The sequence below is a fragment of the Halorhodospira sp. 9622 genome (assembly GCF_022228025.1).
GTDB lineage: Bacteria > Pseudomonadota > Gammaproteobacteria > Nitrococcales > Halorhodospiraceae > Halorhodospira > Halorhodospira halophila_A.
On record NZ_JAJNRE010000001.1, the window covers coordinates 113,687 to 171,357 of the forward strand.

The 57,671-nt window shown below is 69.6% G+C and carries 45 protein-coding genes and 1 tRNA gene (2 of these 46 running past the window's edge); 15 read left to right on the top strand and 31 right to left on the bottom strand.

Features of this window, described 5'->3' with window-relative positions; translation table 11 throughout:
* The 5 genes from LRG07_RS00535 to LRG07_RS00555 form a co-directional block, all read right to left on the bottom strand.
* Positions 1-121, bottom strand: partial view of a coniferyl aldehyde dehydrogenase gene (locus LRG07_RS00535; protein ID WP_238641557.1) — the beginning only. Its footprint begins 1,313 nt before the window's first position; only the first 121 of its 1,434 coding nucleotides appear in the window; it begins with the start codon at positions 119-121; the stop codon falls past the left edge of the window.
* Between the two features lie 22 nt (positions 122-143).
* A complete protein-coding gene (locus LRG07_RS00540) occupies positions 144-1,406 on the bottom strand; it encodes an iron-containing alcohol dehydrogenase (RefSeq protein WP_238641558.1) in 1,263 nt (420 codons plus the stop codon).
* Positions 1,407-1,482: 76 nt separating this feature from the next.
* Positions 1,483-3,906: a DEAD/DEAH box helicase gene (locus LRG07_RS00545; protein WP_238641559.1), complete on the bottom strand. Its 2,424-nt coding sequence runs from the start codon at positions 3,904-3,906 to the stop codon at positions 1,483-1,485.
* A 73-nt stretch (positions 3,907-3,979) separates the two neighbouring features.
* Positions 3,980-6,067, bottom strand: a complete 2,088-nt coding sequence (locus LRG07_RS14005) for an ATP-dependent helicase (protein WP_238641560.1) — start codon at positions 6,065-6,067, stop codon at positions 3,980-3,982.
* Between the two features lie 3 nt (positions 6,068-6,070).
* Positions 6,071-6,652 (bottom strand): DUF1439 domain-containing protein, encoded by a 582-nt coding sequence (locus LRG07_RS00555; RefSeq protein WP_201171289.1) that lies wholly within the window; start codon positions 6,650-6,652, stop codon positions 6,071-6,073.
* A 391-nt stretch (positions 6,653-7,043) separates the two neighbouring features.
* Here LRG07_RS00555 and LRG07_RS00560 point away from each other — a divergent pair, with 391 nt between their 5' ends.
* From LRG07_RS00560 to LRG07_RS00570, 3 genes are read left to right on the top strand one after another with little or no spacing between them, the layout of a single operon-like run.
* The gene (locus LRG07_RS00560) at positions 7,044-8,315 is read left to right on the top strand and encodes a metallophosphoesterase (protein ID WP_238641561.1); all 1,272 of its coding nucleotides are present in this window, start codon (positions 7,044-7,046) and stop codon (positions 8,313-8,315) included.
* Positions 8,312-11,848 (top strand): hypothetical protein, encoded by a 3,537-nt coding sequence (locus tag LRG07_RS00565; RefSeq protein WP_238641562.1) that lies wholly within the window; start codon positions 8,312-8,314, stop codon positions 11,846-11,848. Before LRG07_RS00560 ends, LRG07_RS00565 begins: the two co-directional genes overlap by 4 nt.
* Positions 11,845-12,360 carry a SprT-like domain-containing protein gene (locus tag LRG07_RS00570; RefSeq protein WP_201171298.1) on the top strand — a complete coding sequence of 172 codons (516 nt, stop codon included), beginning with the start codon at positions 11,845-11,847 and terminating at the stop codon, positions 12,358-12,360. The genes LRG07_RS00565 and LRG07_RS00570 overlap by 4 nt, the downstream gene beginning before the upstream one ends.
* Positions 12,361-12,389: 29 nt before the next feature.
* On the opposite strand, the gene queA is transcribed toward LRG07_RS00570, so the two are convergent.
* Together queA and LRG07_RS00580 are read right to left on the bottom strand one after the other, a co-directional pair.
* Positions 12,390-13,427, bottom strand: coding sequence for a tRNA preQ1(34) S-adenosylmethionine ribosyltransferase-isomerase QueA (queA, locus tag LRG07_RS00575; protein WP_238641563.1), 1,038 nt, complete (start codon positions 13,425-13,427; stop codon positions 12,390-12,392).
* A complete protein-coding gene (locus tag LRG07_RS00580) occupies positions 13,424-15,445 on the bottom strand; it encodes a methyl-accepting chemotaxis protein (protein WP_238641564.1) in 2,022 nt (673 codons plus the stop codon). Before LRG07_RS00580 ends, queA begins: the two co-directional genes overlap by 4 nt.
* A gap of 176 nt (positions 15,446-15,621) precedes the next feature.
* Between LRG07_RS00580 and LRG07_RS00585 the strand changes: the two genes are divergently transcribed.
* The 4 genes from LRG07_RS00585 (at position 15,622) to LRG07_RS00600 (ending at position 20,666) form a co-directional block, all read left to right on the top strand.
* Positions 15,622-15,707 (top strand) — tRNA-Leu (locus LRG07_RS00585).
* Positions 15,708-15,932: 225 nt separating this feature from the next.
* Positions 15,933-17,012, top strand: coding sequence for a type I restriction endonuclease (locus LRG07_RS00590; RefSeq protein WP_201241747.1), 1,080 nt, complete (start codon positions 15,933-15,935; stop codon positions 17,010-17,012).
* Positions 17,013-17,431: 419 nt separating this feature from the next.
* Positions 17,432-19,828 carry a Lon protease family protein gene (locus LRG07_RS00595; protein WP_238637113.1) on the top strand — a complete coding sequence of 799 codons (2,397 nt, stop codon included), beginning with the start codon at positions 17,432-17,434 and terminating at the stop codon, positions 19,826-19,828.
* Complete coding sequence (locus LRG07_RS00600) at positions 19,821-20,666, top strand: universal stress protein (protein ID WP_201171310.1); 846 nt, start codon at positions 19,821-19,823, stop codon at positions 20,664-20,666. Before LRG07_RS00595 ends, LRG07_RS00600 begins: the two co-directional genes overlap by 8 nt.
* On the opposite strand, the gene LRG07_RS00605 is transcribed toward LRG07_RS00600, so the two are convergent.
* The 7 genes from LRG07_RS00605 to LRG07_RS00635 form a co-directional block, all read right to left on the bottom strand.
* The gene (locus tag LRG07_RS00605) at positions 20,663-21,451 is read right to left on the bottom strand and encodes a hypothetical protein (RefSeq protein ID WP_201171312.1); all 789 of its coding nucleotides are present in this window, start codon (positions 21,449-21,451) and stop codon (positions 20,663-20,665) included. The two genes, LRG07_RS00600 and LRG07_RS00605, sit on opposite strands and share 4 nt — an antisense overlap.
* Positions 21,448-22,503 (bottom strand): hypothetical protein, encoded by a 1,056-nt coding sequence (locus tag LRG07_RS00610; RefSeq protein ID WP_201171314.1) that lies wholly within the window; start codon positions 22,501-22,503, stop codon positions 21,448-21,450. Before LRG07_RS00610 ends, LRG07_RS00605 begins: the two co-directional genes overlap by 4 nt.
* A 20-nt stretch (positions 22,504-22,523) precedes the next feature.
* Positions 22,524-23,600, bottom strand: coding sequence for a hypothetical protein (locus tag LRG07_RS00615; RefSeq protein ID WP_238641565.1), 1,077 nt, complete (start codon positions 23,598-23,600; stop codon positions 22,524-22,526).
* 107 nt (positions 23,601-23,707) lie between these two features.
* Complete coding sequence (gene mgtE / locus LRG07_RS00620) at positions 23,708-25,096, bottom strand: magnesium transporter (RefSeq protein WP_238641566.1); 1,389 nt, start codon at positions 25,094-25,096, stop codon at positions 23,708-23,710.
* The gene (locus tag LRG07_RS00625) at positions 25,081-25,479 is read right to left on the bottom strand and encodes a nuclear transport factor 2 family protein (protein ID WP_201241741.1); all 399 of its coding nucleotides are present in this window, start codon (positions 25,477-25,479) and stop codon (positions 25,081-25,083) included. The genes mgtE and LRG07_RS00625 overlap by 16 nt, the downstream gene beginning before the upstream one ends.
* A gap of 19 nt (positions 25,480-25,498) precedes the next feature.
* Positions 25,499-26,866, bottom strand: a complete 1,368-nt coding sequence (locus LRG07_RS00630) for a glutamate--cysteine ligase (RefSeq protein WP_201241740.1) — start codon at positions 26,864-26,866, stop codon at positions 25,499-25,501.
* A gap of 38 nt (positions 26,867-26,904) precedes the next feature.
* Positions 26,905-28,431: a bifunctional aminoglycoside phosphotransferase/ATP-binding protein gene (locus tag LRG07_RS00635; protein ID WP_201171333.1), complete on the bottom strand. Its 1,527-nt coding sequence runs from the start codon at positions 28,429-28,431 to the stop codon at positions 26,905-26,907.
* An 81-nt stretch (positions 28,432-28,512) separates the two neighbouring features.
* On the opposite strand from LRG07_RS00635, the gene hisI reads away from it, so the two are divergent.
* On the top strand, positions 28,513-28,950 hold the full coding sequence (gene hisI, locus LRG07_RS00640) for a phosphoribosyl-AMP cyclohydrolase (RefSeq protein ID WP_201171338.1): 438 nt from the start codon (positions 28,513-28,515) through the stop codon (positions 28,948-28,950).
* Here the strand turns inward: hisI and znuB are convergent.
* The 3 genes from znuB to LRG07_RS00655 are packed head-to-tail and all read right to left on the bottom strand — an operon-like array spanning position 28,947 to position 31,034.
* Positions 28,947-29,780 (bottom strand): zinc ABC transporter permease subunit ZnuB, encoded by an 834-nt coding sequence (znuB, locus tag LRG07_RS00645; protein ID WP_207189713.1) that lies wholly within the window; start codon positions 29,778-29,780, stop codon positions 28,947-28,949. The genes hisI and znuB overlap by 4 nt on opposite strands.
* Positions 29,737-30,495 (bottom strand): ATP-binding cassette domain-containing protein, encoded by a 759-nt coding sequence (locus LRG07_RS00650; RefSeq protein WP_201171351.1) that lies wholly within the window; start codon positions 30,493-30,495, stop codon positions 29,737-29,739. Before LRG07_RS00650 ends, znuB begins: the two co-directional genes overlap by 44 nt.
* 2 nt (positions 30,496-30,497) lie before the next feature.
* Positions 30,498-31,034: a Fur family transcriptional regulator gene (locus LRG07_RS00655; RefSeq protein WP_274519762.1), complete on the bottom strand. Its 537-nt coding sequence runs from the start codon at positions 31,032-31,034 to the stop codon at positions 30,498-30,500.
* A 35-nt stretch (positions 31,035-31,069) separates the two neighbouring features.
* On the opposite strand from LRG07_RS00655, the gene znuA reads away from it, so the two are divergent.
* Positions 31,070-31,993 (top strand): zinc ABC transporter substrate-binding protein ZnuA, encoded by a 924-nt coding sequence (gene znuA / locus LRG07_RS00660; RefSeq protein ID WP_238641567.1) that lies wholly within the window; start codon positions 31,070-31,072, stop codon positions 31,991-31,993.
* Positions 31,994-32,000: 7 nt separating this feature from the next.
* Here znuA and tsaB read toward each other — a convergent pair whose 3' ends face one another.
* Positions 32,001-32,663, bottom strand: a complete 663-nt coding sequence (gene tsaB / locus LRG07_RS00665) for a tRNA (adenosine(37)-N6)-threonylcarbamoyltransferase complex dimerization subunit type 1 TsaB (RefSeq protein ID WP_238641568.1) — start codon at positions 32,661-32,663, stop codon at positions 32,001-32,003.
* Positions 32,664-32,863: 200 nt separating this feature from the next.
* Here tsaB and ectA point away from each other — a divergent pair, with 200 nt between their 5' ends.
* The 3 genes from ectA (at position 32,864) to LRG07_RS00680 (ending at position 35,201) form a co-directional block, all read left to right on the top strand.
* Positions 32,864-33,355, top strand: a complete 492-nt coding sequence (ectA, locus tag LRG07_RS00670; RefSeq protein ID WP_238632540.1) for a diaminobutyrate acetyltransferase — start codon at positions 32,864-32,866, stop codon at positions 33,353-33,355.
* 65 nt (positions 33,356-33,420) lie between these two features.
* Positions 33,421-34,704 (top strand): diaminobutyrate--2-oxoglutarate transaminase, encoded by a 1,284-nt coding sequence (gene ectB / locus LRG07_RS00675; RefSeq protein ID WP_238632541.1) that lies wholly within the window; start codon positions 33,421-33,423, stop codon positions 34,702-34,704.
* 116 nt (positions 34,705-34,820) lie between these two features.
* Positions 34,821-35,201 carry an ectoine synthase gene (locus LRG07_RS00680; protein WP_201171379.1) on the top strand — a complete coding sequence of 127 codons (381 nt, stop codon included), beginning with the start codon at positions 34,821-34,823 and terminating at the stop codon, positions 35,199-35,201.
* 13 nt (positions 35,202-35,214) lie between these two features.
* On the opposite strand, the gene LRG07_RS00685 is transcribed toward LRG07_RS00680, so the two are convergent.
* From LRG07_RS00685 to LRG07_RS00710, 6 genes are all read right to left on the bottom strand, one after another.
* The gene (locus tag LRG07_RS00685) at positions 35,215-36,840 is read right to left on the bottom strand and encodes a GTPase family protein (RefSeq protein ID WP_238641569.1); all 1,626 of its coding nucleotides are present in this window, start codon (positions 36,838-36,840) and stop codon (positions 35,215-35,217) included.
* On the bottom strand, positions 36,840-38,510 hold the full coding sequence (locus tag LRG07_RS00690; RefSeq protein ID WP_201171391.1) for a GTPase: 1,671 nt from the start codon (positions 38,508-38,510) through the stop codon (positions 36,840-36,842). The genes LRG07_RS00685 and LRG07_RS00690 overlap by 1 nt, the downstream gene beginning before the upstream one ends.
* A gap of 107 nt (positions 38,511-38,617) precedes the next feature.
* A complete protein-coding gene (locus LRG07_RS00695) occupies positions 38,618-40,333 on the bottom strand; it encodes an ExeM/NucH family extracellular endonuclease (protein ID WP_238641570.1) in 1,716 nt (571 codons plus the stop codon).
* A 19-nt stretch (positions 40,334-40,352) separates the two neighbouring features.
* On the bottom strand, positions 40,353-43,469 hold the full coding sequence (locus LRG07_RS00700) for an efflux RND transporter permease subunit (protein ID WP_238632545.1): 3,117 nt from the start codon (positions 43,467-43,469) through the stop codon (positions 40,353-40,355).
* The gene (locus tag LRG07_RS00705; RefSeq protein ID WP_238641571.1) at positions 43,466-44,566 is read right to left on the bottom strand and encodes an efflux RND transporter periplasmic adaptor subunit; all 1,101 of its coding nucleotides are present in this window, start codon (positions 44,564-44,566) and stop codon (positions 43,466-43,468) included. Before LRG07_RS00705 ends, LRG07_RS00700 begins: the two co-directional genes overlap by 4 nt.
* Positions 44,567-44,615: 49 nt before the next feature.
* The gene (locus tag LRG07_RS00710; RefSeq protein WP_238641572.1) at positions 44,616-46,823 is read right to left on the bottom strand and encodes a bifunctional (p)ppGpp synthetase/guanosine-3',5'-bis(diphosphate) 3'-pyrophosphohydrolase; all 2,208 of its coding nucleotides are present in this window, start codon (positions 46,821-46,823) and stop codon (positions 44,616-44,618) included.
* Between the two features lie 180 nt (positions 46,824-47,003).
* Here LRG07_RS00710 and lexA point away from each other — a divergent pair, with 180 nt between their 5' ends.
* Genes lexA through LRG07_RS00725 form a run of 3 tightly spaced genes read left to right on the top strand, consistent with a single transcriptional unit; the run spans position 47,004 to position 49,854 of the window.
* A complete protein-coding gene (lexA, locus tag LRG07_RS00715) occupies positions 47,004-47,687 on the top strand; it encodes a transcriptional repressor LexA (RefSeq protein WP_201171397.1) in 684 nt (227 codons plus the stop codon).
* A gap of 12 nt (positions 47,688-47,699) precedes the next feature.
* Positions 47,700-48,539: a translesion DNA synthesis-associated protein ImuA gene (gene imuA / locus LRG07_RS00720; RefSeq protein ID WP_238641573.1), complete on the top strand. Its 840-nt coding sequence runs from the start codon at positions 47,700-47,702 to the stop codon at positions 48,537-48,539.
* Positions 48,540-48,561: 22 nt separating this feature from the next.
* Positions 48,562-49,854, top strand: a complete 1,293-nt coding sequence (locus LRG07_RS00725) for a DNA polymerase Y family protein (protein ID WP_238641574.1) — start codon at positions 48,562-48,564, stop codon at positions 49,852-49,854.
* 7 nt (positions 49,855-49,861) lie between these two features.
* On the opposite strand, the gene LRG07_RS00730 is transcribed toward LRG07_RS00725, so the two are convergent.
* The 7 genes from LRG07_RS00730 to nusA form a co-directional block, all read right to left on the bottom strand.
* Entirely contained in the window at positions 49,862-50,512 is a 651-nt protein-coding gene (locus LRG07_RS00730) for a nicotinamidase (protein WP_201171405.1), read from the bottom strand.
* Positions 50,513-50,612: 100 nt separating this feature from the next.
* Complete coding sequence (gene pnp, locus LRG07_RS00735; RefSeq protein WP_201172511.1) at positions 50,613-52,700, bottom strand: polyribonucleotide nucleotidyltransferase; 2,088 nt, start codon at positions 52,698-52,700, stop codon at positions 50,613-50,615.
* A 40-nt stretch (positions 52,701-52,740) separates the two neighbouring features.
* Positions 52,741-53,010: a 30S ribosomal protein S15 gene (rpsO, locus tag LRG07_RS00740; protein ID WP_201171416.1), complete on the bottom strand. Its 270-nt coding sequence runs from the start codon at positions 53,008-53,010 to the stop codon at positions 52,741-52,743.
* A 127-nt stretch (positions 53,011-53,137) separates the two neighbouring features.
* A complete protein-coding gene (truB, locus tag LRG07_RS00745; protein WP_201171420.1) occupies positions 53,138-54,052 on the bottom strand; it encodes a tRNA pseudouridine(55) synthase TruB in 915 nt (304 codons plus the stop codon).
* Positions 54,053-54,059: 7 nt separating this feature from the next.
* The gene (gene rbfA / locus LRG07_RS00750) at positions 54,060-54,440 is read right to left on the bottom strand and encodes a 30S ribosome-binding factor RbfA (protein ID WP_201171422.1); all 381 of its coding nucleotides are present in this window, start codon (positions 54,438-54,440) and stop codon (positions 54,060-54,062) included.
* A gap of 7 nt (positions 54,441-54,447) precedes the next feature.
* Positions 54,448-57,135, bottom strand: a complete 2,688-nt coding sequence (infB, locus tag LRG07_RS00755) for a translation initiation factor IF-2 (protein WP_201171424.1) — start codon at positions 57,133-57,135, stop codon at positions 54,448-54,450.
* Positions 57,136-57,188: 53 nt separating this feature from the next.
* Positions 57,189-57,671 carry the 3' portion of a transcription termination factor NusA gene (gene nusA, locus LRG07_RS00760; protein WP_201171426.1) on the bottom strand. It continues 1,023 nt past the right edge of the window, so the window shows 483 of its 1,506 coding nt (coding positions 1,024-1,506); its start codon lies beyond the right edge, outside the window; its stop codon occupies positions 57,189-57,191.

A 57,671-nucleotide genomic window follows, 5' to 3' on the forward strand; every position in this document is an offset into this window, starting at 1 on the left:
GTCGCCCCCGGCGCACCGCCAGACTAGGGGCCGGATCCGCGGCGAAGGCCTGGCGCTGGCGATCCAGCAACGTCTGCAACTCCGCGGCTTGATCCTCCGGCATGGGGGTATGTTCGCCCATCCTGTCTCCGCCTCTTCTCCGTTCAGGGGCACCGTGGGCCGTTCGCGGTGCCGTCCCGGTTGGCCAGCCCAGCGGGCCTTTCAACCGGCTGAAGCCGACTCATTATCTCCCGCACCTGCGCCAGATCCAGGTAGCGCGGCACGGCATAGGTCCAGCGCACCTCGGCGCAGGCGGCGCGGGCCAGCGCAGGGAGGTCGGCCTGCCCGAGCCCTTCGAAGGCGTCGGGAATACCGAACAACCGGTTGAACTCATGCAGGCGTCGGATCAAGGCCGCCGCGGGGGCACCGCTGTCACCTACCCCAACTGGATCGGCAAGCTGGGCAAGGCGACCCTCTCCCGCGGACCGGTAGGCCTCCAGAACCAGAGGCAACGTCGCGGCGACCACTTCCCCGTGCGGACGGCCACACCACGGCCCCACCTGGTGCGCGATGGCGTGGGCATAGCCGATCCCCGCCACAGTGCAGGCGCGGCCAGCCAGGTGCGCCCCCCGGGCCAGAGCCTGCCGGGCCTCCAGGTCCTTACCCTGGCGCCATGCAGCCTCCAGATTGCCGCTTACCAGTCGCACCGCTTCTCGCGCATCATGGTCGGTCTGCCGCGTCGCGTTGCGTGACAGATATGCCTCCACGGCGTGGCTCAGGGCATCCAGGCCCGTGATTGCGGTCCAGTAAGGCGGCAAACCGGTCATCAGATGGGCGTCGAGGGCAGCGGCCCGAGGCAACAGGCGCAGGTCCATGGCGGCACGTTTGCCGACCTGCCGGGTATCGTCGCGCACGACGGCCCCCACCGTGACCTCGGAACCTGAGCCGGCGGTGGTCGGCGCGGCGTAAAGAGGCAGCATCCCCCGGCGGACCCGCAACAAACCGGTCAGCTCGGCCACGCTGCGGTGGTTTCGGGCACGCGCGGCGATCAATTTGGCAGCATCCAGCACCGAGCCGCCGCCCAGGGCCAGGATGGCCTGGCCATCCATCTCCTGCTGGACCGCCAGCCCGGCCTCGACCTGCGTCACGGAAGGCTCGGTGACAATGCCATTATATTGGACGACCTCGATCCCCTGTTGCTCCAGATCGGTGACCACCGGTGCCACCACGCCCTTTCGCAACAGCTCAGGATCGGTCACTACCAACACGCGGCGGTGACCAACCTGAGCGATGTGCCGACACAGGGCCCCGACCGAACCCGGCCCCTCGAAAACCAGCGGCCAACGAAACGGCAGGAGCGCCACAAAGGCCTTGAATCCAGCCATGTAGGCGTGATGCAACGCCGCCTCGAGTCTTGCAGCCCCCATCAACGTCACGAACTCATTAGAACCCGCGCAGCAGCGTATTCGGCAGATCGTTCATGACTAACCGCGCTCAGCGCGCTCATTGCAGGGCCCCGCTTGCATCCGGGTCCGCGGCCGGGCCGCTGCCCATCAGCAGCTCAAGCACCGTCAGCGCCGCAGCCCGCGGCGACTGCCCGCGGGTCTCCTCTGAGGCCAGCACCGGCCCCACACAGGCCGGACAGCCGTGGGTGCAAGCGCACCCCTGGACCAGGTCGTGCGCATCGGCCACCACGGCGGCCCGCTGGTCGAACAGCGGCGCCGAGAGCCCCACACCCCCCGGGTAGTTGTCGTAGAGGAAGACCGCCGGCTGGAACCGCTCGGCCTCCTCAACCCCGCGCACCTCGCCGCTGGCATCCCGGAGCTGGCCGCGCCCGCGTGGACCGGTGACGGCGAACCACTCGGCGTCCCCATCGCCCACGGCACGGCCCAGATCACCGGGCTCGGACATCAGGCGCAGCGCCGCCACGTGGTGCAGGGCGTAGGCCGCGCCGAGGAACCCATCCAGCGCGCGGTGGCGCGTCTGGAAGGCCCGCTCCAGCGCACCCGGCTCGATGGTCCACCAGGCCGCCGTGGTGTGCATCTCCTGATCGGGGAGTTCGATCTCCCCGAAGCCGATGTTCTCGTGGGTGTAATAGCGAATCTTCTTGTAACCGGCGATGCGCCGGACCAGGTGCACCTCACCGTGGGCGGCCTCGGCATCGCCACCGCGCTGGCCCTCGAAACGCTCGAGGATCTTGAGCCGGCTGTAGTCGATGGCATCGGTGTAGTAATCGGCCCGCGTCTCCCGGACGTAGGCCTTGCGGCCGTCCCAGTCGAGACGCTCCACCTGGTAGGGGCGCGCCTGGATCATATAGATGGCGCCCTCGTAGAGCGTCATCGGTGCGGCGGTGTAGTCCACCTCGGCGATCACCCGCTGGGCGCCGTCGGTGGTGTCGATGACCACGAAGTTGCCGTCGGCCACCGAGCGCAGGCTGACCTCGCTGGCCGGGTAGCTGTCCGCCACCCAGTGCCAACGCTCACCCTCGCGGTGGAGCACCCCCTGCTCGACCAGGTAGTCGAGCAGCTCCTCCAGATCCTCGCCGCCGAAGGTCTCGCCGCGGCGAAAGGGGAGCTCGAAGGCGGCGCAGCGCACGTGATCGAGCAGGATCAGCAGCTGGTCCGGGTCGATGCGCGCGTGCTCCGGCGAGGCACCCAGGAAGAAGTCCGGGTTGCGGACCATGTACTGATCCAGCGGCTCGCTGGTGGCCACGACGATGCCCAGCGCGGTGCGGTTGCGCCGCCCGGCCCGGCCGAGCCGCTGCCAGGTGCCGGCGATGGTCCCTGGGTAGCCGTTGAGCACCGCCACGTCGAGGCTGCCGATATCCACCCCGAGCTCCAGCGCCGAAGTGGCCACCACGCACTCGACGTCACCGGCGCGCAGGGCCTGCTCGGTCTGCCGGCGCTCGGTGGGCAGGTAACCGCCTCGGTAGGCGGCCACCCGCGGTGGCCGGCGCGGGTCCTTGTCGAAGACGTCCTTCAGATACTTGGTCAGCACCTCGACCATCAGCCGGCTGCGGGCAAAGAGGATGCTCTTCAGGCCACTGCGCACGGCCAGACGCGCGATGCGGGTGGTCTGCGAGCGCGCCGAGGCACGGATCCCCAGATCGGGGTCGATCACCGGTGGGTTCCACAGCAGCAGCCGCTTCTCTCCGGCCGGGGCGCCGCTTTCGGTGATGGCCTCGACGCCTGACTCACCGATCAACCGCCCGGCCAGCTCGCCCGGGTTGGCGATGGTCGCCGAGGTGAAGATGAAGACCGGATCAGCCCCGTAGAAACGGCAGATGCGCCGCAACCGCCGGAACAGATTGGCCACGTGGGACCCGAACACTCCCCGATAGGTGTGCACTTCGTCCACCACCACGTAGCGCAGCTGCTCGAACAGCTGCGCCCACTTGGTGTGGTGGGGCAGCACTCCCTGGTGGAGCATATCCGGATTGGAGACGACGATATCGCCCTTGGTCCGCACCGCCTTGCGGGCATCCCCCGGAGTGTCGCCGTCGAAGGTAAAGGCGCGCAGCCCCAGCCCGCCGGCCTGATTGAGCTCGTGCAACTCGGCCACCTGATCCTGGGCCAGCGCCTTGGTGGGAAAGAGGTAGAGGGCCTTGCCACCGCCGGTCAGCGCCTCGTGGAGGACCGGCAGGTTGTAGCAGAGCGTCTTGCCCGAGGCGGTCGGGGTGACCACCACCGTATGCCGCCCGGCGCGGATCCGCTCCCACGCCTGGCGCTGATGGCTGTAGAGCTGCTCGATACCGCGCTGGCGCAGCGCTGTGGCCAGGGCCGTGGCCAGCTCCTCGGGCAATCCCGCAGTGCGCGCCGGACGGGCGGGCAACACCAGCTCGCCGGCGATCCGCTCGCGGTAACGCCGCTGCAGCCGCCCGGCCAGCCCGCGGACCGGATCCTGCTCACCCTCTGTGCGCTTGGCCAACGTCTCTCCCCCACAACGGCTCACCCCCGGCGCGCTCCGAGCCTAAGCACTGCACCCGGCGGCGTAAACGGATTCAGCCGAGGACCACCTCGTGCGCTTGCAAGGCCGCCAGATAATCGCCAACGACCTGCGTACGCAGCCGCTTATCAGGCACCTCTCCTCGATCCAGGGCCGCCCCGGCAGCGATGGAGCGCTCCGGCTGCGCCTCGGCGAGAAAGCGCGAGGCCACCGCCCGGTGCGGATCGAACTGCTCCGCACGGCCGCGCTGCAACGCCCGCTCCAGGCGTGGATCCTGGGGATGCACCAGGTAAAGGCGCTGCTGAGCCCGGGTCACCGCCACATAGAACAGGCGCCGCTCGGCCTCCAGATCCGCCGCCGTGGCCTCACCGGCGCCGTAGGGAAAGGTCCCCTCCGCCAGCCCGGGGACGATCACCACGGGCCACTCCAGCCCCTTGGCCCGGTGGATGGAGGTCACCCGCACGGCCTGCTCGGGGGGCGCATCCTGCCACTGCGCCGAGCGGGCGATGAGCTCGTCGCAGCGCTCCAGGAACTCGGTCAGTCCCCAACCGCCACTGGCCGCGAACCGGCGCAGGGCGTCGACCATCATGGTCCGGTCGGTGGCCGTCTCGGCGCTGGGCGAACCACTGGCGATGGCCTCATAGAGCGACAGCTCGGTGACGATCTCATCGAGGACATCGGCCACCGGATCGTCGCGCCGGAATGCCCCCAGGGCTTCCAGAGAGGCCATCCGCTGGCGCAGCCGCCGCCCCTTCCAGCGGGGCAGATCCCCGGCGGCACGTGAGAGGCTGCGGGTCAGCGGCAGGCGGGCATCGGCATAACCGTGCGCGACCGTCTGCGCCTCCGGCCGGCGCAGACCGGCCACCGGCAGCATCAGCATCTCGGTAAGCAGCTCCCGCGGGCCGGCACCATCGGGCAGCGGCTCGCGCAGCATTCCGGCGGCATACCGCAGGTAACCGAGGAGCGCCCGGATCTCGCGACGCTGGAAGAGCCCGGCGCGCCCCTCCAGACGCAGCGGCACGCCGGCCTCCAGCAGCTCCAGCTCCAGCGGCGCGGCCAGGCTGTAGAGCCGGACCAGGACCGCCACATCGGAAAGACGTCCACCGGCGGCGCGGTGCTCGGCGAGGATGCGCCGGTAGAGTTCCGGATCGCTGTCGGTACACCGGCGCACCTCGGTGGCCGGATTATCGGGCGCCGCCAGGCAGAGCTTGCCGTCCCGCTGTCGGTTGCGCACCACCGAGTGGTTGCCCAGCAACGCCACGGTGTGGCCGAAACGGAAGGTGTGCGGCAGGGTGTAGCTGGCGGCACCGGGGAAGTCCTCGTCGAAACGGCGCACGATGTACTCCGGCCGCGCCCCGCGCCACTGGTAGACGCACTGATCCGGGTCACCGACGACCATCACCGCAGCCCGCTCACCGGCGATGCAGCGGATCAGCTGCTGCTGCGCCTCGTTGACGTCCTGATACTCGTCGATGATGACGTGATCGAAGTGATTCCGGAAGCGCCGGGCCAGGGCCTCGTCGGCCAACAGAGCCTGGACTGGCTCGTGGATCAAGTCATTGAGAAGGCGCAGCTGCTGGTCGTCGCGCAGGGCCTCGAAGCGCCGGTAGGCCTCGAGATAATGGCCCGGCAGCGACGTGCCCAGCAGGGCGGGGGCCTCGGCATGGATGACGGACGCCTCGCGGGTATCGGCCTTGACCACGTCGACGAAGGCCAGGAAGGCATCGACGGCATCGTCTTCCACCGCCTCCGCCTCGTCCCGATCCTCCAGCGCGGCCTCCAGCGCATTGCGCGCCAGCTTGCGGGCGACCCAGTCGGCACTCTCGAGCCGGCGCCGTGGCACCACCCCCTCGGCCTCGAGCCGCTGGAGCAGCCGGTAGCCCGCGCTATGGAAGGTCTGTACCGAGACCCGCGCCGGCGAGCCGGCCTCGCGGATGGCCACCGTCAAGCGACGCTCGAAGTCCTCCCGGGCCGAGCGGTTGAACATCAGGACCCGGATTCGTGCCGGGTCCGCGCCGCGGCGCAGCAACTCGATCACCCGGGCCACCAGGGTCGCCGTCTTGCCGGACCCGGCCGCAGCGCTCACCCGGGCGTGCCCACCCGGGTGCTCGATGACCTGCCTCTGTTCGGGGGTGAATGCCACGGTCTAGCGCGGCCTTAGCACAAGCCGCCCCGGCTCGACCCGCACCTCCGCCGGGACCCGACCCAGGACCCTCCCGGTGGCGCTGTCGCGCTCGATCTCGTAGACCGGGGTCCGCTCCAGGTGTTCGCCGACCAGGCCGACCACCGGATCGACGAGTTCCGTCACCTCGCCGTTGAACCAGCGCGACTCCACCCGGCTGGTCACCAGTTCCAGCTCCCGGACGTAGACCGCACCGGCCTCATGGTCATAATCCGGCAGGCCGCGCAGGCGCAGCGCCACGCCCGCGGACTCCTGCCCCATGAGCAGGTCCACGCCGGCACGCCCCAGGATATCAAGCTGGATTCGGTCCGGCGCCTCTTCCGGACCCAGGGTGACATCGGCGGTGCGCACCGAGAAGTCGAAGGCCGCTAGCGGGCTCTGCAGACGCACATCCCGCAGCGCTTCCAACCGGGTATCGAGGTGGGCCTGGACCTCGTCCTGCTCCACCGAATAGCTAACCAGCTGCGCGCAACCGGACAGGACCGGGAGCGCCAACACGAAAAGCATGCGGCACAGCGCTCCGCTCAGGGATCGCCGACGGTTCACCAGAGCCACCTCCTTCTGCGCGGCGAGGGCCGGCGCTGGACGGCGCGAGGCACGTCCGGCACCACGGACGCACCTAGTATAAAGGCTTTCGGCCAGGAGGCGGGCCCCGCGGGCGGGTGGTCGTCCTTGACCACCCCGCCCCAGGCCCCTACATTCGGCGGGATTCACCGCGGATCTCCCTATCCGCCCCTATCGGGCTCTCACGCCGTTGCTCGGGGTGGCTCGGCAAGCTCCCTTTGCCGAATGCGGGGTTAACGATACCCGCCCCGCGATCCCCCGCGCATGCGACACCTCTGATGGATGCATCTTCCTGCATCCGTTTGTCGACAAGCGCTGCTTGCCGCTTGCGGGTGTTAGCATAAATGGGTTTCCACCACATAATGGGAAAACCGTGCCCGCGCGCATTCTTGCCATCGGCGATCTGCACTTGGGGCGCCGCCCGAGCCGCATCCCCTCGACCATCGATCCGGCCGGCCGTCTGACCCCGGCGGCTGCCTGGGCCATGTGCGTGGAGCGTGCCGTGCGGGACGGTGCCGACGCCGTCCTGCTGGCCGGAGACGTCGTTGAGGACAGCGACGACCTCTATGAGGCGTTCCCCGATCTGCGCAGCGGCGTGGAGCGCCTGGCTGCCCACGGCATCCCGGTCGCCGGCGTCTCCGGGAACCACGACGGCGACGTCCTACCCCGCCTGGCCGAGAGCCTCCCGGCCTTTCAACTGCTCGGTCACAACGGCACCTGGGAAACCGTCGAAATCGGCGGGGTGGAGATCCTCGGCTGGTCCTTCCCCGGCACCACCGCCCCCGACAGCCCCCTGGCGCACCCTGTCCCGCGGCGGACCGGCACCCGGCCACGCATCGGCCTGCTCCACTGCGACCGGGACCAGACCGGCAGCCGCTACGCGCCGGTGCGCTCGGCGGATCTGGAAGCCGCGGACACCGACGCCTGGCTGCTTGGCCACATCCACCGTCCGGACATGCTGAGCGGCCCCCGGCCCATCGGCTATCTAGGCAGCGTGCTCGGCCTCGACCCCGGCGAACCGGGCGTCCGCGGCCCCTGGTGGATCCAGGTCGACGGTCCCGGGCGCATCGAGGCCGAGCATGTCCCGCTGGCCCCGCTGCGCTGGGAGTCGCTGGCGGTCAGCGCCGACAGCATCGACCACGCCGATGAGCTCCACCCACGGGTGATGGCGGCGCTTGACGCCCTCCACCTGGAGCTGAGCCGCAACGGCGCCGAAGCCCAGGCGGTGGGTTGCCGGCTGCAGATCACCGGGCGCCCCGCACCCGGTGCCGGAATCGAGGCGCGCCTGCAGGAGACCGGTCTGGCCGAGCTCCACGAGGTGCGCGATGGGGTCCACTACTTTGTCGAGGCCGTGCGCATGGCCACGGAGCCAGCGCTCGACCTGGAACGCCTGGCACAGGGCAGCGATCCGGTTGGACTCCTGGCACGGCGCCTACTGATCCTGCGGCGCCAGCCGGGCGATGCCGAGCGTGCCGAACTGATCCGCCGCGCCCGGCCGGAACTCGAGGCGGTCGCCCGGCAGCGCACTTTCTGGGGGCTGGAGTCTCCCCGCCTGGACGAGGCGCGCATCGCCGAAGCCCTCGAACAGGCTGCCCGCCAGGCCCTGGAGCGCCTCCTGGCCCAGGACCGGGAGGCCGCATCGTGAGACTGCGCCGGCTGCGAATCCTGCGCCTGCCCGGCATCGATCCGGGCTTCACCGTCGAGGATACCGCCGACGGGCTGCAGCTGATCGTCGGCCCCAATGCCTCGGGCAAGAGCAGCCTGATCCGTGCCCTTCGCGCCCTGCTTGAGCCGGGGCGGCGCATAGCGGGCACGGTGCACCTGGAAGCCGACGTGGAAACGGCCGCCGGACCCATGCAGGTCACCCGGGTCGGCGACCGGGTCACCTGGTACCGCGACGGCGCCCCGGCCGATCCGCCGGCCCTGCCCCCGCCCCACCTGCTCGGTTGCTACGCCCTGCAGGTGGAAGGACTGACCGATCCGGGGGCCACCGACGCCGAAATCGGCCGAGAGCTGGTCCGCGAACTCGCCGGCGGGTATGACCTGGCGGCGCTGACCGCCCAGAACGGCCCGTTCCACCTCAAGCGCAACCACGGCGATGCCGAGGCCCGCGCCCTGGAACGGGCGCGCAAGGAGTGGCGGGAGCGGCGCCATGAACACGAGAACCTGATCGCCGACGAGCAGCGCCTGGCGGAGCTCGAGGCGGAGTACCGCGCCGCCGAGCAGGCCCGACACGAGGCCGAGCAGCTGCGCCAGGCCGGCGAACTGGCGGCGGCGCGGACCGAGCTGCGACGCATCGACGACCAGCTGGCGCACTTCCCCACCGGGATGGACCACCTGCACGGCGACGAACTCCAGCGCCTGGAGCAGGAAGAGGCGGCCCGGGACCGCATCCACACCGAGCAGGAGAAACTCGCCGAGGCGGAACAGGCCTGCGCCCGGCAGCTGGCCGATACCCGCCTGCCCGATGCCGCCCCCGACGCTGAGACCCTGCAGCGCCACCGGCAGCTGCTGCGCGAACTCAGCGAACGCGAGCGGGAGGGCCGCCAGGCCGAGGAGGATGCTGCCGCCGCCCGGCGGCGGCAGCAGGAGATCGCCGAGGCCCTCGGCGCCCCGGAACCCGCCGCCGTGCGCATCGACCCGGCGGCGCTGCGCACCCTGGAGGAGCAGCTGGAGCCGTACCAGCGCGCGGAGGCGGAGCTAACCGCCCTGGAACGGGAGCTGACCCGCCTCGCCGATCCGGACCATCCCCGCCTGCCCCGGGCCGAAACGGTGCGCGCCGGACGGCGCGAGCTGATCCACTGGCTCAGCGCCCGCCAGCCGACCCGCCCCGGCATCCTCGCCGGCACGGCCGGCGTGCTGGGCATGGGCGCCCCGCCGGCGCTGGTCGGCACCCTCTTCTGGCTCGAGCCGCAGTGGCAGTGGCATCCCGGTTGGGTGGCGGCCGCCGTCGGTACCACCGCAGCCCTGATCTACGCCGCCAGCGCGGTCCTGCGTGCGCCTCAGGCCGACGCGCTGCGCGATGCCGCCCGGCGACGCTACCCGACCGAGCTCCCCCAGCCCCGCACCTGGGAACACGAGGCCGTCGGCTCCTGCCTGGAACAACTCGACGCCCTGCTCCACGCCGCGGAGCGGCGCGAACAGCACAACCAGCGCGCCGCCGAACAGCAACGGTGCAAGCGCGAGCTGCAAGGCCTGCGCGAGGATCTCTCGCGCCGCGCCCGCCAGCTCGGCGGCGACGGCAACCGGCTGGCAGCGAGCACCCTGCACTACCTGCAGAGCCTACGCGACTGGAACCAGGCCGCCGCCGACCGGGCCGAGGCCGAAGCCCGGCGCGAGGCGCGCCGCAACGAGGCCGAGCGCCTGCGCACCGAGATCGGCGACTTCCTGAAGACCTGGCAGTCCTTGCCTCCAGATGGCGGTGACGACGTCGAGGCCCTGATTGCCGCCGTCGACGCGCTGGCCAACCGGGCGCAGCAGCGCACCGAGGCACTGCGCCAGCAGCAGGACCTGGAGCGCTGGCGGGCCGATCTGGCTCGACAGACCGAGGAGCGGCGCCAGGCCATCGAACAGCTCTTTGCCCGCGCCGGGATCACCGACCAGGATCGGGACACGCTGCACCGGCGACTGGAGCAGCGCCCGGAGTGGCAGCAGCTCCAGGAACAGCGCCGTCAGTGGCAGGCCGAAGAGCAGGCCGCCCGCCGCGCCCTGGCCGACGCCCCGGAGCTCCTCGAACGCGCCGGACAGGTCTCGGCCGAAACCCTGCACGCCGAGGCCGCCGATCGCCTGGCGCGGGCCGGCGACGCGCAGCAGATCAGCGAGACCATCGGCTCGATCCGCCAACGGATCCGTGACGTCCAGCAGACCCGCCCGCTGGAACAGGCCCGCGCCGAAATCCAGGCCGCCAGCGATGCGCTGGGTGAACGCCTGCAAGAGGCACTGCTCAGCCACGCCGGGCGCTGGCTGATGGACGATGTCCGCCAGGAGCACACCAGCGAACGCCGCCCCGAAGCACTTCGCCGGGCGGAGGCGTGGCTGCAGCGCTTCACCGACCACCAGTACACGTTGCGCTTTGTGCCCGATGCCGACGGCAACGGCCGTTTCCTGGCCCGGGATCAACACGCCGGCACCGACCGCAGCCTGGCCGAGCTGTCCACCGGCACACGCATGCAGCTGCTGCTGGCCGTGCGGGTCGCCTTCGCCCTGGAGGCCGAGCGCGGCCGCGAGCCGCTGCCGCTGTTCCTCGACGAGGCCCTGACCACCACCGACCACGACCGCTTCGCCGCCGTGGCCGGCGCCCTGACCACCCTGGCCGAGGAGGACGGGCGGCAGATCTTCTACCTCAGCGCCCAGACCACCGAGCCGCAGCTCTGGCGCCAGGCGGGCGTCGAGCCGCCGGTGATCGACCTGGCCGGGGTCCGCCGCCTGGCCCGCGGCAGCGCCTCCGCCGGGGATCTTTCCCTGCCGCAGCGCCACCCACTGCCGGCGCCGGAGGACCACACCGCGGCCAGCTACGGGGCCGCGCTGGAGGCCCCATGGATCGATCCCTGGCAGGGCACCGGGGCCATCCACCTCTTCCACGTCCTGCGCGACGATCTCGACCGGTTGCACCGGATCCTCGCCGCCGGCTTCGAGTACCTCGGCCCGCTGCGCGGCCTGCTCGACAGCGACGCGGCGCAGACGCTGTTCACCGCGCAGGAACGCGCCGAGCTGGCCGTACGGATCATCGTCGCCGAGGCGTGGCTGGAGGCCTACGCCATCGGTCGCGGCACTCCCATCGACCGGGCCAGCCTGGCCGCCGCGGCGCCCATCGCCGGCAGCAAGATGTGCGACGACGTGGCCGCACTGGCCGACGGCCACCAGGGCGACGCCGCCGCCATCCTCCAGGCGCTGGAGAACAAGGCCGTCCCCGGCTTCCTAACGCGCAAGATCGGCGAGCTGCGCGAATGGCTCGAACAACAGGGCTACCTCGACCCCCGCCCGCCGAGCCGCCGCGAGGATCGCCTGCAGCGGGCCCTGAGCGCCGCCGGCGGGGCGATCCACGAGGAGACCGTCACTGCCGCGCAGGTCCGTCGCTGGGTGGATCAGCTGGAGGCGGGGCTGGCCCCCTTGCAAGAGGAGCACCCCGATGGGAGCGCCGCGACCACCGAGCCAGGGACCGCGGAGGCCTCCTCGTGAACGCGCCGGGGTCGGTGGCCGAACGGGCCCGGGTGGTGGAACGGGAGACCGGGGCGTGGTGGGAGCGGTTCGGCGCCACCTACCCCGCGCTGCGCCAGGCCTCTACGCCACGGGTCGAGTGGCTGCGCCGCGGCTCGACTGCCGGCCGGGCCGACCTGCGCCGCTGGGTGGTGGCCTTCAATCGGCCCATGCTCCGGCGCGAGGACGGCTTTCGCATCATCCTGCCGGATACCGTGGTCCATGAGCTGGCCCACCTGGCCGCCTTCCACCTCTACGACAGCCGCGGCCACGACGCCGCCTGGCGCGGGATGATGGAGCGCATGGGCATCCCGCCACGGCGCACCCACGACCTCGACATCACCGGCCTGCCCGGGGTCCAGCGCCGCTGGCGCTACCGCTGCGGCTGCGGCGAGGTGCAGCTGAGCACCACCCGCCACAACCGCATTCTGCGCGGCACCCAGATCTACCGCTGCACCCGCTGTCACCGGCAGCTCGAACGCGCCGACGACTAGCCGGACCGCGATGCCGGTGCCCGAGCGGATCAGATCAGCAGCATGGCATCGCCGTAGCTGAAGAAGCGGTACTCCTCGGCAACGGCGTGGCGGTAGGCGGCCATGACCGATTCGTAACCGCCGAAGGCGCTGACCAGCATCAGCAGCGTCGACTCGGGCAGGTGGAAGTTGGTGAGCAACCCGTCCACGACACGGAACCGGTAGCCCGGCGTGATGAAAAGCCGCGTCTCGCCACTGTGGGGTGCCAGCTCCCCGTCGGCCGCCGCACTCTCCAGCGCGCGGACCACTGTGGTCCCCACCGCCACCACCCGGCCGCCGCGCTCGTGGGTGGCGTTCACCGCCGCCACTGTCTCGGCGCCGACCTCTAGCCGCTCGGCGTGCATGGTGTGGGCACTCAGGTCGTCGCTCTCCACCGGGGCGAAGGTCCCGGCCCCCACATGCAGGGTCACCCGGGCTGTCTCCACCCCATCGGCACGCAGGCGCTCGAGCATGGCGTCATCGAAGTGCAGCCCCGCCGTCGGCGCGGCCACGGCCCCGGGGCGGGCGGCGAAGACGGTCTGATAGCGGGTGCGGTCCTCCTCATCATCCGGCCGGCGGATATACGGCGGCAGCGGCACGTGACCGACCCGCTCCAGATAGCCCCACAGACTCTCGGTCAGGCCGGTCAGGTGCAGGCGAAAGAAGCGGCCCTCGCGCCCGAGCACCTCGGCCTGCACCCCCTCGGCCAGCTCCAGCCGGCCACCGGGCTTCGGCGCCCGGTTGGCGCGCAGCTGACAGATCAGTACCCCGGCGGCGGCATCCTCCACTCGCTCGATGAAGACCTCGACCCGCGCCCCGGTGGGCTTGGCCGCCTCCAGCCGCGCCGGGATGACCCGGGTGTCGTTGAGCACCAGCAGATCCCCGGGGCGCAGGTAGTCGGGCAGATCGGCAAAGCGGCGGTCGGCCAGCGCCCCATCCTCGGTGCGCAGCACCAGCATCCGGCTGTCGGATCGCCGCGCTGCCGGCCGATGGGCGATCAGCCCTTCGGGCAAGTCGTAATGGAAGTCGCTGCGCCGCCACTCGGTCACGATCGTTCGCTACCCTCATCAATCTTGAACTGTTGAACAAGCGCCTGCAGCCCCTCGGCCTCGCGGCGCAGTTGCTGGGCCGTCTGCGCCGCCTGATTGACGCCGCCGCTGGTCTGCTGGGTGACCTGATTGACCGCATCCACATTCTGGGCGATCTCGGCGGCGACGTTGGACTGCTGCTCGGCGGCAGTGGCGATGGACTGCACGTTCTCGGCCACGCTCTGCGCCTTTTCGACGATCCGCTGCAGCGCCGCCCCGGCCGCCTCGGCCTGCCCCAACCCTTCGTTGACCTGCCCCGAACTCTGCTCCATGCCCGTGACGGCCGTATCGGTGCGCTCCTGGATCTGCTGCAGTGCCTCGGAGACCTGCCGCGTGGCGTCCACCGTCCGCTGGGACAGAGAGCGTACTTCGTCGGCCACCACGGCGAAACCGCGCCCCTGCTCACCGGCGCGGGCCGCCTCGATGGCGGCGTTGAGCGCCAGCAGGTTGGTCTGCTCGGCGATCCCGTCGATCATCGAGATGATCTCGCCGATCTGCTCGCCGCTGCGCCCGAGGGCGGTCACCGCCTCGCTGGCCCGCTCGACACTGGCGGCCACCTCGTGCATTCGCGTCACCAGCCCCTGGACCGTCTCCTGGCCGTCGGTGGCCGTCTCGCCGGCCTGCACGGCGGCCGTGGCCGCCTCGCTGGTCTGGCGCGAGACATCGTGGATGGAGCTCGACATCTCCTCGATGGCGCTGGAGACCTGCTGGGTCTGGTCCGACTGCTCGACCATACCCGATTCGATCTGGGCATTGCTGGCGGCGATCCGCGCCACACCGTCCGTAACATCCCGGCTGGCCCCGGAGAGCTGCACGATCATGCCGTGGATCCGGTCCATCAGGCGATTGAACCAGTAGCCGACCTCGCCCAGCTCATCGGCACGGCGCTCATCCACCCGGCGGGTCAGATCGCCGTCGCCCTCGGCGATATCGCGCAGCCCATGAACCAACTGACCCAGCGGCCGGGTCAGCGACCGCGTCGTCCACGCCGCCGTACCGAAGGCCAGCAAGCCGACCAGCAAAAGACCGATGACGAGGGTCGCCCCCGCCTCCCGGACAACTCCGACCACACCGTCGCTGGCCCGCTCACCACTCTCGGCGGTGTGCCCGGCCAGCTCGGATACCGCAGCCAGGGCCCGGGCGCTGGTCTCGGCGCGCTCCTCGCGCAGCTCGGCCAGCTCCTCCTGCGCCTCGGCCAGCCCCGTCGCGTAATCCTGATACTCGACAATCGCGTCGTTGATCTCCTCGAGGAGCTGCCGCTCCTGCTCGTCGGCAGCGGTGGCGCGCAGGATGCTGAAGTGCACCTGCACCTGCCCAAACCCCGGCAGGGCCCCCTGCAGACGGGTCGGGTCGCGCGTCTCCAGCGAGTGCAGGGCAGCCCGGTGGATATCGCCGGTGACCATGCGGATCTCGTTGAGCCGGGAGAGATCCTGCAACCGTTGCCCGCGAGCCTCGGCGGCGCTCTGCCCGGCCGGCGCCTGGAAACCCGCCGCCTGGGCGGCCTCCACGCGCTCGCGCTGATCATCCAGCAGGTACTGCGTCTCCTCCAGGGCAATGGTCGCCGTGCGCAGAAGGCCCTCCCGCATCTCCCGCAGCCGCCGGACGGCCTCCGCGGTAGCGTCGGTGGCCTGCCGGTAGGCGTCCATCGCCGCCTCGGCCTCCTCGGCGAACTCGGCGATGCGACCGGCGCGCGCCGCGCGCACCTGCTCGATCTGCGCCACCGCCTCCTCGTGCGCCTCGGCGGCGCGCTCGGCGGCCTCGGGCGCGTGGGTCAACCCGTACTCCTGCCAGCGCTGGGCACTCTGCTGGACGTGTGCCTCGATCTGGCGCGCCGCCAGCAGCTCCGGCAGCACCTCCTCGCGGAGCTCCGAGGCGTGATCGTCGATGGTGCCCAGCTGCCAGATGGCCACCGCACCCAACGTGCCGGCCAGACCGATCACCAGGCCGAATCCCGTCCCCAACTTCCAACGGATGCGCATGCGTTGCTCCTTATCCCCGGCCGTGAACACCGCCACGCGGCAGCCCAACCACCTCACGACCGACCACGCGACTGACTGCATCATCACCCTTGGCGACCACCGACCGGATTCCTTGAACTTGCTATCCTCCCGGCGGCTGGCCGGCGCCGCGTGGCGTGGTACAATTTCGACGCTACGCCGGGATGGCGGAACTGGTAGACGCGCTCGACTCAAAATCGAGTGGGTATAGCCCATGTGGGTTCGAGTCCCACTCCCGGCACCATTTGTGACCCTCCCTTGGATCCATCCGACCCGGACACCATGCAGTCCAGGGGCACAGGATGCTCTCCTCGATCCAACTCATAGGGATACCCGCTTCAGGCTTGCGTCAGCAGGCTTTGCGGGCGATGCTGCCGCTCTGTAACAAGGATCAAGCCACCGAGGGCGACCACGGGCGGAAGAAACGGCCGACCGACGCCGAGGGTGGACTGCACAAGGAGCGGAATGCATGAGCTTTGTGGAGCGGTTACGCACGTTTATCAAGGAACGAGAGGAGGCGCTACCGCATGTAGAGTCTGAAGACCAGGCCAAGCTGGCCCTCGTCTTCCCCTTCCTACGGCACTTGGGTTACGACACCACCAACCCCGCGGAGGTTGTTCCAGAGTTCACGGCCGACGTCGGCACCAAGAAAGGTGAAAAGGTCGACGTAGCGCTGAAGGTGAAGGGTACCCCTGCCATCCTCATCGAGTGCAAAGCGCCCGGGGAGTCGCTTACGGCGCACAACGGCCAGCTGTACCGATACTTCTCGGTGACCAACGCCAAGTTCGCCATCCTCACCAACGGGCGGGAGTACCTCTTCTACTCGGACGTGGATGAGCCGAACAAGATGGACTCCGAACCCTTCATGCGGGTCGATCTATTCTCGGACTCCGACCTGGTCCTCGCAGAGCTGCAGCGTTTCGAGAAGTCGCAGTTTGATCCAGAGCAAGTGGCCGACAGCGCTGAACACCTGAAGTACACCAACAACGTCAAGGCGGTCCTCGCGCGGGAGCTGGACGACCCTTCTGACGATTTCGTCCGTCACTTGGTCCGGGACGTCTTTCGGGGGCGCTTGACCCAAAGCCGGATGGAAGAGTTCCGATCCATCACGCAGAAGGCGATCCGCGAATACATGAAAGAGTACGTCAACAGCCACATCAAACAGGCGATGGACCGGATCAGCCAAGACAACGAGGAGCGCCGCAAAGGAGAGCAGGACGCGGGGACCTCGACGCAGTCAACCAAGTCGCAGGAGGAGGCCGAGCCCGGCGTCACGGAGCAAGAGCAGGAGGTCTTTCGTGTCCTCAAGGCCATTGCGGCGCGTAGGATGGATCCATCACGGCTCGCGCTGCGGGATGGAAAGACCTACAACTCGGTACTCGTGGACGGAAACCTCCGCAAAGGGATTGCTAGGCTCAAGTTCGGCCCTCGCAAGAAGACCGTTGAACTCCTTACCGACCCGGTACAGCGCGTTACGATCGACACACCGGATTCGCTGTACCGGCACATGGATGCGGTGGAGCAGGCCATACAGACACAGATCGATTAGCGCTTAGCCGCGCAGGAGCTGGCCACCTTCCTGGATCAGACCCGGGACTATGCCGCCGGCTCGCTGGATGCCAATACCTACCGACCCGAGCGCCTGCGCTGGGGCCTGTCTGGCCCTGCGGTCTGACCCGACGGAGTCGATCAGCCAGACCATCGAGCGAACGGGCATCAAACCGTTCCGCGAGTGCCTGGCGGCCGGCGAGCCAGCCGACCAGGAGCCCGCCTCGGCCGAGCGACCGGAAGAACCGATCGAGGAACCTTAACCGATCCCCCCGGTTCCCAAACCGGCTCCTCCGCGATCCGTCTGGTTTTCACCGCCTTTCGGCCGAACTGGCAGACGGCCCCCGCCTGCCACCCCACCCCGCTTTTCGCTACGCTGTCGGTGCGACGCATCAATGACGGCAGGGATGGGAGATGAGCATGGCTGCACCCGAGCCCCTTTCACTGGAGCGCCTCTACCGGGTCTGTGACCCGGAGCAGCTCGGTTTCCGCACCACCGAGGAGCTCTCGGCCATGGACCGCCCGCCCGGGCAGGAGCGGGCCCTGGAGGCGATGGATCTGGGCGCGAGCATGCGCGCCTCGGGCTTCAATCTGTTCGTGATGGGGCCGGAGGGCGACGGCAAGCTGGAGATGGTCCATCGGCTGCTGGCCGAGCGTGCCGCGCGCGAGGCGACGCCCTCGGACTGGTGCTACCTGAACAACTTCGAGGAGCCCACGCGGCCGCGGCTGCTGCGCCTGCCGCCGGGCCAGGGGGCGCGCTGGCGCCACGATCTGGAGCAGCTGATCGAGGAGCTGCGCAGCACCATCCCGGCCACCTTCGAAAGCGACGAGTACCAGAACCGGCTGCAGGAGCTGCAGCAGCAGCTCAACCGCCGCCAGCGCGAGGCCTTCGAGGCGATCCAGAAGGAGGCGGAGCAGTACGACGTCACGCTGCTGCAGACCCCCTCGGGATTCAGCTTCGCCCCGGTCAAGGAGGGCGAGGTGATCGAGCCGGAGCAGTTCCAGCAGCTGCCCGAGGAGGAGCGCCGGCGCTATCAGGAGGCCATCGAGTTCCTGCAGGAGCGGCTGCAGTCGGTGGTCAAGCAGATCCCCAAGTGGCGCAAGGAGATCCAGGAGCAGGTCCGCAAGCTCAATGAGGAGATGACCCTGCTCGCGGTCGGCCAGCGCATCCAGGAGCTGCGCCAGCGCTACGGCGAGCTGCCGTTGGCCGCCGCCCACCTGGACGCCGTCCGCAACGACATCATCGAGCACGTGGACGCCTTCCGCTCCGGCGAGCAAGACCACGTGGAGTACATCCTCGGCCGCTACCGGGCCAACCTGCTGCTCGCCCACGACCCGGCCGACGGCGCGCCGGTGGTCTACGAGGACATGCCCACCCACCAACGGCTGGTGGGCCGCACGGAGCATCACGTGCACCAGGGGGCGCTGCTCACGGACTTCAACCTGATCCGCCCCGGCTCGCTGCACCAGGCCAACGGCGGCTATCTGATCGTCGATGCCCACCGCATCCTCACCCAGCCGCTGGCCTGGCCATCGCTCAAACGGACGCTCTCCGCCGGCGAGGTGCGCATCGAGTCCTTGGAGCAGGTCCACGGCTTCTGGACCACGGTCACCCTGGAGCCGGAACCGATGCCGCTGCGCACCAAGGTGGTGCTGCTCGGCGACCGGATGGTCTACTACCTGCTCTCGGCCTACGACCCGGACTTCCCGGAGCTGTTCAAGGTCGAGGCCGACCTGGAGGACGACCTGCCCCGGGACGCCGAGACCCAGCAGCTCTACGCCCGTATGCTCGCCACCCTGGTCCGCCAGCGCCGTCTACGCCACCTGGACCGCTTCGCCGCGGCCCGTGTGATCGAGCACGGCAGCCGCATGGCCGATGACAGCGAGCGGCTGGCCGCCGGCGGGCGGGCCATCACCGATCTGCTGCAGGAGGCGGATCACTACGCCACCGGCGACGGCGCCGAGATTATCGGCCAAGACCACATCGAGCGCGCCCTCGCCGCCCAAGAGCGTCGCGCCGGGCGCATCCGCGATCGCAGCCAGGAGACCATCGAGCGCGGCACGCTGGTGATCCACACCGAGGGGCACCACACCGCCTCGGTCAACGGGCTCTCGGTCCTGCAGCTGGGCGATTTCGGCTTCGGCCGGCCGACGCGGATCACCGCCACCGCCCGCCCCGGGCGCGGGCAGCTGGTGGACATCGAGCGCGAGGCGAAGCTCGGCGGCAAGATCCACTCCAAGGGGGTGATGATCCTCTCGCGCTTTCTCGCCAGCCGCTTCGCCCCGGAGGGCGACCTGTCGCTCTCAGCGAGCCTCGCCTTCGAACAGTCCTACGGGGGCATCGACGGCGACAGCGCCTCGGTGGCCGAGCTCTGCGCGCTCTTCTCGGCTATCGGCCGCGTCCCGCTGGATCACGGCATCGCCGTCACCGGCTCGGTGAACCAACTCGGCGAGGTGCAGGCCGTCGGCGGGGTGAACGAGAAGATCGAGGGCTTCTTCGAGGTCTGCCGGCGGCGCGGGCTGACCGGCCGGCAGGGGGTGGCGCTGCCGGCGAGCAACGTGGTGCACCTGATGCTGCGCCAGGAGGTGCGCGACGCAGTGGCCGCCGGGCAGTTCCACATCTACCCGCTGAGCCATGTGGATGAGGCGTTGGAGCTGCTCACCGGCCGGCCCGCCGGCGTTTGGGATGATGCCGGTGCGTACCCGCAGGGGTCGGTGAACCGCGCCGTGGCCGACCGCCTGGAGGCATTCGCCCGGAGCCAGCGCCGGCGCGGCGGGGGCGATGCGGACGAGGCCGCGGAGGATGACGATGACTGAGCGCATGCCGGAGCAGGGGTCACCGCGCCGGGTAGTCGTCCTGCTGGATGCTTCGCGGGCCAGTCTGGAGGCGCTGGAGGCGGCCGCCGAGCTGGCCGCCCAGCTCGGCGCCGAGCTGCTGGCGATCTTCGTCGAGGAGGAGGCGCTGCTGCGCTGTGCCGGGTACCCCTGGGCCCGCGAGATGGGTCTCTCCGGGGCCGTCCGCCCCCTGGAGACCGGCATCGAAGAGCAGCGCATGCGCACCCGTGCCGAGGCGATCCGCAAGGCGCTGGCGCAGACTGGCCGGCACCGGGGCGTGCACTACCGCCTGGAGGTCTGCCGGGGCGGGGTCGTCCGCGAGACCCTGAGCCTGGTTAACCGCGATGATCTGCTGGTCCTGGGCAAGGTGGGCTACGCCCGTGCCCGCGGGCTGCGCATCGGCTCCACGGCCCGCGCCATCGTCTTCGGCACACCGGGGCCGGTGATGGTCTTCGAGCGGCCATTGCAGCCCCGCACGGGGCACGGCGTGGCCGTGGTCGTCGAATCCGGCGAGCCGGGCGTCCGGACGCTGACCCGTGCCGCCGCCCTGCTCGGCGAGGGTGAGATCCTGGCCCGGTTCATCCCCGACCACGCGGCTCCCCTACCCGACGGCGACGACCCGGCCCGCGCCTGGGCGGCCCGACACTGCCCCAACGCCCAGTGGCTAACGCCCGCCGGATCGCCGACCGCCCTGGCCCGGCACCTGAGCCGTGCCCCCGTGGACAAGCTGATCATCAGCCGCCGCAGCGCCCTGCTAGCCGAACACGACACCCGCTCGCTGATCGAGGCCGTGCAGCTCCCGGTGCTGGTGGTGCCCTAGTCGTCGCCGCGGGGCTGCGGCGGCGACGCTGCCCGGGTGGCGGCCTGGTACTCGTACTCGATCTCCGCCAGGCGGCGCTCGAACTCGGCCCGGAAGCCCGCCTCCACGCCCTCGATCTCCTGCTGCTTGGCGCGCCGAAAGCCGGCGATCAGGTCGCTGTCCACGGCGCGCGAGCCCGGCCGTGCCGCCGGGAAGATCAACACCCCGGTGAGCGCGTAGGCATCCAGCCAGGCCAGCTGGCGCAGGGCCTCCGGGACCAGCGCCGGATCGGCCTCGGCGGCGGTGCCGCGGTGGAGCCAAAGCACGCGACCGGCGCCGCGGCCCTCGAACGCGAAGCGCCGGCGGCCCGCTTCCCGATCGCCGCGGGCCTCCCGGGACCAGCGCGCGGCGCTGCCCTCGGCAAGGACCTCGTCCACCTGGCGGACCAGACCCTGCGCCTCGTCCAGGGCCGCGGCGTACGCCTCCAGGTCGCGGTGGGCCACCGCCACGCAGGCGCCGGCATAGCCCACCCGACGGCTGGCATCCAGGCGGCGGACCAGTGTACCGATCAGATCCAGGCGACCACCGCGCTCGGGGTCGGCGCCGTCCTGGTAACGCACCACGCGGCGGAAGACCAATTGCTCCCCGGCGGCCGGCAGGGCGTGGTCGTCGCCACCGCGGCCGCGGAACTCCACCGCCTGGGGGAACCCGGACAGCCCGGCCAGGGCGCCGCTGCCATGGACGGTGAGTCCGCGCACGGTGGCGAAGGCGCAGCGGCCGAGGATCGTCGGCGCCGCTTCGCTCATAGGCGCAGCCACTCCAGGATGCGCTGCCACCAGGTCGGGCCCATCCGCCCGCCGCCGAACTGGCCGTAGATCCAGGCGAAGATGTCGCGGATGTCGTCGTAGTCCGGCTCCTGCAGCCGCGGCCCGTGCTCGCCGTCGGTCACCGTGCCCAGGTGCAGCGCCATGAGTTGCACCCGATCCTGGTCCGTCCAGCCGTCGAGGATGCGGTAGGTGCGCGGCGCAAAGCGCTGCACGAAGGCCTCGCAGGCGTCGGCGCTGAGCTCCTCGTAACGGCGGTAGTGCTCATCGCGCTCCTGCAGCCGGCGCAGGGCCTGCTCCGGCTTGGAGACCAGTACCGCCAGCGAGGTGCGCCCGCGCAGGGCCGGGAAGTGCAGATCGAGGAAGGCGAGCAGGTTCTGGAAGAGGATGTCGTTCTCCTCGCCGTGCTCCGGGTCGACCACCAACACCAGGATCAGCCGCAGCTGCTCGTTGGCGAAGTAGCGGCTGAGGGTCTCGATCATGGCCGGGTCACGCACCCGGTCGGCCACCACCTGGGTCATGAGCTCACCGGAGGCCTCGAGGAAGCTCAGATCCACCGGTTCGCCAGTACCCTGCAGCGGCCGGACCCGGAAGCTCAGCTCGCGGATGTCGCCCTCGTCCACCGGGTTTGCCGGGGGGAAGCGTCCCTGGCCCCAAATGCGCATCCACTCGTTGAAGATGGCCATCGGCTCCCAGCCCTGGACGCTCTGCTCCGGGGCGATGAGCGGCTGGGCCTCGAAGGGGCCGATGTGGGTGACGTAGTAGGCCAGGAAGGACTGGAAGGTGGTCTTGCCGGAACCCGGGAAGCCGAAGGAGATCAGGTAATTGCCCTGGCGCTGGTCGATGTTGTCGTCGATCAGCGCGCCACGCTGCACCGGCTCCACGTCGGCGGCCAGGCGCTCCTCCGGCGAGGGCCACGGGGTGGGGGCCGAGGACGGTTCCTGCTCGCCGCCCTCCTCGGCCGACGGCTCTTGCTCCGGGCGGCGCTCGTAGTAGCGCCGCAGCTGCCAGCGTGACTCCTTGGGTTCGACCACGGTTTCCCCCTCCTTGCCCGCTAGCGCGTCGCCACCCGATTACGCCCCCGACCGATGGAACCGCCACCGCGCGCACCGGCTGACGCGGGCGCGAAGATCAGCCAGGCGAAGAGCACCGGGGCCACGTCGACGAACACCCCGAGGATCACCGAGACCGCCGTCACCCCGGGGTTGGGGCGGTCGATGAAGCCGTCGCGCACACTGATCGGGATCTCGCCGAGCTTATCCAGCTCCGAACGGATGACGCGGTGCTGCACCTGATCCGCCTCGGGCAGAAGCACGTTGGCGCGGCGCTGCACCTCGCGGGAGTGGGTGCGCAGGGTGGCAATGATCTCGAAGTCTCGGCGCTCCAGCAGGGCTCGCTCCCGCCGCTCGAGCTCCTCGGCCAGTGCGCGGTACGGGTCGTCGTAGCGCTCGAGCAGGCCGTCGATCTGCCCGATCAGCTCCCGGGTCCGGTGGTACGCCTCGGGCACGACGCCGTTCTCGAAGTCGCTGATGACCGCCTCGCGGAAGTGCTCGTACCAGCGCTCGTTGGCCTCGGCGCCGGCATCCGGCGAGGGCACGGCGAGCTCTGTCGGCGCGCCGCCGAGCTGATCGTGGATCTGCTCGATGTGCTCGCGGCAGCGCGCCCCGCAGCCGGGGCGCAGCGGATCGTTGATCTGGGTGTCCAGGTTGTCCAGCGAGCGGGCCAGCTCGCGACGCTGCTCGGCCACCTGCTCGATGATCGGCGCGTCGGCCAGTGCGCTGCGCGTGGCGGTCAGGTCGTCGCGGAAGACCGAGAACTGGTCGCTGACCACGCGCTCGGCCATGTCCCGCTCCATGAAGTTGGTGTAGAGGAAGTTGTAGTTACTCGCGCCGCTGAAGAAGGCGATGATGACAAAGAACGCCAGCGGCTTGAGCGGGCTGCGCCCCTCGAGCCGGAAGCGGCGCAGCAACATGTCGGTGCCGAAGAGGAAGATCCCGAGCAGAGCGGCAAAGAAGATCGCCAGCTCCTGCAAGTGGCTGTAGTAGCCGTAGTACGAGAGGTAGACACTGATCCCCACGCAGATGGCCGTGGCCACCACGTACATCAGGGTATAGAGACTGCGGCCCGACATCGACACGACCTGCGCTGCGCTCCCCCGGGAGCCTGGGCAACGCCCGGTAGTGTCCTACGGACCGGGGGACGAGCGCTAGTACCCGCGTCATCCCGGCGCGGGGCCGCCTACAGGCCGTAGATCAGGCTGGCGATGAAGAAGTAGTTGAGCACCCCGAGCACGTCGATGGCGGTGGTGACGAAAGGCCCGGTCGCCACCGCCGGGTCGGCATTCAAGCGCACGAAGAGCATCGGCAGGGAGACCGCCAACAGCGCCGCGCCGGCCATGTTGGTGAGGATGGTCAGCCCGACCACCTGACCGAGCTGCAGGCTGTCGTACATCCACAAGCCGTAGAGGGCGAGGATCACGCCGTAGAAGGCACCCAGCAACAACCCCACCCGCAGCTCCTTGAAGACCATGGCCAGGGTATCGCGCAGATGGATCGCGCCGGTGGCCAGGCCGCGGACGGTGACCGTGGCGGACTGGACGCCGACATTACCGGCCATGCCGATGATGATGGGCACGAAGGCGCTGAGGATAATAACTTGGCCGAGGATGTCCTCGTACTGCCCGATCACGGCCGTCGCCCCCAACCCGCCGAGGAAGGCGGCGAACAACCAGGGCAGGCGCACCCCGGCGATCCGGAAGACCGAGTCGGTGAGCATCTCCGACTGCCGGGTACCGGCCATGCGGAGCATGTCCTCGGTGGTGGACTCACCGATGACGTCGATGATGTCGTCGACCGTCACGATGCCCACCAGGACATCCGCCTCGTCCACCACCGGCAGCGCGAGCAGCCGGTACTTATCAAAGAGCCGCGAGACCTGCTCCTCCTCGGTGTCGGTGCGCACGCGGATGACCCGCCGGCTCATGAACTCTGCCACCTGGGCGTCCTCCCGGGCGAGCAGCAGCTGGCGCAGCGAGATAACCCCGGTCAGGTGGCCGGCCTCGTCGGTCAGGAAGAGATAGAAGACCATCTCGGCATCGGAGTATCCCCGCAGGGCATCGATCGCCTCGCGCACGGTGACCATCTCGTGCAGGGCAAAGAACTCCGTGGTCATCAGACCACCGGCGGCCCCGGGATCGTGAGCCAGCAGGCTATCCAGTTCGTCGCGGCTGTCAGCGGGCAGCGCGGAGAGCGGATGCTCGCGCCGATCCTCCGGCAGGGCCTGGATCAGGTCCGTCAGCTCATCGGGTCGAAAATTCTCCAGCAGCTCCGCCAGCTCTTCGCGGGGCAAGGCCTCGACGACCTGATGGCGCAGCGCCTGGGGCATCTCGTTGACAATCCGCGCCGCGTGACGGGGGCGACTCACCGCCTGGAGGGTATCGACCACCTGCGCGACCGGCAGCTCGGCGAACACCGCCGCCGCATCGGCCGCGTGTAGCCGGCGCACCAACCGGTCCAGAGGCCGCCACGCACCGCGCAGGTAGAGCTTGGTGAAGGTCTCCGCCAGCCGGCGTTTGCGCGCGTCGTAGGCGCCCGGGTCGGTCGGTGCCGCAGCTAGGTCAATCTGCAAGGGTTCTGCCTCGGCTCGGGCTCTTCGAACAGGGTCCAGTAGGCGTGGGCGTCGAAGATGGCCAGGATGGAGACGATCCGCCCCTGCTCGACGCGCGCCCAGTGGGCCAGGTCGATCTGCTGCTTGTCGGAGAGCTGGATGCAGTAGCGCAGGATGTGGCAGACGTCGGGACCGTCAACGAAGCACTTGACCACCTGGCGCTGCTGGACGATCGAGCCGCCGATCATGGCGTGATCCAGCAGGTCTTCAGCCCGGGTGTAAGCGGCGATGGGGCTGGTATAGCTGAAGCCCTGATCCGCAAGACACGCCCGGGCCGCCTCGTAGTCGCGCTCCTCAAGGGCCTGCAGGTAGCGTTCAACGATCGCCCGCGGGTCCGTCTCCATAGCCCTGCCCCCTGGCTCGCTAATAGGCGTACTCGGTGAAGACCGGATCGAGCGAGCCGCCCCAACGCCCGTGGTAGGCATCGAGCAACTCCTGCGCCGGGCTCCGTCCGGCGTCGACGATCTCCCAGAGCCGCTCCAGGTGGCGGCGCTCGTCCCGCCCGCGCTGATCCAGGCGCTGGCGATTGCGCAGCCCGTCACTGGCGATGGTCAGCACCTCCCGCGCCAGCACCCCCACCGTGGTATCACGGAACGGGGTGTCGAGCGCCGTGCGCGGGACCTCGTGACGCAGGGTGACGATCTCCTCGACGCTCCAGTCGCGGATCAGCGCCTCGGCGGCAGCCAGGGCCGCATCGTCGTAGAGCAGCCCGGTCCACAGCGCCGGCAGCGCACACAGGCCGCGCCACGGCCCGCCGTCGGCACCGCGCATCTCCAGGAACTGCTTCAGGCGCACCTCGGGGAAGAGGGTGGTCAGGTGGTCGTCCCAGTCACTGAGCGTGGGCCGCTCGCCCGGCAGCTGCGGCAGCCGCCCGGCCATGAAGTCGCGGAAGGACTCGCCAGCGCAGTCGATGTACTGCCCGTTGCGGTAGACGAAGTACATGGGCACGTCGAGGACGTAGTCCACGTAACGCTCGAAGCCCATGCCCGACTCGAAGACGAAGCCAAGCATGCCGCAGCGATCCGGGTCGGTGTCCTCCCACACCCGGCTGCGGTAACTCAGGTAGCCGTTGGGGCGGCCGTCGGTGAACGGCGAGTTGGCGAACAGCGCCGTGGCGATCGGCTGCAACGCCAGGCCGACACGGAACTTGCGGACCATGTCCGCCTCGCTGGAGAAGTCCAGATTCACCTGGACCGTGCAGGTCCGCAGCATCATGTCCAGGCCCAGGCTGCCGACCTGCGGCATGTAGCGGCGCATGACGCCGTAGCGGGCCTTGGGCATCCAGGGGATCTGTTCGCGTCGCCAGACCGGGTGGAACCCGAAGCCGGAAAACCCGATCTGCAGCTCGCGGGCCACGGTATCCACTTGCTGGAGGTGCTCGCGGACCTCGACGCAGGACTCATGCAGGGTCTCGAGCTGGGCGCCGGAGAGCTCCACCTGCCCGCCCGGCTCGAGACTGACCGAGGCGCCCCCCTCGCGCTTGAGGGCGATGATCCGCCCGTCTTCGCGGACCGGGTGCCAGCCGAAACGCACCAGCCCCTCGAGGAAGGCACCGATACCGCGCGGACCCTCGTAGGGGACCGGGCTGAAGTCCTCCAGATGGTGGACGAACTTCTCATGCTCCGTGCCGATCCGCCACTGCTCCGGAGGCCGGGCTCCGCGTTCGAGATGTTCCGCAAGCTGAGCGACATCGGTCACCGGCTCACCGGGCTGGCTGGGGATTCCTGACATTTCGCTCCTCGGTCCGGCTCAGGGCAAGGCCGGCTATCTTACCCGTCCGCGTCGACGGTTTCGACGAAGGCCGCCTCTTCGCCGGACGGCGGCTGGGCCGTGCGCAGCTGCGCATCGAGCACCGCCTCATCAGCCTCGGAGGGATCACGCCCCTCGGCCAGTCGCTTGCGCAGGCGCTCGCGCAGCGTCTGCTCGTCGGCCCGTACATGCAGGATACGGAATCGGCAACCGGTGCGCGCAGCCAGCTCCAGGAAGGGCCGACGCCGCTCGGCCTTGAGGAACGCCGCATCCACCACCACCGAAAACCCGGCCTCCAGCGCACGCTCAGCCTGCTCCTGCAGCCGCTCGTAAGTGCGCTGCGTGGCTTCCGGGGTGTACAACCCGCTGTCCAGGGCGGAGTCGGAGCGCGCCCGCGGATCCAGGCCGAACAGCCGCTTGCGCTCGACATCCGAACGCAGACGCACGAATCCCCGCTCCTCGACCAGGCGACGGGCCCGTGTGCTTTTGCCGGAACCCGACAGCCCGTAGGTGATCACCAGCTCCGGCGTCTGCGCCGCCGTGTATCCATGGGCCAGCTGGACGTGCTCGGCCAGGGCCTCCCGGGCGGCACAGCCGGCACCCTGCTCGGCCTCATGCCCGTTGATCTTGGCCCGCACCAGCGCCCGGTAGACGGCGTAGAGGGGCAGCAGCGGCAGAGCCTGGTAGTCGCCACTGTGCTCCAGGTAGCGGTCAAGGAAGCGATACCGCATCCGCCGGGCACCTTCAAAATCCAGGTCCATGACAGTGAAGGCGATCTCGCTGGCGGTATCGATCCAGCGCAGGGCCGGATTGAACTCGATGCCATCGAAGATGATGGGCGCGTCGTCGTGCCAGGCCACGTTACCCAAGTGCAGATCGCCATGGCACTCACGCACCGAGCCGTTGGCGCGGCGCTGGAGGATCAGCGGCTCCAGCCGCTGCAGCTGCGCCTCGGTCCACCGCTCCAGGGCGCGCAGCTCGGCGCGCAGCGCGGCCGCCGCCGGCAACGCTTCCAGGGCCCGGAAGTTGGCGCGCATGGGCTCGGCCACCGCCTCCAGGGTGCCGTACTCGCTCTCCTCCCCGGCTGCCGGCAGCCCCGCATGGAAGCGCGCCACGGTCTCGGCCAGCCGCTCGACGGCGTCGGCGGGCAGGCGCCCCTCGCGCAGCAAGCGGCTCATCAGCTCGTTCTCGGGGAAGCGGCGCATGAGCACGGCGTGCTCCAGCACAGTGCCGTCGCCGTCGACGCGCGGCTCGCCGGGAGTGCCGACGATCGGAACCCGGCGCAGGTAGATCTGCGGGGCCAGCCGGCCGTTAAGGCGGATCTCTTCTTCGCAGAAGTAGCGGCGTCGCTCCAGATTAGAGAAGTCCAGGAAGCCAAGGTCCAGCGGCTTCTTGAGTTTGACCACGTAATCCCCGGCGAGCAGCACCGTGGAGATGTGGGTCTCGATGCGCTCGACGCTGTGCACCGGCCACGGGTAGCAGGCGGGGTCCTTCAGGGCCTCGGCCAGGGCCCGGTGGGCATCCAGGGTACTGATCGGATCCGACACGGCTAGGCACTCCTCCTGTTGCTCGCTCCATCCAGCTTGCCGGCTTCAGCCGCTCGCCTCCAGTCTGTATCCTCTCCCCCCATGATCGAACAGAATGAGACAGCTCGCCCGGGAGACGGCCTGGACTGGTCGGCAGTGCTCGACAGCCTGCCCTTCAATGCCGACGGCCTCCTGCCAGCGATCGCTCAGCAGCACGACAGCAACGAGGTGCTGATGCTCGCCTGGATGAACCGGGAAGCCCTGGAGGAAACCCTACAGACCGGCCGCGTTTGTTACTACTCCCGTTCGCGCGGGACGCTCTGGCGCAAGGGCGAATCTTCGGGGCAGGTGCAGTATCTGCGCGAGCTGCGTCTCGACTGTGACGGCGACACCCTCCTGCTGCGGGTGGACCAGCAGGGACCGGCCTGCCATACGGGGCGGCGCACCTGTTTCTACAACGTGGTGCAGGGCGACCGGTTGGTGGTCAGCGAGCCGCCCCAGGTCGACCCGCAGGCGCTGTACGGCGACTCGCGTAACTAGAGACGGGCAGCGACCGCACCCCGGACGCTGGTCACCACCGCGAAGAGGGCCGTGGCACTGACCACGATGGCCGGCCCGGTGGGCAGATCCCAACGGAACGATCCGGCCAACCCCCCCAGCACCGCCAGCGCGCCGATCAGTGCCGCTACTACCGCCATCTGCTCCGGGGTCCGGGCGAAGGCCCGCGCCGCGGCAGCGGGGATAATCAGCATGGAGATCACCAGCAGGATGCCGACAATCTGCATGGCCAGGGCGATGGTCGCCGCCACCAGGGCCATGAAGACGAGCTGAACCGGCAGCACGCGCACCCCCTCCACCCGCGCCATCTCCTCGTGCAGCGTGAGGCTGAGCAGCGGCCGCCAGATACCCACCAGGGTGGCGAGTACCAGCACCCCACCGCCGTAGATCCAGTAGAGATCTGTGGGCGTCACCGCCAGGATATCGCCGAAGAGATACCCCATCAGATCGACGCGCAGCCCTTCCATGAAGGCGATGGCAACGAGCCCGAGGGACAGGGAGCTGTGCGCCAGGATGCCGAGCACCGTATCGCTGGCCAGCCGCTGGTACTGGCGCAGAACGACCAGCAGCACCGCCACAACGACACACACCACCAGGATGCCGAGGTTGAGGTTGATGCCGAAGAGAAACCCCAGGGCCACGCCCAGCAACGCGGAGTGCGCCAGGGTCTCGCCGAAGTAGGCCATCCGCCGCCAGACCACGAAGCTACCCAGGGGTCCGGCGACCATGGCCAGGCCCAGGCCGGCGGCCAGCGCGGTGAGGATGAATTCATCCACGGTCACCTCCCGCCGGGCCGTGCGCCGGATGATCATGGTGGTCGTGAGGGAACACCCCGGTATCCGGCCCCAGGTGAGAACCGAAGAGCTTTTGGTACTCCGGGTGCTCGATCACCGATGCCGGCGCACCGCGGCAAGCGATCCGGCCATGCTCGAGGCAGAGCACCTCGTCACTGGCCGCCATGACCAGGTTCAGGTCGTGGGAGATGACCACCACGGCACAGCCGTAGCGATCCCGGAGCGTGCCGATCAGCCGATAGAGGGCTCCCTGGCTGCGCCCGTCCAGGCCCGCCGCCGGCTCATCGAGCGCCAGCACCGAGGGGTGCTGGAGCAGCGCACGGGCGAGCAGGATGCGGCGCATCTCGCCGCCGGAGAGCCCCTGCAGGGGTTGATCGAGGAGCCCCGCCACGCCGGTGTCCGCCACGACCTCCTGCCAACGGGCGGCGTCCGCGCGCCCGGACAGCGCCATGAACCGCCGCGCCGTAATGGGCAGGTTGACGTCCACGGAGAAGTGCTGCGGCACGTAGCCGATGCGCACCCGGGATGCCCGCCGCACCTGCCCTGCAGACGGATGCGTGAGCCCGATCACCACCCGCAACAAGGTGGTCTTTCCGGCGCCGTTGTTGCCGACGAGCGTCGTGATCCGTCCAGCCACGACGTCCAGACTGACATCCTGCAGGATCGAACGCCCGCTGAAGGCCACGGCCACGTCCTGCAGACGGATCAACGCGGATGGACCGGACGCCTGCATGGCTAACCGCTGCACCGGGGGCATACACCTTCGAGTTCAACCACGGCGGAATCGGCCTGAAACCCAAGCTGCCCGGCCTTTTGCCGGAGCAGCTGGGCCACGTCGTCGTCGGCGAGCTCGGCCACCGCAGCACAGGAGCGGCAGACGAGCAGCTGCACGGGGTGGACATGCCCCGGATCGCCGCAACCGACGTAAGCGTTGAGCGACTCGACACGATGGATCAGCCCTTCCTGGAGCAGGAAGTCGAGGGTGCGATAGACCGTCGGCGGCGCTGCACCGGTGCGCTCGGCGCGCAGGCGATCGAGCAGCTCGTACGCCTTGACCGGACGGTGCTCGTCCCAGATCAGCTCCAGCACCCGACGCCGCAACCGCGTAAAGCGCATACCCCGGCCGCGACAGATGGCATCAGCTGTGGCCAGGACCGTCTCGCGGCAAACGCCGTGATCGTGATCGTCGCCGGGGAAACCCGTTACCAGCGGGCGGTGCAAGCGGGCCATGTCGTGTTCGCCGTTGTTGCGCATTTTGGTATTGTATAACATAACGATTCCATGAAGAAATCCCGGGGATTCGACCCATGCGAGCGCTTTCCGCCATCCTGACCGCCCTCGCCCTGCTGGCCTCCGGATCCGCCGCAGCGGCACCGCAGGTGGTCGTCTCGATCAAGCCCCTACACAGCCTCGTTGCCGGGGTAACCGAGGGGGTCAGCGAGCCGGAGCTCCTGCTCTCGGCCGGGGATTCGCCGCACACCTACGCCATGCGCCCCTCTGAGGCCCGCGCCGTGCGCAATGCCGATCTCATCGTCCACATCTCCCCGCACATGGAGGCCTTCCTGGAGCGTGCCCTGGATGCTCGCGGTGACCCGGAGAGCGTGCTGGTCGCCGCCGACATCGACGGCATTCGCCTGCTTGGCGGCCGCGACGGCGAGGCCTGGGACAAGCACGGGCACGGGCACGACCACGGCGCGGAAGAGGCCCACCGCACCGATTACCATATCTGGCTGGATCCGCAGAACGCTCAACAGATCACCGCCGCGGTGGCCGAACGGCTGGCCGAGCTGGACCCCGAGCACGCGGACACTTACCGCGACAACGCCGAGGCGCAGAAGCAGCGCCTGTCGGCGCTCGAGGCGGAGCTCAGCGAGCGCCTGGAACCCGTCCGCGGGCGCCCCTACGTTGTCTTCCACGACGCCTATCAGTACTTTGAGCGCCGCTTCGGCCTCCAGGCCGTCGGCGCGGTGACGATCCACCCCGAACAGCCCCCGGGGGCGCGCCATCTCAACGAGCTGCGGGCACAGATCCGCGAGCTGGACGCCGTCTGCGTGTTCAGCGAGCCGCAGTTCCAGCCGGCCATCGTCCGCTCGCTGGTCCGCGGCCTGGATGCCCGCGCCGGCGAACTCGACCCCCTGGGGGCCGGCCTGGAACCGGGACCGGAGGCGTATTTCCAGCTGCTTGAACAGCTGGCGGAAGGCTTTTTGGACTGCCTCGACCGGTATAAGTAGCGCGCGTCTAGACCCCCTCGCGCAGATAGACCGGGCGCACCGTCTCGGCCTGAATGGCGCGACCGGCCTGCCAGGCGGCCAGCGCCATCGGCAACAGGTCGCGCGCCTCGGGCAGGGCCTCGGGGTCACAGCCGGCACCGGTGTCCGGCAACCGCCCGGCGTAGGCGGCGAAGCCGCGCCCGACCCCGAACCAGTCGGTGCCGCCGCCGTCCACGTCCTCCGGCGCATCGGCGGCCTCGGCACCCCCCGCCAGCGCCACCCCCGTGCCCCCCACGGTGCGGTAGCTGCCCCAGTAGACCTGCCCCATGCGGGCATCCAGGGCCGCCAGCACCTGCCCCGCCCCGTGTCGGCGGCGGGCCCCTTCGGCCAGGGCGGCCAGGGTGGAGACCGGCAGCGCCGGCACCCCCCACGCCGTGCACAGCCCCTGGGCCGAAGAGGCCGCCAGGCGCACCCCGGCAAAGGCCCCGGGTCCCTGGCCAAAGGCCACCGCCGAGACCTGCTCGCCACGGATACCGGCCTCCGCCATCACGGCCTCGAGCATCGGCAGCAGCCGCGCCGTGTGCCGACGCGGGGCCTCTTCACTGTGCTCGAAGATATCACCGTCCCGGTAGACGGCCACCGAGCACCCCTCGGGGGCCGTCTCCAGGGCAACGATGACGGTCTGTGTCATCCCATCCCTCCTGCGCTGCCCGCGCCCCAGCGGCGGGGGCGCCGACGGTTTCTGCGGGCCTTGCGACGGGGCAATATACCGCTGATCGACGCCCCCGACGACCCGGGCGCTGCCGCGACGGCGCCGGGACCACCTCGCTTGACCGCCCCCCGGGCGGCTGCTGTAATTAATGCGAATCTTGCGAACAAGAGCGCAGCTCGTTGTCCGAAGAACCATCCATCGTCTTTCGTCCGCCCGAGCGGGAAGACGGCGCCGCCATCCATCAGCTGGTCCAGCGTACCGGCATCCTGGACGTCAACTCCTGCTACCTCTACCTGCTCCTCTGCACGGAGTTCGCGGACACCTGCGTGGTGGCCGAAGAAGACGGCGCCCTGCTCGGTTTCGTCACCGGCCTGCGCCTGCCGCAGCGGCCCGATTCGGTCTTCCTCTGGCAGATCGGCATCGCCCCGGACGCCCAGGGTCGGGGACTGGGCAAGCGCCTAGTGCGCGCTTTCCTCGAGACCCCGGGCGCCCGTGATGCCCGCGTCCTCGAGACCACCATATCGCCCTCCAACGCGGCCTCCCGCGGCCTGTTCACAGCCATCGCCCGTGAGCACGGAGCCGAGATTCAGGTCAGCGAATACTTCCGCGAAGATCACTTCCCGCCGGGCCATGAGTCCGAAGAGCACTACCGGATCGCCCCCATTCGCTAAGTCTGCGGCGCCGGGCGCCGCAGACCGCCCAATCCATTGCAAGTCACAACCGAGGCAAAGACGCCATGACCCTTGATGTAATGCAGACCATCGAGCAGCACGAGTCGGTCGTGCGCTCCTACATCCGCACGTTCCCCAAACCGTTCGACAAGGCCAGCGGCGTGCGGGTCTACGACACCGACGGCCACAGCTATCTGGACTTCTTCGCCGGGGCGAGCGTGCTGAACTACGGGCACAACAACCCGGAGCTCAAAAAGCCGCTACTCGAGTACCTCCAGGACGACCGCATCGTCCATAGCCTGGACATGGCCTCGGTGGCCCGCGCCGAGTTCCTGGAGACCTTCCACCGGCTCATCCTTGAGCCGCGCGGCATGCACTACCGCGTGCAGTTCCCCGGGCCGACGGGCACCAACGCCGTCGAGGCAGCGCTGAAGATCGCCCGCAAGGTCACCGGCCGTCAGCGCATGGTCTCGTTCACCAACGCCTTCCACGGCATGACCGTCGGCTCCCTGGCGGTCACCGGCAACGCCTTCAAGCGCAAGGGCGCCGGGTTCCCGCTGACCTACAGCGAGAGCATGCCGTACTGCGGCTACTTCGGGCAGGACGTCGACACGCTGGAGTACATGGACAAGCTCCTGGCTGACAAGGGCAGCGGTGTGGACCACCCGGCGGCGATCATCACCGAGACGGTCCAGGGCGAGGGCGGCCTGGCCGCCTGCAGCATGCAGTGGCTCAAGGGCCTTGAAGAGCTCTGCCGCAAGCACGACCTGCTACTGATCGTCGACGACATCCAGACCGGCAACGGCCGCACCGGACCGTATTTCAGCTTCGAAGAGGCCGGCATCACGCCGGATATCGTCACCGTCTCCAAGTCGATCAGCGGCTACGGGCTGCCCATGTCGCTGACCCTGGTCAAGCCGGAGCACGACATCTGGGAGCCGGGCGAGCACAACGGCACCTTCCGCGGCCACAACCTGGCCTTCGTGACCGCTAAGCGCGCCCTGGAACTGTACTGGAGCGACGACACCCTGCAGCGCGAGACCGAGCGCAAGGCCCGTCGCATCTACGAGGCATTGCAGGAGTTGATCGACAAGTACCCCCGCGCCGGCGGCGAACACCGCGGTCGAGGCATGATGCGCGGGATTCGCTTCACCAAGGACAAGGAACTGGCCAGCACGATCTCGGAGATCGCCTTCGAGCACGGGCTGATCATCGAGACCTCCGGCCCCGAGGACGATGTGCTCAAGCTCCTGCCGCCGCTGATCATCGAGGACCGGGACCTCGAGGAGGGCCTGGCGATCATCGAGCGCGCCCTCGGCGAGGCGATGCAGCGCCGCGGGCTGGCCTGAACCGTACCCGGCCGGTGGCGGCCCGGGTCGCCGCCGGCCATCTCCCCCACCCTCATCAACGAACCGAGTGCACCGGGCCCTCCGTCGCCCGGCCCATCCAGTAAGCGAGGTCAACCATGATCGTGCGTCACATGCAGGACATCATCGGCTCCGACCGCGAGGTCGAGACCGATGAATTCATCAGCCGCCGGATCATCCTCAAGGAGGACGGGATGGGGTTCTCGTTCCACGAGACCATCATCAAGGCCGGCACTAACATGTTCATCTGGTACGCCAACCACCTTGAGTCGGTCTACTGCATCTCGGGCAAGGGCGAGATCGAGGTCGTCGGCGGTGAAACCTACACCATCGAGCCGGGCATGCTGTACGGCCTCGACGGCCACGAGAAGCACTACCTGCGCGCCGAGGAGGAGCTGCGCCTGATGTGCGTCTTCAACCCGCCCCTGACTGGCCGCGAGGTACACGACGAGAACGGCACCTACCCGCTCCTCGACTGACCCGCAGCCGCCCTCACCGGCGCCCCGACGCCGCCACCTCGGTGGCGGCGCTGCGGGTCCGGGCGCTCAGGCGCTGGCAACTGGCCAACTCCTCGTGCACGTCGGCCATCGCCCCCCCATCGGCCCCCGCCACCGCCTCGGCCAGCTGCCCGGCCAACCGCCGTGCGTGGCGCCGACCTCCGGGCCCGAGCAGTGCGCGCCCCAACCAGCCGAGCAGCAGGCTGGCCACACTGCCGCCGGCGAGCAGGGCAAAGGGCCAGCTGATCTCACCCGCCACCGCCGGCGCGGGCACGCTCGGCAAGGCCAGCCACTCGGCACCTCCCCGCGTGACCAGCCAGAGCCCGCCGAAAAGCGCGGCGGCCTCACTGGCGCCCCGTAAGGCCCCCACCCCCCGCCACCAGAGGCGCGGACGGGGCGACCAGGCCAGCTCGCCCAATCGCCCCCGCAGCTCGCCGGCGCGCGGCACCGCTGCAGTCACTGCCAGGCTGCGAAGCCGCTCTGCAGCCGGCTCCGGCAACCGCGCCGCGGCCGGCTCGATGGCCTGCAACAGGCCGTCACGCAGCAGCGGCTCGGCAACCTTCGGCCGCGGCAGCGCCGAGGTGGCGACGGCCGTGACCGCGGGACGCCCGCGCAGGCCCGAGAACAGCGCGCCGAGCAACCGCTTCAGCGGTGAGGCCACGGCCCGCATGCCGGCCTGACGATAGGCTCCGGCGGCACCGGCAAGCAGCTCGGCCTCGTTCACCGCCTGGCGCTGGGCCGTCACCAGCCTCTCGCCGTCGAGTTCGAGGCGCTCGGGATCGGGTAGACACGCCGCGCTACGGCTGATCAGTTCGGTGACATCGGCACGGAGACGCTCCAGCGGCGCGCGGCGCTCACGCACCCGGGCAGCGATCCGCTCGGCCAGCCGGGAGACGCCCTCGCCCCCGACCGCGTCCGTGGCCAGCAGCTCCACCGCCTGCAGGCCCTGGCGGCCGAGCAGCTCTCGCAGGTGCTCCAGACAGGCATCCCGATCCGACGGGGTGAGACGATCGGCATGGTTCAGGGCGACCATCAGCACCTCGGCGTGATGGGCCAGGCGGGCGAAGTACCCCTCATGGGCCAGCGCGTGGGCATACTTGAGCGGATCGACAACCCACAGCAGCAGGTCGCAGCGCTCGATCAGCCGCTCAGCCACCGCCCAGTGGTCCTGCACCACCGAATCCATATCGGGCAGGTCGAGGAGCACCGCACCATCCAGATCACTGCGTCCGCGACCATCCGGCACGCTACGCCGCTCGAAGACCTGTAGCCAGTCGAGCAGCGCTGCGACCCGGTCATCCTCGACCACGGTCACTGCCACCGCGTGATCCGTCGTCGGCCGGCGTACCCCCGGGGCAGAGACCTCCTCGCCCACTAGGGCATTCACCAAAGAGGATTTCCCACTGCCGGTCCCGCCGGCCACGGCGATCACGACATGATCCCGTGAGCGGGCCAGACGCTCCCGGGCCCGTCCCTGCACATGCGCCATCTCGTCGACCAGCGTCGGCGGCAGGCGACCGGCACCGAGGCGATGCAGCGCCTCCAGGGTCTCCAGGCCGGTATCCACGTCGCTCGTCCCACGCGTGGCGACGCCGCTGCTGCTCGAGCCCAGCCGACGCATCACAGCACCCCCGCCAGCGCATCCCGCCGGGCCCGCACCGCATCCACCGCCTCCGGCGACGGGGCTGCCACAGTCAGTAACCGGTGGTAGACCTGCGCCTCGGACTCGGCGAGTTCGGCGACCCGGTTGTGGAGATCCTCGCGGATATCGGTGATGAGCTGATGGACGTTGCGTTCGCCGAGGATCCGCGAGAGGACCGTGTGGGTCGTGGTCGAACCTGCGGCGGTCAGGGCCAGCTCGCCGGTGCTCAGGCCGCCACTGAGGGTGAAGAGGACCAGAACGGCGCTGGTGAAGGTGGCATTGATGCCGGTGGTTGCCCGGCGGGCCCAGCTGAGCTTGGCCCGACCGATGGTGGCCACGTGCTCGGCGACCTGCTGCTCCCAGGCCGCCACCAGCGCCTCGGCATCCGCACGCCGGGCGACTGAACCTGCGGCACGCGGACGCGGCTCCCGGGCGAAGATGGCACGACCCACCGGTTCCTGCTGCCAGGCACTCTCCACGCCGGCAGCGGTCTGCTCGAGAACCGTGTGCAGCATCTCGGCGATACCAGCGCGGGCCTCCTCCTTGGCCTCCTGCTCCACCTGACGCCCCCCTCGGCCCAGCGGCAACCAGGCCAACCAGCGCCGCGGCGAGAGCTGACCCACCGCCGCATGGAGCTGGCGCTGCAGCCAGCCACTGCCGACCAGCTCGGTCCAGCGGCGCAGCACCTCCCGGCGCAAGGGCTCCCCCTCGTGGAGCTGGGTGAGCACGCGCTGCGGGACGTCGGCGTAGTCCTCTTCGACGGTGGCGGCCAAACCGCGGGCCGCAGCGCGCTCCGAATCGACCGCCTCAAGCAGGGCGTCGACCTCTGCCGGCAGATAGCGCACGGCACCGAGCACCGTACGGCGCCGATGGGCGGCACGCTGCTCCGCCGGGGCGAGGGCGCGGATCCGCTCAAGCACCGGCCCGGCCACCGACTCGGGCAGGCGCTCGCCGGAGACCGGCGCCGTGGGCAGGTGCGCCGTCTCGACGGTGCGGTGGCCGGCGGCGTCGAGCTTCTCGGCCAGGTCGGGGAGGATCTCGTGCGCCTCGGCATCACTGGCCTGGGTCAGCACGACCAGGGTCGAGACGTCCAGCTGCGCCGCCTGGCGCAGATAGACCATGCCCGCCTCGTCGGCGTAGGTGCGGGCGGTGGCCAGCCAGACCCAGACATCGGCCACCTCCAGCAGGCGCTCGGTGGCGGCGCGATTGGCGGTCTCGACGCTGTCCACATCCGGCGCATCCACCACCACCAGGCCCTCCGGCACCGACTCCAGAGGGGCCGTGCGCAGAGCGGCGCGTTCGGCCTCCGCGGCCAGGACGCCGCGGCGCAGCACCGTATCCAGATCGCCGGGGCGTCCGATCACCGTGGGCACCGAGGTGGTCGGCCGGCGCGCGCTGGTGGCGGCCACCGCCGAGCCGGCCAGCGTGTTGGCCAGGGTGGATTTGCCGGCACCGGTACCGCCGGCGAAGACCACCAGCAGGGGCTCATCCTCGCGCTCGAGGCGGGCGATGAGCCCGTCCATACGGCGCAGAAGCCGTTCCCAGGGCGGCAGCCAGGGGGCATCCCGGAGGCGGGCCGCCTCGCCGTCGAGGCCGAGCAGGTCGTGGCGGAGTTCGGTGAGGGTCTGCTGGAGCTCTTCGCGGTCCATCGCGACAAGATACAGGGAAACCCGGTGGATGTTCACGTACCCGGCCCGACATCCACCCCCGGGGGGATTACACGACCCCGGGCAGGCCCGCCGCCTGAGCCGGGCATCTATTCGACCTTCTCGAGGTCCACGGCGACAGGATCATGATCGGAGGAGCGGTAGGCGTCGTCGCGGACGCGCTGCGGGTCACTGTCGAACTCCAGAAAGCGCGGTTCGTCGGCGTTGATCGGATGCCGGTGAACCGCTGCCACGCGCCCGGCCAGCGCCGGGTGGGCCTGCAGATGATCCAGGTAGCCCGATTCACCACGGAAGACGTAGGTGTAGCGCTCGGGCCATGGCAGGTGCTCGGCGAGCAGATCCACCTTGCCCGCCGCGGCCAGGGCACGCGCCGGATCCTCGCCGCCGTAGGCGTTTAGATCGCCGGCGATCAGCACCGGCAGGAGCTCGTCGCGCTCACTGCGCCAGCGCTCGAGGTACTCGACCAGCGCTCCGGCCTGCTCGGTCCGGCGCCGGTTCCAGCACCCCTGGCCTCGATCCACGTCCCCGGCATCCGGGCAACGGGTTTTCGACTTGAAGTGGATGCCCGTCACGGCGAAGGGATCCCCACCCCCACGGGGTCGAAATGCGGCCAGCGGCGGCGGGCGGTGATGAACGCCCCGGGCATCACGAACGGTCCCGGTCAGCGGCTCGACCCGATCTTCGCGATAGGCCAGGGAGACCTTGATGGCGTCGCTGCCGGTCTCCCCGCCGCTGGCCAAGCGCCAGGGGTGGCCGGTGGCCGCAGCCAGCCTTTCGATGAAGTCCTCGGGGGCGTCCCGGCGATTCTCCATCTCCACCAGCACCAGCATGTCGGCGTGCAAGGATTCTGCGGCGGCGAGCAGCTTGGCCCGCTGGCGCTGCAGTTCTGCCCGGCTGGCCGCACCGCGCTCCCCCAGGGTGAGGAAGTAGTTCTCAACGTTGAAGGCCGCCACCCGCACCGTGCCCGGCTCCGGCGACGGCAGCGACCCGGGTCGCGGGTTGGACTGCTCGAACCCGGGGGGCTCGGTCGGGTGCAGGCGCCAGGCGCCGAAGGCGTGGGTCAGCACTCCGGTCAGGTCCGTCACCCGGCTCCCCACCCGCCGCGTGCCGTCGGCATCCAGGTGGGGTATGGGATCGGGCCGGCTCCGGTAGCTGCCGTCATCCAGACGCAGGCGTCCCGCGATCAGGGCCGGATCGTCAGGGCCGTGCCCAGGCAGGAAGTTGGTGGGGCGGAAGGCGCGCCGCTCAGGGGTCAGCTTCAGGGTACCGTAGCGCGCAAGCTCGTGGTTGCCGCTGACCACCATTGGCGGCCGGATGCGCACCAGCACTCCCTCCAGGCGCTCCGGATCGGCCGCCGGCCACGCCACGGGATGGGGGGCCAGCTCGGCCTCTCCGCAGTCGCGGACCGCCTCCAGCCATTCGAGCTGAGGCCGCCCGCGGTGTTCGCCGGCACGACCGGTGAGCAGGACCCGCCGGCCGGGCTCGATGCGTTCACGCTGCTCGGATGCCAGCTCGGGGGCATAGACGAACAGCCCCGCCGGCTTGCCGTCCGGGGCAGGCTCGACACTTTGGATGAAGAAGCCGTCCAGCCCGTCCTCACCGAGGAAGGCGCCGGTCACCACACCGCACACCTGGATCGTCTCGTCCGGAGCCGGGCGATCGTCTATCTGCCCGGCCACTTTGTGGACAGCGGTGGTCTCCGCGGAGGCACACACTCCGTCGGCGGACGCCGCGCCGCCGGCGAGCAGTAGCACGGCTCCGAGCAGAACCGGCGCCCATCCCGCTGCCATGCGTATTCCAGTCACCTTGGACTCCTCCCTGAGTTCACTCCCTCGCCCGCGGCGCGCCGTGGGCCCGTTCCAGGCGCTCCAGCTCGGCACCGACCACATTGACCGGGGTCGTGTACCGAGCCAGCCAGTCGTAAAGGACCGGGATGACGAACAGCGTCAACAGGGTCGCAAACCCCATGCCGCCGATGATCACGGTACCGATGGCGGCACGGCTCTCGGCCCCGGCGCCCAGCGCCAGAACCAGGGGGACCGCACCGAAGACCGTGGAGATCGCCGTCATCAAGACGGGACGGAAGCGCAGCACCGCCCCGGCGTGGATGGCCTCGCGCACGCTGTAGCCCTGGTCCCGCAGCTGATTGGCGAACTCAACGATCAGGATCCCGTTCTTCGTCATCAGGCCGATTAGCAGGATCATACCGATCTGGCTGTAGATGTTCAGGCTGCTGCCGCCGAGCAGAAGCGCACCCAGGGCCCCAGTGATGGCCAGCGGCACCGCGGTCATGATGATCAGCGGATGGACGAAGCTCTCGAACTGCGCCGAGAGCACCAGAAAGACGATGAGCAGAGCCAGACCGAAGGTGAGGAAGACCGCCCCGCCGGCGCGCTTGAACTCGTCCGACAGGCCCAGGTAGCTGATCCGCGCTGTGGCGGGCAGCTCCTCGGCGGCCACCTGCTCGAGGTAAGCCAGGGCCGCGCCCAAGTCGTAACCCGGCGCCAGCGACGCGGTCAGCGTCACCGCCGGCAGGCGATCGACGCGGCTGAGAGCCGGCGGCGCGCCCTCCTCTTCTAAGGTGACTAAGGCCGAGAGGGGGATCAGCGCACCGTCGTTGAGGCTGCGCACGTGCAGCCGGTCCAGGTCGCCCGGGTTGCGCCGATCCACCGCCTCGGCCTGGAGCATGACGTCGTACTCGCGCCCGCGGTCGAGGTAAGCGGTCACCGTGCGCGAGGCAAGCAGGGTCTGCACGGTGCGCCCCAGCGCCTCGGCACTGACCCCGAGGTCAGCGGCCCGGTCACGGTCGATGCGCACGTTGAGCTGCGGACGCGTGGCGTCATAGCTGCTGTCGAGGTTGACCAGGCGGGGATTTTCGTCCCGGGCCCGATCCAGGATGCGCTCGGTCCAGCCGGCTACCTCATCGTAATCGGTGCCACCGACCACGAACTGTACCGGCTGTTGGAATCCACTCTGGCCGAGACCCGGGGGATTCACGGCGAAGGCGCGCACGCCGGGGACGCCCATCAGCCGCGGCATGGTCTCGGCGACAATCTGCTGCTGACTCCGCGAACGATCGCCCCAGTCCTCCAGGCCAACAATGATGAACGCGCTATTGGCGCGCCCGCCAAAGCCCAGGATGCTCAGCACCCGACGAGCCTCACCAGTCTCCTCGCGCAGCGGCCGCAGGATCTCCTCCAGCTCGCGTACGCCGGCATCGGTGTGCGCCGCGGTGCTGCCCTCCGGCGCGCTCGCCGGGACAATGAACACGCCGCGGTCCTCGGTGGGGGTCAGCTCTTGGGGCAGCGCCTGATAGAGCGCATAGGCGCCGACGGCGGCGGCCACCCCGACGCCGAGCACGGCGATGGGCGCCTGCAGCGCACCGCCCAGCGCACGACGGTAGCCGCCGGTCAGGCCGGTGAAGAACCGCTCGGCAACCGCTTCGAGCCCCCCTGGCTGTGCCGCCCGGGGGCGCAGCCACTTGGAACAAAGCATGCCCGTCAGGGTCAGGGCAACGAAGCTGGAGAACACCACCGCCGCCGCCAGCACCAGCCCGAACTCGGTGAACAGACGTCCGACGTTCCCCTCCATGAACGCAATGGGCACGAAGACCGCCACCAACGAGATGGTGGTGGCAATGACCGCGAAACCCACCTGGCGCACGCCGCGGTAGGCGGCCAGCAGCGGCGGCTCGCCCTCGTCGATGCGCCGCTGGATGTTCTCCAGCACCACGATGGCGTCGTCGACCACCAGCCCGATGGCCAGGATCAGCGCCAGCAGCGTCAGGACGTTGAGCGAGAAGCCGAGCGGACCCATGACGATGAACGCGCCGATTACCGCCACCGGGATGGTCACCGAAGGGATCAGGGTGGCGCGCAGGCTGCGCAGGAAGACGAAGATAGTCAGCACCACCAACCCGACGGCGATCAGCAGGGTGCGCACCACCTCGCGGATCGACTGGCGCACGAACTGCGACTCGTCGTAGCCGACCACCAGACGCAGATCGGCGGGCAGCTGATCCTCGAGCCGGGCCATCTCGGCGAGCACGGCGTCGGCGACGGCGATGGTGTTGGCCCGGGACTGGCGAATGATCCCCAGCCCCACCGCGGTCTCGCCGTCCAGGCGCACGGCGGTGTCGTCATCCTCCACCCCGCGTTCGACCCGGGCTACCTCGCCCAGGCGGACCAGCTCGTCGCCGCGGCGCTCAATGACCAGGCGAGCGAAGTCGTCGCGATCGCGCAGCCGGGTGTCGGTGCGCACGGTCAGCTGCCGGGCCACCGACTCGATCTCGCCGGCGGGCAGCTCGATGTTCTCCCGGCGCAGGGCATTCTCCACGTCCTCGACGGTCAGGGCGCGGGCCGCCAGGGCCTCGCTATCGAGCCAGATGCGCATGGCGTAGCGCCGCTCGCCGCCGATGCGCACCCGCGCCACGCCGTCAAGCACCGAGAGCCGATCCACCAGGTGGCGGTCGGCGTAGTCGGTCATCTCCTCGGGGCTCATGCGGCTACTGCTCAGGGACAGCCACATCATCGGCCGGGCGTCGGCCTCGGTCTTGGCCACCACCGGGGGGTCGGCATCCGCGGGCAGGTCGTCGAGGATCCGTCCGATGGCGTCACGCACGTCGTTGGCGGCGGCGTCGATATCCCGGCCCACCTCGAACTCGATATCCGTCTCACCGCGCCCGTCGCGACTCTCCGAGGTCATCGAGCGGATCCCGTCGACACTGCTCACCGCCGATTCGATCAGCTCGGTGATCTCGGTGTCGATCACCGCCGGCGCGGCACCGGTGTAGCGCGTCTCGATGGAGACCACAGGGGGATCGATGTCGGGGTATTCGCGCACCGGCAGCTGGGCGAGGGAGGCGATGCCGAGGACGACGATCAGCACGCTGGCCACGGTGGCCAGCACGGGGCGGCGGATCGCGATGTCGGAGAGGATCAACGGGCGGCCTCGGCCAGGCCGTCACCGGTCGCTGCGGCGTCGGCCGACGGGTTGCGTACCCGCACCCGGGCGCCGTCGCTCAGACGCTGGTGGCCGAGGGCCACCACCCGGTCAGCGGCCTCCAAACCGGCGACGATCTCCACCCGGCCGTCGCGGCGCTGGCCGCTCTGCACCGCCACCCGGTGGGCCACGCCATCGTCGACGCGGTAGACGTAACGCGCCCGGCCCTCGAGGATCAGCGCCTCCTCGGGGATGACGACGCCCTCGCGCTGGTCGAGCTCCAGCTCGACCTGCAGGAACATGCCCGGTTTGAGACGCCCGTCCGGGTTATCGATCTCGGACTCCAGGCGCAGTGTACGGGTGATCGGGTCGACACGACTGTCGATCCGGCGCAGCTCCCCGGAGAAGGTGCGATCGGCGAACCCAGCGCTGGTGGCCGTCACCGGCAGCCCGGGCTCGAGCTGCCCGAGCAGCCGCTCCGGGACCGAGAAACCGACACGCAGGGTGGTAGTATCATCGAGGGTGGTGATGACGGTCTGCGGGTCCACGTAAGCACCGAGGCTGACCTCGCGCATCCCGGTTACCCCCTTAAACGGAGCCCTGATGCGGCGCTCACGCAGCTGGGCCTCGGCCACCCGGACCTGGGCGCCGGCCACGGCGACACCGGCCACCAGGGTATCCAGATCCTGCTCGGTGGCGTCTCCGGTCTCGCGCAGGGAGCGCGTTCGACGCAGCTGCGCCTGCAGGTCCTCCAGGTGGGCCTGGGCCTCCTCCAGCACCGCTTGCTCCCGCTCGGCATCCAGCTCCAGCAGGGTCTGTCCGGCCCCCACCGCAGCCCCCTCCTGGAAACCGATGGCCGTGACCCGTCCGGCCGCCTCGGTGACGACAGCGACAGCCTCCCGGGCGCGGGTGGTTCCGGTCGCCCGGAAGGTATCGCGGATCGTCGCCCGCTCTGCACCGGCGGTCTCGACCACCGCCTCGCGCCCCGCCGGGGGGCCACCCGCGGGCGACGGCTCGCCACGCGTCAGCCAATAACCACCGGACGCCACCCCGGCAATCAGCAGGGCGGCGAAGAGGATCTGGTAAGCGGGACGCATGGTGACTCCTGGCAGGGACCGTCGATAGCCAGGGTATATTAGCGCCCTCTCATGTGCCGCGCCACACGCGCTCCACCCGCTCACTGGCCGAGAGCTTGGCCATCAGCCGGGAGAGCTGCTGGACGTCGCTGACCTGCACATCGATATCGATGCGGTAGGCGTCCGCCGGCTCGGCGTGGGTCTGCACGCCGTCCAGGCGCACCCCCTCGTGGCCGCACAGGCGGGTGATCTCGCTCAGTGGCCCGTCAAGCACCCCGGTACGGACGTGGATGCGCACCGGATAGCGCCCGGCCGGAGCCGTCCGCCAGTTGACGTCGAGCAGACGTTCCGGCTCCCGTTCCCGCAGCTGCTCCACATTGCGGCAGTCCTGACGGTGGATCGTCACCCCCGAGCCCCGGGTGATGAACCCGATGATCGGGTCCCCGGGTGCCGGGGCACAGCAGCGGGCCATACGGGTCAGCAGGTTGCCCACGCCCTCCACGGTGACGTCATCGTCACCGCCCGGTTTCTCGGGGCGGCGGGCCCGCTCGGGCGCCGCCGGGGGCTCCGGCTGCTGCGGCAGCAGCCGGTCGCGCAGCAGGGCCGCGATCTGCCCAGAGGTCACTTCGCCCCGGCCTAGGGCCGAGAGGAACAGCTCCGCCCGGGCGTAGCGGCTACGCCGGACCACCTCGTCGGTGCTCACCTCCTCCAGCCCGAGACGGCGCAACTCCTTGTCCAGCGCCTGGCGCCCTGCCGCCACGTTCTTGTCGTGATCGCGCTGCCGAAACCAGGTGCGTACCTTGGTGCGCGCTCGATTGGTGTAGAGATACCCCAGCTCCGGGTTGATCCAGTCGCGGCTTGGCCGCTCCTCGCGACTGGTGAGGATCTCAACCCGATCGCCGTTCTCCAGGGGGCGGGTCAGCGGCGCGATCCGGTTGTTGATCTTCGCCCCGCGACAACGGTGGCCCAGGCCAGTATGGATGTGGTAGGCAAAATCCAGCGCCGTCGCCCCCCGCGGCAGGTCGATCACGTCTCCCCCCGGGGTGAGGGCATAGACCCGATCAGCGAAGACCTCGGCACGGACACGATCAACGAAATCCCCCTCGTCGTCGTCCTCGCGCCCCCACTCGAGGATCTGGCGCAGCCACGCGATCTTCTGTTCAAACTCCGCGTCCTGCCTGCCGCCCTCCTTGTAGCGCCAGTGGGCGGCGATCCCCAGCTCCGCCTCGGCGTGCATCTCGTGGGTACGGATCTGCACCTCCACCGCCTTGCCCTCGGGGCCGGCCACCGCGGTGTGCAGCGAGCGGTAGTTGTTCTCTTTGGGGGTTGCGATGTAATCGTCGAACTCCCGCGGGATCGGCATCCACAGGCCGTGGACGATCCCCAGGGCGGCGTAGCAGGCGCGCTCATCGTCGACGAGGATACGCACGGCGCGCAGGTCGTAGAGGTCGTCGAAGCGCAGCCCCTTGCGCTGCATCTTCCGATAGATGCTGTAGATATGCTTGGGGCGACCGTAGACCTCGGCCTCGAGGCCCGCCTCGTCCATGGCCGCCTGCAGCTGGCTGCAAACCTGCTCGATGTAGGCCTCGCGATCGCGCCGGCGCTCGGCCAGGCGCTTGGCGAGCTCCATGTAGGCCTCCGGCTCCAGATAACGGAACGCCAGATCCTCCAGCTCCCACTTGAGCTGCCAGATACCCAGCCGATTCGCCAGGGGCGCATAGATATCCCGCGTCTCGCGGGCCAGGCGGCTGCGCTCCTCCTCGCCGAGCCCGCGGCAACTGCGCAGGTCGTGCAGCCGCTCGGCCAGAGCGATGAAGACCACCCGGACATCCCGGGCCATGGCCAGCAGCATCTTGCGCAATCCCTCAACCCGCTCGCCCTGAATGGCCGACTCAAGCTCGGCGGAGTCACGGAACCGGCCGATGCCGTGCATGCGGCACACCCCTTGGGCGAGTTCGGCGATGTCGGGACCCAGATGCTTGCCCAGCCCGGCGATGGCGCCCTCCTGCAACTCGGGCAGATCGTGGATCAGCGCCGCCGCCAGGGTCGCGGCGTCCAGGCCCAGCTCGGCAAGGATGGTCGCGGTGTAGACAGCGTGGGCGAAATACGGCTCGCCGGAATCGCGCAGCCGCTCCCCGTAACCGGCCCGCGCACGCGCCCAGGCGCCCTCGAGCAGCTCGCGGTCGGCGTCGCTGAGCGACACCGGCAGGCGGTGCAGCCAGGCGGCCGGCTCCAGGGTGGTGACGTCGTCGATGTCGGCTAGGGCGGATTGGACCATGGGCCTCGGGGGTTCAGGGTTCAGGGTTCAGGGTTCAGGGTTCAGGGTTCAGGGGGAGAGTTTCAGGCTGCAACGGGGCCGTGACAAGGGAGAACGCTCTCCCGTCGCGGCACGAGCGGTTGACGACTGAGCCGATCCACACTGTTGTACATAAAACCATCTGTGTATATAGTACTACCCATGGATACCCTTACAGACCGCCAACGCGAAATCCTCGAGCTCATCCGCCGCTCGGTGGCGGAGCGGGGATACCCCCCGACTCGAGCCGAGATCTGTCAGAGCCTCGGCTTCCGCTCACCGAACGCTGCCGAGTCCCACTTGCGTGCGCTCGCCCGCAAGGGGGCCATCGAAATGCGGCGCGGCGCCTCGCGGGGCATCCGGCTGACCGATGCCGCTGCCCGAGGCAACCCCGAAGCACCCCGGACCACCGAGGAAACGGACGGCACCGGCCTCCCGGTTGTCGGGCGGGTGGCCGCCGGTAGTCCGCTGCTGGCCGAGGAGAGCATCGAGCGCTACTGCCAGGTCGATGCTGCACTGTTCTCCCCGCCGGCCGATTACCTGCTGCGTGTCCGCGGCGAAAGCATGCGCGATGCCGGCATCCTGGACGGCGATCTGCTCGCCGTTCGCCGTGACACCGAGGCCCGGGACGGGCAGATCGTGGTGATCCGCCTCCACGACGAAGTCACCGTCAAGTTCCTGGAACGCCGCGATGGCGTCCTGCGGCTGATCCCGGCCCACCCGGACTACCCCGTCATCGAGGTGGCGGCGGACGGTCAGGATGCCGTGCTCGAGGGCATCGGCGTCGGCGTGCTGCGTAGTCCGCTCCACCCGCGCGGTCCGGAAGACGACACGGCGTCCGACTGAGGAGGCGCAACCGTGAGCGAAGCTGCCCTGCAACCGCTGTTGAACGATCCGCGCATCTGGCGCCCTGGCCGCCGGGCCGAGACCGCCCGGCAACCCGCGCTCGGCACCGGTTATCCGGAACTGGACGCCGCCCTGCCCGACGGCGGCTGGCCTCTGGGCACCGTGACCGAGATCTTCCACGAGCAACCGGCCATCGGCGAACTCCAGCTGATCCTGCCCAGCCTGGCAGCGCTGAGCCGGCGCAGGCAGTGGCTGGCCCTGGTCGCCCCGCCCTACATCCCCTACGCCCCGGGGCTGGCCCACGCGGGGCTGGACCTCTCACGGGTGCTGCTCATCCACCCGCGCGCCCACGAAGAGCACCTCTGGGCCATGGAGCAGGCGTTGCGGAGCGGAACCTGCGGCGCTGTGGTCGGCTGGCCCCGGCAGGCAGACCGGACCGCCCTGCGCCGCCTGCAACTGGCCGCCGAAACCGGCGAAAGCTGGGCCGCCCTGTTCCGGCCGCACAAGGCACGGCACCAGGCCTCCACGGCGGCAATCCGTATCGCCCTACAACCGGAAGAGAACGCCACGCTCGGCGTCGACCTGCTCAAGTGCCGCGGCGCCCAGCCGCGCCGGCTACAGCTCCGGCCGGCACAGGCTGCCCCTCCGAACCCCACCGAAGCCCGAAACACCACCGAGGCGCGCTACCCCTCTCCACGCACCGAGGGCACCGCAGCAGCAGCCGAATCTGCCCTCCGGGAGGCGCCGGCCGGTGACCAGCCCCGTCAGGCTGCACCGTCTCCGCGGCGCCAGCCACGACGGCAGGACGCTCGCTCCCGCACCGCCGCGGGGCAGTTGCCCCTGCCCCTCTAGCACGACACGCTGCGCCCCAACCATGCCGGAGCCACACACCAGCCCGCTGTGGCTCGCTGTCCGCTTGCCTGCGCTGGCCGCCGAGCCCCCGACCTCGGCAGGGCACACCCTCGAGCAAGTCGGCCTGTGGGGCCTGGAGCTCACGCATCAGGTGAGTCTCGCCCCCCCCGACACCGTCTTCCTTGAGGTCGGCGGCAGCCAGCGGCTGTTCGGGGGACCGGGGGAGATCCGACGCCACGCCCGGAAGGGTTTGCAGGGGCTGGGCCAGACTCCGGCATACTTGGCTGCTGCCCCCACGCCCCAGGGCGCCCGGCTGCTCGCCCGGGCCAGCCCGGGCACCTGGGTGACGGACCGCCGGACGCTCCGCCACACCCTGATGCCCCTGCCCTGCCAGCTCCTCGATCCGACCCCGGCCCAGCAGGAAGCCCTGGACGCCCTCGGACTGAGCCGTCTGGGCGACTGCCTGCGCATGCCCCGCAGTGGCCTGCGTCGCCGCATCGGCGATCCCCCCGTGCGCAGGCTGGAGCAGGCCCTCGGCGAACGGCCCGAACCGCGCCACTGCATCACGCCGCCGCAGCACTACCGCGGCCGCCTGGAACTGCCGGCCCCGACGACCGCCACCCGGGCCGCCGCCTTCGGCCTGCACCGGTTGCTGCGCGCCCTGGTGGGGATGCTGCGTGGCATCGACGCCGGGGTCCAACAGGCCACCGTCATCCTGGAACACCCCGACGCGCCGGAGACTCGACTGACGCTGGGGTTCCTGCGCCCGACCCGCGACCTCGAACACATGGCCCACATCGCCCGCCACCGACTGGAGCGCCAGAGGCTCCCCGATGTGGCGGTGGCTATCCGCCTCGAGGCGGATCAGCTGCTCCCGTACCACGGCACCAGCGGCCAGCTCTTCGAGGAGGTCGGCACCAGCACCGAGGCCGTCCGCACCCTGAGCGAACGGCTCATCGCCCGCCTGGGAACCGATTGCGTCCACCGCCTGGCCGTTTGCCCAGACCCGCGCCCGGAGCGGGCCTGGCGCCGCATCCCACTGGAACACCCCGATCAGCCGCCCGTCGCCACGCCACCGCGACCAGCCTGGCTGCTACGCCGTCCGCAGCGGCTGCGCAGTAGCGAGGACCGCCCATACTGGGGCGGCCCCCTCCACTTGGAGGCCGGCCCGGAACGGATCGAGAGCGGTTGGTGGGACGGCGAGGACGTGGTGCGCGACTACTACGTAGCCCGCGCCCCGGGCGGTAGCCGTCTCTGGGTCTATCGCGACCACCGCCCTCCCTACGGCTGGCACCTGCACGGCTTCTTCGCCTGAGAACGCCTCACGGCGCCCCGCTGACAACCTCCACGCCCGCAGCCTGCAGCGTCCGCTGCACCGAGGCGTCGTTGCTGGCATCCACCGGACGGGTCAGGTCCCACAGGAAGTGCACCCGGAAGCCGGCCCGGGCACCATCCTCCGCGCTCCAGAGCGCGCAGTAGTCCCGCGCCAACCCGCAGACGTAGATTTGCTCGACACCGAGTTCGCGGAGATAGCCGGCCAGCCCCGTCGAGGGTCGCCGCCCATCGGGCGCGAAATTCTCGCGGAAAGCGCTGTAGGAGTCGACCAGCGGGTCGGTGGCCTTGCGCAGCACAAGATCCGCGTAGCGCCAAGGGATCCCGTCGTGCAGGGCCGCCCCGGGCGTGTCCTGTACACAGTGATCGGGCCACAGCACCTGCTCGACACCGTGGAGCTCAATCACCTCGAAGGGGGAACACCCCGGATGGCTGGAAGCGAAAGAGATATGCCCCGGCGGATGCCAGTCCTGAGTAGCTACCACGTAGCGCACGGGCGCCCGCTCGAGCAAGCGGGCAATGGGGGCTACGACTTCTTCACCGCCCTGGGTCGGCAACGCGCCGCCGGGCATGAAGTCCGGCTGGACGTCGACGACGAGCAAAGCCGCGTGCTCGGCGTCTCTAGGTTGGGCCTCGACCACTGCAACCTCCCGGGGATCGGTCGGTGTCCCCTTATCAGGGTAGCCGCCGCGGCGCCGGCAGCAAGCCAGCGCCGCAACGACTGCAGCGGTCGGTTCGTGGTTACTCTTCCTCGACCGCCTTCATGGACAGCCGGATCCGGCCCTGCCGGTCCACCTCGAGCACCTTGACCCGTACCGAGTCGCCCTCGGCCAACTCGTCGGCGACGTTCTCGACCCGGTTGTTGGAGATCTGAGAGATGTGCACCAGACCGTCCCGGCCGGGCAGGATGTTGACGAAGGCCCCGAAGTCCATGAGCTTCGCCACTTTGCCCTCGTAGACCTTGCCCACCTCGACATCGGCGGTCAGCAGCTCGATGCGCTTCTTCGCCTCCTCGGCCGCGGCCTTGTCGGCGGAAGCGATGGTCACTACGCCCTCGTCGCTGATATCGATGTTGGTGCCGGTCTCCTCGGTCAGGCCACGGATGGTGGCACCGCCCTTGCCGATGACGTCGCGGATCCGCTCCGGGTCGATCTTCATGGTCAGCAGACGCGGGGCGTACTCGGACATCTGCTCGCGCGGCTTGTCGATCACCCGGTTCATCTCGTCGAGGATATGCAGCCGACCCGAGCGCGCCTGCTCCAAGGCCCGCTCCATGATCTCGCGGGTGATCCCGTCGATCTTGATGTCCATCTGCAGCGCGGTGACACCGTCCTTGCTGCCGGCCACCTTGAAGTCCATGTCCCCGAGGTGGTCCTCGTCACCGAGGATATCGGTCAGGACGGCGAAGTCGTCGCCCTCCTTGATCAGCCCCATGGCGATCCCCGCCACCTGGGCCTTGAGCGGTACACCGGCGTCCATCAGCGACAGGCTGGTGCCACAGACGGTGGCCATCGATGACGAGCCGTTGGATTCCGTAACCTCGGAAACCACGCGGATGACGTAGGGGAACTCTTCGTCCGAGGGCATCACGGCTTCGACGCCGCGCTTGGCCAACTTGCCGTGGCCAATCTCCCGCCGCTTCGGCGAGCCGATGAAGCCGGTTTCACCAACACAGTAGGGCGGGAAGTTGTAATGCAGCATGAAGGGCTCGCGGCGCTCGCCCTCCAGGGCGTCGATGACCTGGGCGTCCCGGCCGGTCCCCAGGGTACTGACGACGATCGCCTGGGTCTCACCGCGGGTGAAGATCGCCGACCCGTGCGTCCGCGGCAGCACGCCTGCCTGAACGTTGAGCGGGCGCACGGTCTGGTTGTCGCGGCCGTCGATGCGCGGATGGCCGGCCAGAATCCGGCCCCGGACGATCTTCTTCTCCAGCGTCTTGAACGCCTCGCCGACCTCGCCGGCGCTCCAGCCTTCGCGCTCTTCGTCCGCCAGCTCCTCGATGGCCCTATCCCGCAGGGCGCCGACCCGCTCGCTGCGCTCCTGCTTGTCGGCGATCTGGTAGGCCGCCTCGAGCTCCGGGCGCACCCGATCGGCCACGGCCGACTCCAGCGACTCGTTCTTCTCAGGCGGCTGCCAGTCCCACCGGGGCTTGCCGGCCTCGGCGGCCAGGTCGTTGATGGTGTCGATGGCCACCTGCATCTGCTCGTGGCCGTAGAGCACGGCATCGAGCATGGTGCTTTCGGGCAGCAGGTTGGCCTCGGACTCGACCATCAGCACGGCATCGCGGGTACCGGCGACCACCAGATCCAGGTCCGATTCGGCGGTCTGACTGAAGGTCGGGTTGAGGACGAACTCACCGTCCAGGTGCCCGACCCGGCAGGCCCCGATGGGCCCCTCGAACGGGATGCCGGATAGCGCCAGCGCCGCCGAGGTGCCGATCATCGCCGGGATGTCGGCATCAACCTCGTCGTTGAGCGAGAGCACCGTGGCGATGACCTGGACCTCCTGGCGGAACCCCTCGGGGAAAAGGGGCCGGATGGGCCGGTCGATCAGGCGGCAGGTCAGGGTCTCCTTCTCGGAGGGACGACCCTCGCGCTTGAAGAAGCCCCCCGGGATGCGCCCCGCCGCGTAGGTGCGCTCCTGGTAGTTGACCGTCAGCGGCAGGAAGTCGCGTGCCGCGGCGGGGTCCTTCTTGCCGACCACGGTGACCAGGACCACCGTGTCCGCCATGTCCACCAGGACGGCGCCATCGGCCTGTCGGGCCACGCCCCCGGTCTCCAGGGTCACCTGATGCTGACCGAACTGGAAGCTCCGCTTGACCGGGGTCAGGGATAGCTGGCTCTCGCTCATCGTTTTTTACCCCTTGCGCTTACTTGCGAATGCCGAGACGCTCGATGACGTCCTGGTAGCGGCTCCGATCCTTGCGCTTGAGGTAATCGAGCAGCTTGCGGCGCTGGCTGACCAGCTTGAGCAGGCCCTGCCGAGAGTGGTGGTCCTGCTTGTGCACCGAGAAGTGCTCGGTAAGGTGCTGGATACGCGCCGAGAGCAGCGCGATCTGCACCTCGGGCGACCCGGTGTCCGACGGAGAGCGCCGGAACTGCTCGACGATCTCCGATTTTTTCTCAGCATTCAGCGACATGTACGACTCCTGACCTATACGCTCGATTTCGGCCTGTCCATAAAGGCCGTTAGTGTAGCCCTCGCGGGGGCAAAGGAACAAGAATTCACCCGCGAGCGGCGGGAAACTGCGCAGCGGGCTTCTCCCGTCAGCGGCGTGCTACCAGGCGCTTGGGCCCGATGCGGCCATCATCCAGGGCCTGCCCCATGCCCAGGAAGTTGCCGGCGCGATCGTACAGCCGCAGCCAGCCCTCGCTGGGAGCCTTGGGGACGAAGACCGGCTGGCCCTGAACCACGAAGTAGGCGAGATCGTCGGCGAGCTCAACCCCGGTGTACTGCTGGAGGGCCGAGTCCATGGGAAGCAGCGTGGCGTCCAGCGCCTCCCGCCCCTGCTCGGCGCGTGCGGCGAGCATCTCCTCGGTCCACATCGCCGGGTCCTGGTACGGCCCGAGCCCCAGCCTGCGCAGCGCGCAGACGTGGCCGACGGTGCCCAGCGCCTCGGCGATATCCTCGGCCAGCGTGCGGATGTAGGTTCCCTTGGAGCAGTGCACCGACAACTCCAGCTCGTCCCCGCGGACGGCCAGAAGCTGCAGGTCGTAGATCTCCACCCGTCGGCGCTCGCGCTCGACCTCGACCCCCTGACGCGCCAGGTCGTAGAGCCGCTGCCCCTGGTGTTTGATGGCCGAATACATCGGCGGCAGCTGCTCGATGGACCCGCGAAAATCAGCCAGGACCGGCTCGACGCTCTCCGGGTCCAGCCCCGGGACCTCGGCACGGTCGCGTTCGGTGCCCTCGGCGTCCCCGGTATCGGTGGCCACGCCCAGCTTGCAGGTGACCACGTATCTCTTGTCCGCGTCGAGCAGGAACCCGGAGACCTTGGTGGCATCGCCGAAGCAGATCGGCAGCAGCCCGGTGGCCAGCGGATCGAGACTGCCCGTGTGCCCGGCCTTGCGCGCCCCGAAGAGCCGCTTGACCTGTTGCAGGGCCTTATTGGAGGTCACGCCCGCCGGCTTGTCCAACAGCAGCACGCCGGTGACGTTGCGACCACCCCGCCTTTTCGCCATTCGCCTTCTACTCCTTGCTCGATTCGTCGTCCGCTGGCGGCGGTGCCACCTCATCGATGAGGGCACTCAGCCGCGCACCGCGATCGAAGGCGGTGTCGTGCAGGAAGCGCAGGCTCGGCGTTCGCTTGGCACGGATGCGCCGGGCCACCTGGCTGCGCAGGAACCCGTGGGCTCGGTTCAGGACATCGATCCCGGCCTGCGCCTCGGCCGCCTCGGCGCCGAGAACGGTGACGTACACGGTCGCATGGGCCAGGTCACGGCTAACCTGCACCTCCGAGATGGTCACTGACCCCACCCGGGGGTCATCGACGTCGTCGCGAATCACCTCGGCAAGCTCGCGTCGAAGCTGCTCGGCGATCCGCCGGCTGCGCGGATAGTCCTTCGCCATGTCTGCGCTACAGGCTCCGCTGCACCTCGATCCGCTCGTAGCACTCGATCTGGTCGCCAACGCGGACGTCGTTGTAGTTCTTCACGCCGATACCACACTCGGTGCCGGCACGCACTTCGTTGACGTCATCCTTGAACCGCCGCAGGGACTCCAGTTCACCCTCGAAGATCACCACGCTCTCGCGCAGGACCCGGATCGGGTTGCGGCGGCGGACCACGCCGTCGACCACCAGGCAGCCGGCCACCTGACCGAGCTTCGACGAGCGGAACACCTCGCGAACCTCCGCCGTGCCCAGGATGTGCTCCTCCAGGGCCGGCTCGAGCATGCCGGAGATGGCGTTCTTGACCTGCTCGATGGCGTCGTAGATGACGCTGTAGTAGTGCAGGTCGACGCCGTTCTCCTGAACCATGCGCTTGGCTGCAGCGTCGGCGCGGACATTGAAGCCGATGAGGATCGCCTCGGAGGCCAGCGCCAGATTGACGTCCGACTCCGTGATGGCACCTACACCGGAGGAGACCACGCGCACGCGAACCTCCTCGTGGGAGAGGTCTTCCAGCGACTGCCGCAGCGCCTCAGCGGAACCGTGGACGTCGGCCTTGACCAGCAGGTTGATGGTGGAGACCTCGTCCTCCTTCATCTGCGAGAAGAGGTTCTCCATCCGGGCCGCCTGTTGCTGCGCCAGGCGCTTCTCACGTTGACGCTCGGTGCGGCTCTCGGCCACCTCGCGGGCCTTGCGCTCGTCCTCGACCACCATGAAGTCATCGCCGGCATCCGGCAGCCCGGAAAGACCCAACACCTCCACCGGGGTCGACGGGCCGGCCTCGTTGACGCGCTGGCCGTGCTCATCCACCAGAGCCCGGACGCGGCCGAACTCGGTGCCGGAGATGACCGTGTCGCCGCGATGCAGGTAGCCGTTCTGGACCAGCACCGTGGCCACCGGACCGCGGCCCTTGTCGAGGCTGGACTCAAGAACCACGCCGCGAGCCGGGCAATCCTTGACAGCCTTGAGCTCCTGCAACTCGGCCTGGAGGACGATGGCCTCGATCAACTCGTCCACACCCTCGCCCGTCATCGCCGAGACGTGGACGAACTGCACGTCGCCACCCCACTCCTCCGGGATGACCTCCATCTGGGCGAGTTCCTGCTTGACGCGGTTGGGATCCGCGTCCTCCTTGTCCATCTTGTTGACCGCCACGACGATCGGCACCTCGGCGGCGCGAGCGTGGTCGACGGCCTCCTTGGTCTGCGGCATGACACCGTCATCGGCGGCCACCACGAGCACGACGATGTCGGTCATCTGCGCGCCCCGGGCCCGCATGGCAGTGAACGCCTGGTGGCCGGGCGTATCGAGGAAGGTGGCGCTACCGTTCTCACCCTCGACGCGGTAGGCACCGATATGCTGCGTGATTCCGCCGGCCTCGCCGGAAGCCACCTTGGAGCGGCGGATGTGGTCGAGCAGCGATGTCTTGCCGTGGTCGACGTGGCCCATCACGGTCACCACCGGCGCCCGACCGATCTGCTCGCCCTCGGGCTCCTCGCTCTGGCGCAGCAGTTCCTCCTCGACGTCGTCCTCGCGCTCGAGCTTGGGCTTGTGGCCCATCTCCTCGACGAGGATCGCCGCGGTCTCCTGGTCGATGGCCTGGTTGATCGTGGCCATCACGCCCTGCTTCATCATCTCCTTGATCAGCACGGCGGCCTTGACGCTCATCCGGTCAGCGAGCTCGGCCACCGTGATCGTCTCGGGAATCTCGACCTCACGGACGACCGGCGCGGTCGGGCGCTCGAACTCCTGCTGCAGCTGCCTGGCCGCCGTACCGCCACCGCGCTTCTTGCCTCCGCGTCGACTGCCGGCGCCACGGCCCCCAGCGGACTGCTCTTCCTTCTTCTTCTTCTTCGGCTTGGCCTCCTGCTTGCGCTGGGCGCGCTCCTCAGCCTCGCGCTCGCGTTTGGCCTCGAGTTCGGCGCGCTTGCGCTCCCGCTCCTCTTCCCGCTTCTTGGCCTCGTCCTGCTGACTCTTGGGCTTTTCCTTGAGGGCTTCGGCCTGAGCGCGAGCGGTCTGGTCGGCCGCCGTCTCCTCCGGCTCCGCCGCTGCCTGCTCTTCGGCGTCGGATGCCTCCGCGGCAGCGGTTTCCGCACTGCCCTCTTCCGCCGTCGCCTCCGGCGCGACCGCGTCACTGGAGGCCTCATCGGCCGGTGCGGCCTCGTCAGCGGCGGGCGCTGCCTGGTCGCTGGTGCGCTGGGCCTCGGCGGCGTCCTCCTCGCGCTGAGCCTCTTCCTGCTCGAGGGCGCGCTCAAGCTGTGCGGCGGCCTCTTCGGCCTCCTCCTGCTTGCGCTTCTCCTCGGCCTCGATATCGCTGCGCTTGACGTAGGTGCGCCGCTTGCGGACCTCGACATTGACCGTGCGCGTCTGCCGCGGACCACGACTGCCCGCATCGCGGCCCGCCGGCATCTTAAGCTGGCTGTGACTGCGCCGCTTGAGGGTGATCTTCTTGGGGGATCCGTCGGAGCCGCCGCCCTCCTCGTCCTGGGCAGCACTCCCCTGCCTCAGGTGAGCCAGCAGCGTCGCCTTGTCCTCCGCCGAGAGGGCTGCATCGTCGTCGCGCCGGCCGAGTCCCGCCGCCTCCAGTTGAGCCTGAAGCCGTTCCACCGGGATCCCTACCGTCTGCGCAAATTCTTTTACCGTCGTTTCCGCCATATAACACTCTCCGGACGCGGCCCAAGTCAGAGACCTCGTCGTGTCCCCTCTTTTCAGTCGGCGCGCTCGCCGCCCTCACTGGCCGCGAACCAAGGCTCGCGGGCCTTCATGATCAGCTGCCCGGCCCGATCCTCATCCATGCCTTCGACCTCCAGCAGGTCGTCCACGGACTGGTCGGCCAGATCCTCAACCGTGACGACGCCGCGCTCAGCCAGGGCCTTTGCCGTCTGCTCATCCATCCCTTCGAGGGCCAGCAGCTCCTCGCTAGGCTGGTTCTCGTTGGCCTCCTCGGCAATCGCCTGGGCCAGGAGCACGTCCCGGGCGCGACTGCGCAGGGCCTCGACGATATCCTCGTCAAATTCCTCGATCTCCAGCAGCTCGGCGGTGGGCACATAGGCCACCTCCTCGATGCTGGAGAACCCTTCCTGGACCAGCACCCCGGCAACGTCTTCATCGACATCCAGGTGCTCGACAAACAGCTGTACCAGTTCGCCGGCCTCGCGCTCGCTCTTGGCCTCGGCTTCCTCGGCGGTCAT

Coding starts and splice junctions, on each gene's coding strand:
- LRG07_RS00615 (WP_238641565.1), bottom strand. CDS start 23,600: ATGTCGGGCCGCAGTCTCTATACCCTGATGTACGTGGTGGCCACGGCC.
- LRG07_RS00690 (WP_201171391.1), bottom strand. CDS start 38,510: ATGGACCGCGAAGAGCTCCAGCAGACCCTCACCGAACTCCGCCACGAC.
- rpsO (WP_201171416.1), bottom strand. CDS start 53,010: ATGTCGCTGAATGCTGAGAAAAAATCGGAGATCGTCGAGCAGTTCCGG.
- hisI (WP_201171338.1), top strand. CDS start 28,513: ATGATCGAACAGAATGAGACAGCTCGCCCGGGAGACGGCCTGGACTGG.
- infB (WP_201171424.1), bottom strand. CDS start 57,135: ATGGCGGAAACGACGGTAAAAGAATTTGCGCAGACGGTAGGGATCCCG.
- LRG07_RS00590 (WP_201241747.1), top strand. CDS start 15,933: ATGAGCTTTGTGGAGCGGTTACGCACGTTTATCAAGGAACGAGAGGAG.
- LRG07_RS00685 (WP_238641569.1), bottom strand. CDS start 36,840: ATGCGTCGGCTGGGCTCGAGCAGCAGCGGCGTCGCCACGCGTGGGACG.
- LRG07_RS00580 (WP_238641564.1), bottom strand. CDS start 15,445: ATGCGCATCCGTTGGAAGTTGGGGACGGGATTCGGCCTGGTGATCGGT.
- LRG07_RS00630 (WP_201241740.1), bottom strand. CDS start 26,866: ATGTCAGGAATCCCCAGCCAGCCCGGTGAGCCGGTGACCGATGTCGCT.
- LRG07_RS00600 (WP_201171310.1), top strand. CDS start 19,821: ATGACTGAGCGCATGCCGGAGCAGGGGTCACCGCGCCGGGTAGTCGTC.
- tsaB (WP_238641568.1), bottom strand. CDS start 32,663: ATGACACAGACCGTCATCGTTGCCCTGGAGACGGCCCCCGAGGGGTGC.
- ectB (WP_238632541.1), top strand. CDS start 33,421: ATGACCCTTGATGTAATGCAGACCATCGAGCAGCACGAGTCGGTCGTG.
- rbfA (WP_201171422.1), bottom strand. CDS start 54,440: ATGGCGAAGGACTATCCGCGCAGCCGGCGGATCGCCGAGCAGCTTCGA.
- LRG07_RS00605 (WP_201171312.1), bottom strand. CDS start 21,451: ATGAGCGAAGCGGCGCCGACGATCCTCGGCCGCTGCGCCTTCGCCACC.
- LRG07_RS00705 (WP_238641571.1), bottom strand. CDS start 44,566: ATGCGTCCCGCTTACCAGATCCTCTTCGCCGCCCTGCTGATTGCCGGG.
- LRG07_RS00625 (WP_201241741.1), bottom strand. CDS start 25,479: ATGGAGACGGACCCGCGGGCGATCGTTGAACGCTACCTGCAGGCCCTT.
- LRG07_RS00655 (WP_274519762.1), bottom strand. CDS start 31,034: ATGTTATACAATACCAAAATGCGCAACAACGGCGAACACGACATGGCC.
- lexA (WP_201171397.1), top strand. CDS start 47,004: ATGGATACCCTTACAGACCGCCAACGCGAAATCCTCGAGCTCATCCGC.
- LRG07_RS00710 (WP_238641572.1), bottom strand. CDS start 46,823: ATGGTCCAATCCGCCCTAGCCGACATCGACGACGTCACCACCCTGGAG.
- LRG07_RS00540 (WP_238641558.1), bottom strand. CDS start 1,406: ATGGGGGCTGCAAGACTCGAGGCGGCGTTGCATCACGCCTACATGGCT.
- LRG07_RS00680 (WP_201171379.1), top strand. CDS start 34,821: ATGATCGTGCGTCACATGCAGGACATCATCGGCTCCGACCGCGAGGTC.
- znuB (WP_207189713.1), bottom strand. CDS start 29,780: ATGATCATCCGGCGCACGGCCCGGCGGGAGGTGACCGTGGATGAATTC.
- znuA (WP_238641567.1), top strand. CDS start 31,070: ATGCGAGCGCTTTCCGCCATCCTGACCGCCCTCGCCCTGCTGGCCTCC.
- LRG07_RS00650 (WP_201171351.1), bottom strand. CDS start 30,495: ATGCAGGCGTCCGGTCCATCCGCGTTGATCCGTCTGCAGGACGTGGCC.
- truB (WP_201171420.1), bottom strand. CDS start 54,052: ATGGCGAAAAGGCGGGGTGGTCGCAACGTCACCGGCGTGCTGCTGTTG.
- LRG07_RS00595 (WP_238637113.1), top strand. CDS start 17,432: ATGGCTGCACCCGAGCCCCTTTCACTGGAGCGCCTCTACCGGGTCTGT.
- LRG07_RS00725 (WP_238641574.1), top strand. CDS start 48,562: ATGCCGGAGCCACACACCAGCCCGCTGTGGCTCGCTGTCCGCTTGCCT.